Genomic DNA, 56,263 nt, shown 5'->3' on the forward strand with positions numbered 1-56,263 from the left:
AATCCATCCTGCATACTGGCTCGAAGCCTACTGAACTGTTCGTGGTTACACGGCGGTGGCAAATGGGCAGGGCAATCATTGCGCTCGAGTTCTATAGCTCAATGTCGTCTGACTGGTTCCCTGCCTGCCACCAACCTTCGGTTTGAAGGAATGTCTGCTCATCAATAATACCAGTCAATACGAAGTGCATTAAACATAGGATGTCGTTATATGGCTTACTTAAAAATTAATTCTGCTTGATTCATATAACACTCGTTATTTGTATTATTATAAGATGAATAGCATTGGTATTATGCCAATGTTGGCATGCATTAAACAAAATATAAGCAAACAATTAAAAAGGGTATTATGAAAATACAGTTCAATACTGATAATAACATAGAGGGTACAGAAAAGCTGGAAACGTTTGTATCTAAAAAGATTAGAAATGGATTAAAACACTTCGTTGACAATGTTTCTCGCATTGAAGTACATCTTTCAGACCAGAATGCTGATAAAGGAGGTACAGATGATATACAATGTAAGATAGAAGCAAGGGTAGAAGGTATACAGCCTGTGATTGTGGTAAGTAAAAGTGGTTCAAAAGAGAAGGCTCTTATTGATGCTATAGATAAAATGAAGGCAACATTGGGTACCATAATGGGAAAAATTAAAGATAAATAACGACACGCCAACAAAATCTATAACCAATAGCGCCTTGGAGGAACGCTTCTGCTCATAGCCAAATCGTTAGGCGTATTTAAACTATCATGAAATATATTCCCATTCTATTACTAATCTCAATATTGTGTAGTTGTGATAATACACTGCAACCTGAAATTATCTCGGTTGAGGGGAAAAATGTTTCTGATGCCACAGACCCGATATTAACTCATCCTGAGTTGTTGACTCCATTAGATTCTCTAACGGCTATCTTTTCAACAAAAGCCAAGACTATCGAATTTGTTGGTACACTTTGTTTATATAACATTCACCGTTTATAAAAATGGAAAATTGATTGAACCTTAAGTTATCAAAGGAGGAAATGAACAGATTAATAAAATTGCAGAAGGAATTGTTCAAACAGCGAAGTTTAAGCCTGGAACTCAAAAAGGAAAACCAGTTGCTGTAAAATATGGATTGCCTTAAAGGTCAACTTGGTAAATACGCCTAACCCCTTTTAAAAAAATGTCAAGCGGACACCCCTCGCCAATTCTTGCCCGCCTCCCATTTATTAGTTAACCTTTCATTTGTAAATATTTTAAAACATTGGCGCCTGCACCTTAAGCGCAATGAACTGTGATTAAAGTCAAGCAGCCAATGACTTTTTTTCGTTGAACGCTTCGCACCTCTTGTCGACGGCAAAAGCCTGTCGCAACAGATTGTGGGCAATGGCTATTTTAATAACCTTCTCCGGTTTCCCTCGGCTTTTAAGGCGTTGGTACATTTTCTTGCAGGCCGGATTACTACGCTTTGCTGACCAGCTGCACATATACAGTAGCTTCCGTAGTTGTGGGCAGCCCAATTTGCTAATACTTCCACGGCCCCTAACCGATGATCCGGACTCCCAGATCCCGGGGCAAATGCCCACGTAGCTGGCCAATTTTCTGGCGCTATCAAAGCGACGAAATCCATCTGTAATCGTTACAAATTCGATAGCTGTTTGGCCAATGCCAGGTATCGTTAAAAGCGCTTCCATAACCTGCTCGTAATGTTTTTCAGCCAATGTTTCCATGCGACGATCAATACGGGTAATATTTTTTTCTATCTCCTTTTGCATCTTCCCGTTAAGTTCATTCACCATGTGCTCAATTTCTTTATGTTGATTAAATGCTTCGGCCTGTCCGGTGAGAATGGCTTTCTGCCGCACTAGCCCTTCCCGCATGCTCATTAGCTTTTTCAGGCCTCGTCGGGCTTCAGAGGGAGGACACCACAGCTCCGGTTGCTGATCTATGCCATACTGGGCAATTAAAGCAGCATCTTTGGCATCTGTTTTTATTCGGGCCAGCTTCATTTGTCCATACCGGCGGATAACCAGTGGATTTACGACACTGACTGTTAATCTCTGCTCATATAAATGGCTGGCTAATCCCAGATAATTAGGACCGGAGGCTTCCATTATAACATGGACTTCCTCATCGATTATCCAATCTTTAAATGCTTTCCATCCGCTCTGATTGTTAGTAAACCGTCTATTCCGTTGTCGTTGAGTACAAAGGCAGTCAAACCTCTCTTTCGAGATATCTATACCAATAGTGTTCATCGCTTCGTATATTTAAATTTAACGGTGAAGAAGGTTTCCGTGATCAAAATCCATCCTGCATACTGGCTCGAAGCCTGCTGAACTGTCCGTGGTAACACGGTGGTGGCAAGGGGCAGGGCAATCATTGCGCTCGAGATCTATGGCTCAATGTCGTCTGACTGGTTCCCTGCCCGCCACCAACCTTCCGTTTGAAGGAATATCTGCTCATCAAAAAATACCAGTCAATACCAAGTGTTTTAAACATAGGATGTCGTTAGAGCAACCTTTTCGCATTTCGCTCGTTGTTAGTTTGTACTTTTCTTTGTACTATTTAAAAGTCACTTAATAACACAACCTATAGCGTTATGAAACGTGTCCAACTTGATAAAGACATTCAGCCGTTGTCCGAATTTCGGGCCAATGCAGCCTCAATGATTGAAAAAGTTAAAACGGAACACCGTCCCCTTGTTATTACACAACATGGAAAAAGTTCTGCTGTATTGCTTGATGTGGGTGATTATGAGCAATTGATCGATACCATTGAATTGCTTCAGGAAATCAATCAAGCCCGTCAAGAAATTGAAGATGGCAAAGGTACCCAGCATGAAGAAGTTATAGGTTCATTGAAGGAACGGTTGGGGAAAGCATAAATGCGTATTGTCTGGTCTCCTACTTCCCAACGAAAAATTAATGAAATAGTAGACTACATCTCGAAAGATAATGTAAATGCTGCATTGGCACTGGTTGAAGAATTTGAAAAACGTGTCCAGCATTTAAAAAAACATCCTCGCTCAGGTCAAATGGTTCCAGCCCTAAATGATGAGATGGTCCGACAGCTTGTAGTTCAGTCTAATTATTTGATTATCTATGAAATCAATAAGGATCACATCGATATTTTGACTATTCGCCACGCCAGGCAAGATAAAGAAGAATCTGAGATTAAGCCTGAATAAAGGTTGCTCTAACCAGCGCATACCCTTAGCTAAGATTCAAGAAAAAGTTTAAAATAGTCTTTCCAGGCTGCATTTTTCCCCGCATGGAAGGGGTTCCATTTTAAAAAGTTTTGGTAAGTGGGTGGCAATCGTGGTCAGGTCGTTGGAAAACCCCTCGCAGAGTTCAAATTCGGTCCCGTCTTGCCGGTAGCGGCTATAAAGATCCAGCCGACGGCTACTCACATCCACCGCCAGCAGCATGTGGTTAGCGTCCGGCTTGTCTGTATCGTGAAATTGTGTGATCTTTCTCATAGGCATCCTCACTGGTTTTGTTCGTGGTAGAATAACCAAGGTGACGTTCTTCGGTGAAGACGTCAACCTTGGGGATGCCTAATAGTATGATTAAGTGGGACACGTCTCGCCCCCGAATGCCTCGGGGCCACCTTCTGACTTTTTAGCTTGTCGTTCATTATTTAACTAATCAACATACGAGGTCCTTATATGGGTTGGCAATACTTCAATAATAGAAATTGTCACATTTGCCCTGTGGTAAAGTCGTAAACCCCCTATGCGATTGATTTGTCCAGCTGATATAATTAAAACGTTCGCTTCATTTAAAGCAAGCATAATCTAAACTGAACAAAATAGTATGAGTAAACTAATTGCCGCAATCAATACGACACTTGACGGGATTTGCGACCATAACGCAGGGCTACCTGATGAAGAAATACACCAACATTATACGGAGCTATTAGGTCAAGGAGATGCAATTCTATATGGCAGGACCACGTATGAACTAATGAAATTTTGGCGAACCTTGTTGGAAAATCCTTCCGAAGAAAAATCAATGAATGACTTTGCTAAGGCTATAGACCAAATTCCGAAAATAGTTTTCTCCCATACGCTTAAAAATGTGGATTGGGAAAGTGCAACCATAGCAAAGCGTGATTTAAAAGAAACAGTTTTAGATCTCAAGCAATCCCGCAGTGGCGGGAGTAAAGACATTTTTGTTGGCAGCCCGAGTTTAATTATACAGCTGATGAAACTTAATTTAATTGATGAATACCAGCTTTGTGTTCATCCTGTTGTTGCAGGAAGCGGTTTACCATTATTTGAAAATATAAATGACAGGACTATTCTTAAACTCATAAAAACTAAAACCTTTAGTGGTGGTGCAGTAACACTTTACTATGAACCGACAAACGAAAAAACAACAAATAGCTAACATTGTATAATACATTTTCACGCAAGAGCCGCCATATATCCAGCGCATTAACGCGGACACACCTCGCCAATTCTCTGCCTCTCTTGGTTTTAAGCCTCTTCTTTCGTTAGTTGCCAACTTAACAAAAATCCGCGCGCCGGTTATGCGCCAATCGTCATTAGGCCGCTTAATTTGCATTTCTGGCTCCCTTTAAGAAGATTTTATTAGTTTTACTTTTTTGTAAAAACATACGTCATCAAGATCAAAAGTAAATAAAGGGGTGGTTATGGATACTCAAACTTCAGAAAGGGTGGATAGTATTAGAGATTCACAGCCAATAGTAGATAGCTATTTTTATATTGGTTTAGCCCTATTTATGATAGTAATCGCCATTATTGGTTTTTGGAACAATTATTTTGGTCCTTTCTTTTTTGGTTCACTGGATGCTCATTGGTTAATTCATGTTCATGTAGTTGTCTTTGGTGCTTGGCTGGTACTTTTTCCTGGTCAGGCAATTCTCGCTTCCAAAGATGAAATCAATTTTCATCAACAGATTGGTAGTTATTTTGGAATACTTTGGGGTATTCTTCTTCTGATACTTGGGTTTATCGTTACCTTTGCTGTTATTGCTCCTGGTATAGGAGAAGAACATGAGGTCAAAAATTATGCTGTCCCACTAATAGCTTCCCTCGGTGATCTGTTAGCATTCGCTATTCTTCTTGCTGCTGCAATTCTATACCGAAAAAAACCTGCTATACATAAACGCTTCATGGTATTGGCTACTGCATCACTCATGGAAGCTCCTGTTGCTAGAATTGCAAGAGAAGTAGGAATGCCCGAAGGTTTCCTGGTTTTAGTTTTGGTGAGCCTTTCCCCAGTTTTTATTGCAATGGGCTATGACCGCTGGAAACAAGGACGTATCCATAAAATCTATTGGATAGGGCTTGGATTTTTATTTTTCAAACTTACTCGTTTTATATGGGCTGCTGAATCAGATTGGTGGCTTGCTTCATCAGAATGGTTGATAGAAAATATTTATCCAATTATAAACTCAATAATTTAATCCCATTTTATTATGAAAAGCGGCCTAACCCCTTAAAAGAGGAAAATGTCAAGCAGACAGTCCCCACCTACCTCTAGGTCCAGCATTTCAATAAATCCTCATTTCAAACCTTTAGCTTGCGACCGGCTTTCTTGATCAAGCCTGGATTGTCATGCCCGCGCTAAAGCTTCGATAGACGAAGCTGCGGGCATTCCCCATCTACAGGGACGCGGAAAAGCCCGTCCTGCCCTGCCCTTTTGAGGTTTCTCCATTTCTGCTGTACCTTCTTGTTTTGAAATCACCACCCGGCGGCATGTTGCCTATAGGCAGAACCATTATTCCGCACTACACACGTCACCCTGCCGGTATCTGCGTTAACTGTAACATTCACTCCTGAACATAAAAATGCGTACACCGTTACCGTTGTTTTTTATCAGCTTCATCCTCATTGCCAATGCTGCAAGCGCACAGGATCCGGGAGTCTCAGAAGACCCGCGTCAGCTTGGTAAGAAGTCAAACACGGAGGTTCTCGTCCTGGCTACCCCCCATCTCAGGCAGATCGAGTATTCGCTTTCACCAAACATGCTTGATTCCCTGATCAATGTACTGGAGAATTATGCTCCGGATATCATTGGCATCGAGGCACTTCCGGGTACGCAGATTTCAGAAATGAGACGGCGGGGCGGGGTTTATCAATCCGTTGTAAACCGCTTTGCCGACAAGCAGCTCAACCATGGCAATAAGGCCCGGGAGATGCTCAATCTTTCATGGAACAAAGCCGATGACAAGGCGAACGCTCTTTTGAAATATACCCGGCTCTCACAAACGGTTGCCGACTCCACCAGGTTAAATCTCGTCAACCACTTACTTGCATCCTATCGCCTGCATACCGCTGCTTTGCAGTGGTCCTACGTTGATAAAAAGAAACGATTGAAACAGTCCACTGTTTCCCGGGAGTCAGCCATATTCCTGAACGAACTTCTGGAGTCAGAAGATGAAATTTCATCCATTTCACTCCGGCTTGCCCATGCGTTAAACCTGCAGCGCCTGTATCCAATAGATGATCATATGGAGAAAGATGTTTTAGCCGACATCAAAACCGGGCTCACCAGGGCCCTCGATGATTCTACCGTGCAAACGGTTAAAAACGCACCCTACAGGCGAAAATATAAACAGATTCTGAAACAGGGCATCGAAGATCGTACGCTTTTTCCCCTGTATCAGTACATGAATTCATCCGCCTATATAAAGCAGGATCAGAACGTACAATGGCGTAACACATTCCTTGACAGCTCTAATCCCTTTTTGCGCAAGCGACTCGCACTCTGGGAAGTGCGGAATTTGAATATCGCCGCTCACATTCGCAAAGCAAGCACGGAACATACAGGCGGCCGCCTGCTCGTTGTCATCGGTGCCTCGCATAAGGCATTTCTGGATTCCTACTTCAACAGGTTGATGGGAATTGAAGTGCTAACTTTAAGCGACCTGTTAAAAAGCTGATTTGACGCCCTCCCACACGCCTACCGCACCGATCACAAACCGACACCGTTCCTCCTCCTGCCGGCTTTGAGGTTCGTCCATATCTGCCGTACATTTTTGTTTTGTACCAACATCCGGGGCACGCCACCTACACACTCAACCGTTATACCTCACACCCTAATCCTGAAACAAGATGGTTCACGAACAATGGAGAAAGAGGAACTTAAAGGAATTCTTACATTCTTGCGCAATTCCGAACAACTGAAAAACACCTACCGCTCAAGCTATACCTCAACGGGACGCACAGAAAGTGTCGCCGAGCATAGCTGGCGCCTCTGCCTTATGGCCCTGATCCTGGAACGATACTTTCCGGAAGTGGACATGGCAAGGGTAATAAAAATTTGTATCGTTCATGACCTGGGGGAAGCGATCAACGGGGATATCCCCGCTCCAGCCCAGGATAATTCTACTGATAAATCAGAAAATGAGCGGAGCGATTTATTGCAACTGGCGGATAGTTTGCCCAGCGACCTGAAAGAAGCATTAGTGGAATTGTGGGATGAATATGAAACTGTTACTTCGGCTGAAGCCCGAACGGCAAAGGCATTCGATAAAATGGAGACCATCATCCAGCACAACCAGGGGAAAAATCCCGAAGATTTTGATTACGCATTTAACCTGCATTACGGCAGGGAGTACACCTCAGACCACCCCATTATTTCCTCAATGCGCAAAATGTTGGACGAAGAAACAGGCAAACGGGCTAATAACTCCGATAACTGACATCAATCCGTTATATAAACTGTCTGTGAGCGCAATTGCGACCTGGGCTGCGGTATTCCGCCTTGCCCGCTTTCCATTTATTCGTTAAGCTTTTATTCAATAAGTGATACTGCATTGTGGCACCTTCAGCTTAAATGCAGGGTCGATATACTCCTTAAGTGATCTCCTACCCACGATGAATGAACAACAGAACATGGTGGTTGCCACTACAGTCGCGGGCCTGATTTTGGTCGTTGTCTATCTTTGTCCGTGGCGCACCGCGTCTACAGGAGAAATCCGGTGGAGTCCGATCTACCAGCCTCCGCTGTCCTACGTCCGATCCTACGACGGCCAGCACGGTACCCGGGGCAGTTCCAGGATTGAATCGGAAGAGGCGCACGTTGCCGTGAGTATCCTGATCCTGGAAGTCCTGGCCCTGCTTGCAGCCGGAGGCACGCTCTATCTCTTTTTTTCAGATGACGGGGAGGATGAGGAAAGCCACCCAGAAGCATCCAGCTGATGGTATAACGACTCTAACCTGCCCGATGTAAGCGCCCTCGCTTTTGGTTTTGAAACGCCGCTTTCGTTAATTGCAGGCTCAACGCCCCGACGGTTATCCACCGGGTCGCCGGTGTGATGGGTTTCATACAATTATAAACAGGCCAAGTCATGAACTACGCTGTATTTGATACCGGGCAGTCCCGGGAAGTAATCGAACTCTTTCGCCGGGTATTCACTGACTCGGAAGGCCGGGATGAGGGCATGTTGATCGGGAACCTCGTTTCCGGACTGATCAGCACCAGAGGCCGCGATGTCGCAGGATTTGTAGCCACCGACCAGGAAAAAATAGTCGGCTGTATATTTTTCAGCCGGCTGACCGTTCAGGACAATACGAATGCGTTCATCCTGTCTCCCGTAGCAGTCGATACCAGTTACCAGGGACAGGGAACAGGACAAGAGTTGATAGGGTTCGGTATTCAGCACCTGAAAGAGCAGGGTGTGGAGCGGGTGTTCACTTACGGCAACCCCGCTTTCTACGGGAAAGTGGGGTTCAAACCGGTCAGCGAAGAATGTGTTTCTCCCCCACTGGAATTAACGCAGCCGGAAGGCTGGCTTGGCCAATCACTCACTGGAGATAAAATAATGCCCATAGCCGGCGCATCCCGCTGCGTAGAAGCATTAAATAAGCAGGAGTACTGGTAATATCTCAACCGGGCGGGATTCAACCTTTTCTTGTCCGCCTCTATTTTTATCCGTACTCTTTCTTATTCCAAAGCATTAAACACGCTGGCGTGCGGCATAAGCGCAGGATTATTATTCTTAAATAATTTAAGGAACGGAACTCCATGTTATTTACCAAGATGTCCCTTGCTGATTTCCCCTGGAAAATGCTGTTACTTGAAGGGCTTCTTGTCGTCTTGAGCGTCCTGCTGGCATTGGCCCTCAACAGCTGGCGCGAAGCCCGGACCCATCAGAATCTGGCAGACCGTGCATTGCAGGAAGTGATGGATGAAGCACAGATTAACTGCGCACGCATTGAAAGCGTTCAGTCCTACCACAGGGCTGTGGTAAACGGCAGCCAAAAGCCGACCGGATTAAAGATCGGATTTCTGCGCAATGATGCCTGGGATGTTGCCAAAACCACGGGTGCAGCTTCCTATCTTGACTATCAACTGGCATCCAGGATCGGAGAAATCAGCGCTCACCAAAGTGACCATCGGTCTATTGTACGAGCTTATACGGAAGCATTGTTTACAAACGGCCTTCAACTGGAGCCGGGGCAACAGATGCACCAGCAGGGAGAACAGGGAGTCATTAACGAACTGCTTCGCATCCAGGAAAAATTGCTCACAAAATATCAGAGCCTGCAGGAACTGCTGAACGAACAGCATAACAGCGCTATTGCGACACCTGATGTTTGTGGAAATGGGTAAATTATAACCTTCGGTAGTCCCGAACAGTCATTGTGCTTCCTCTGCCAGCCGCCCCCTATTCATTGGTTATAAATAACGCAGCGTTCACCCTCCCGCTCTTTGTCCCAACGGTGATACCAACCTCTTGGTTCGCATTAGTTATCATCCCGGTTCCGGGTGTAGAATTGTAAAAAAGTGTACCATGAAAAAGTTACTTCTTCTTGCTTCTGCCCTGGCCCTGCTTTCCTGCTCCGAGCAACGTACGGATGCCCTGATGACAGAACCAGCCGGATCCGCCCACTATTATATCAACAACCAGAGCAGTACTGAGATAACAGTGATCTTTGTCACGTCCGCAGCACTAAATTTCGAGACCGATAGCTCCGCGGTTCCCGGGGACAGCTCAAAAGTGATTTTCAGGGATGGCGGCATCGGGATCAACCCGAAACCCTCAGATTCGTTCAGTAATCTCAAGTTTTTCAGGGAGACAAAGAGAAATAGCCCCGTCATTGTCATTGACTCTATTAGGAACGAAGCCTGGAAAGTCATCCACAGCGAGATGGATGATTCGGGTTACGGCCTGACGGAATATGAGTTAACCATTTCCGATCAGGGCCTGGAATAGCTCCAGCCGGCCAACAGCCAGCACTTCAACTTGCCCACCCTGTTGCTCCCGGTTTCAAATAGTTCTGCTTTCACTGCCGGTTAAAAATAAGTCCAGCACTGTCCTGCAGGCCACAGGCCGTTATTTGACATTGCTCATCTTTTTAAAAATTTTGCCTGGACATAACCAGAACAACGGGGAGTGGTTATGCAACTTTGTAGTCACGAGAGTTTCATTGTTGCAAGTTCTTAATCCAAAGAGAGAGGAACTATTATGGAAAATCCTGTCGAACACCAAGTCAAAGCCTTCAATAACAGGAACCTGGATGCTTTCATGGAAGCTTTTGCCGCTGACATAAACGTTGAAAACGGCAGTGGCGAAGAGCTGTTAAGCGGCCAACAGGAGTTCCGTGCTTTTACGAAGTGATGTTTGACAACAGCCCCGAACTTCACTGCGATATCCTTAACCGTATGAGCGTTGGGGACTGGGTGATAGACGAAGAAAAATTAGAAGGACTCCATGCCCAAGGATTTCCAGAAGAGGCTCATGCGGTAGTTGCCTACTCCGTGAGTAATGGCCAAATTACCTTTGTACGCATGTTTTCCTGAGCATCTGGGCCCAGGTGTAATCGTACCAGGTCCTTAGTGTTTTCTCTGGACAAACAGCTGCATACCCCGCCGGTTATGCACCAGATCCTTATAGTGCTAATCTTGTCTTGTTCCCGGTGAACTGGAGAATTTACACTTAAGTAAAGTCTGGCACAATGGCCGTTAAACAACAATATGCCTGCCGGCATCCTGGCTGCTCATACATTGCGTCAAGGGGCCGGGAATGGGCCAGGAATCTGAAGAGAGAAGGGCTCGCCCCCCAGGCCGGAGAAGCCTTTGCCGGGCTCCTGTGTCGGAGTGCAATCCATATACAATTTTTCTGTGGCTGCGGGGAAATCTGGCCGGAAAATCAAGCGGACGGGCCAGCTTGCCACATAATCAGCATGTCTGCGGGGACGCCCACCACACTCCGGACGCCTCTGGCTTTTGGGCATCCCGTTTAATCTACCCCTCCCCCCCGGCCTTGCTGCGTGCTTGCTCCCCCGGCAAGGGGCGTTAATTAACGGCCCTTATGGCGGATGTAGAAATTATCCTGTCCAATTTCCAATATTTCAGTCATTATAACAATGCAGCACAAACACAGAATATCCAGCAAAAAAACAACAGCCATGAATATTTTCTTATGGGTTCTTCAAGTTCTTCTCGCACTGCATACCGCCGCGGGGGCGGTGTGGAAATTCTCCCATTCAGCCGGACAGACTATGCCTTCCCTGGCCACGATTCCGCAGGAAATCTGGATAGGAATGAGTGTCGTCGAGCTGCTTTGCAGCCTGGCCCTGATCCTTCCGGCAGTAAACAAGTTCTCCGGAACCCTGGTGCCTGCCGCAGCGGTCATTATCGCCGCAGAGATGCTTCTCTTTTCTGTGATGCACCTCGCTTACGGTGCCGCGAGTGTACAGCCCGTGGTTTACTGGATCACCGTGGCTGCCGTCTGTGGCTTTATCGCCTACGGAAGATACGCTTCCTCCCCTCTTCAGTCCTGACCAGCTCCCCTGATGCCCCCGATAAATAAATACATACAGACAATCAAAACACGATGCTGCCATGACAAAAGCAGAGACCGTCAATTTCTATATCGCCAACGCTCCCGCAGAGCCCATCTTGTCATGGAAGAACTCCGGGAAATCATACCATCAACGGTCCCCCAGGCGGAAGAAGGGATAAGCTGGAAGGTGCCGATCCGCAAATATCGCGGTATTCTTGCCGGTTTCAATTTCAGCTGTTTCTACCGTACATTTTGTAATAACATGGCCGTTAAGCTGCCCGTTTTCCTGGGCCCGGCCATTTTTGACAACAGCAGTAACAACGCACACTGAACCTGGGAATGACCTGCTATCAAAATGAAATAGATCGAATCAGGGAAAACTGCTATTCAAACGAACTGCAGATAGCCACCATCATTCAAACGCGGCAGTTCATTATCAACAATTTCGATAAAAAGCTGAATCTGGACTTGCTGTCCCGCAGGCAGCACATCTCCAAGTTTCATTTACTGCGTCTTTTCAAAAGGTATTACGGGCTGACCATCCGGCAATACCTGATTGAAACGCGATTGGAAAAATCCAAGGAATTTCTGGCTAATGGCATGTCGGTCACCGAAACCTGCTTTGCCGTGGGATATGAAAGCCCGGGCTCGTTCAGTACATTATTCAAAAGCAGGACCGGGTTCACCCCATCGATTTTCAAAAACAGCAACTTTCGATAAGCTAATGTGCGCTGGATTTAGAATCTTATTGCCAGCATTAATTCATCTACCAATAGACAAGAGGTGTAATTATGAAAATCAACGTGATAGGCATTCCGGTTCAGGACCAGGACAAAGCACTGAAATTTTATACCGAAACACTGGGCTTCGTCGAGAAGCGCGATATTCCATTGGCCGAGGGAAACAGGTGGTTAACCGTCGTTGCCAAAGAAGAACAAGATGGACCGGAACTGCTCCTCGAACCCTCTCCAACCAGCTTTGAGCCGGCAAGAGTGTACCAGAAAGCACTGTATGACGCCGGTATCCCCTATACACAGTTCAGTGTAGACAATGTTCAAGAGGAATACGAACGCTTGAGCCGGCTTGGCGTCGAATTCAGCATGAAACCGACGGAGATGGGAACCACCAAAATTGCTGTATTTGACGACACCTGCGGAAACAAAATGCAGATTGTTGAAATGCTGTAACCCGAAATCTCCGTCCCCCCGGCAGGCCGTGCGTGAGACTCTCCCTGGCCGGTTTCCTTTGACCGGCGGTGACCGCTCCCTGCAGAAAGGAGCAGATCAATGCGGGGAGACCACTTCAAAGCCTATCTGATCAGGCAAATCTTTAACTTTATGGCCGGGAGTTATGCCCTTTGTAGCCTTCAATACGAGGAAATCGCCCGCGGCAGCCCCCGTAAAAACGATCCCGAACAGCAGCAGGTAGGCACTGCCCATCCATAACCCCGCTATGGAGGGGATGATCCCAAGGAGCAAACCGGGCATTACGGTCCCGGCCCGGTACGACCGGATGGAAATCTTTTCCCTTAAATGGACGTAGGGAATAAAGGGCTTTTCTATATAGCCAAATTTAATGGCCCTGCATCCTTTTCTGGCAACAAGTATGAAAGTGAGCGCATGGATGAGTTCATGTAGAATCATGCCGGCGAACAGACCGATCATGATAAAGAAATATATTTTTGCAAAAATCCATATATACGAGAGGAGCCCGTCATTCAAGAACACCTGTACCAGGCTTTTAACCTGGTCGAACAGTTCCGATCCCCAGATTATCATAAACGGCACTCCTATTACAATGGCATTGTATATAGTGAATGTTTTGGCAAAGGCCGATATTTGTTCATTGGAAATGACAATTTTTCGATTATTCATAGTACGCTGGTTTTAGGTAATCCGGGGTTGCCATGAAATACCACAACCCCGGATTGTTTATTAATTTGTCATCCATTTAACCCCATAATAAATGGCCACGCCCACGAGTACTCCAGCCCCAATTGCTGCAAGGCCTCCGCCTGCTGCAGCAGCTATGGCAGCGCCACCGCTTAAGGCGCCCCCCTTGTAACTGAACCTTTCTTCCCTATCCAATTCTTTGACATCAAATTTGGAAACATCATCTAATGCCATTCGTTTATTTATACTGAAAGTATTCATTTTACCATTGCTTTTATGATGAAGAAATAATTAGTCACTTGCAGAAGCGGCTGCTACTCCGGCTCCTATACCTGCTATAAATAACGCGCCTGCGGCAGTGGCTACCTGCGTAGCTGTATAGGTAACCCCCAAAATAGTCAGCGCTACAAATCCCCCTTCAATTTGTTCTAATGTTTGATCATCTATTTCTACCAATCCCATTTCATGTACATTATCCATAATATATCTCCTTTTTTAATTTGGGTTCATGAAGTCATCAAGAATGGCTTCATGAAGAACTTACCAGCCGCCACTGAACAAATAAATACAATGGATAGAATTTATTAAATTTCTTCCATCTTAATTTGATAGGTTCCCAAAATTGACAATCACCTTCCTTTACACAAATTGTTTTGTCATGTGTGATTATGATTATATCCCATAGTTAAAAAAATAAATGAAAGGGCTGAATGATAATCTATTAAAGTTTTTGGACTCATAGCAACGCATGAATCCAGCCGCATCCATTTTAAGATCAACAGCTACCTCTGTATTTTAACATCGCTGAACCTATTACGGTGCCGGCCCAGAGAGTGTATGTTTAGACATTTTAGTGCCGGCAAGGAAAGTAAGAACATGACTGAAATCGTATCACCGGGGGGTGTCCCGGCCGCGTATAGCCATCAGGCAATCCCGCGAGTGAAGCCTGACACCCCGGATCCAGCTCCGTTGCTCTGCCACCGAAGCCTCCCCCCCTTCCGATTCTTGCTTTGGCGGAACACCTGCTGCCGTTATATTATATTACCCTACTGGAATCTACGCTGTACCTACCCGGGCCAGATCATTTCCGGGTTCTAAACCCATGAGGCTGCTGAAACCGTTATCATTTCCAAAATAAAGATGTTCATCCCATGACATTTAACAAACCCGCTTTCTCTGTACTTCACTGCATCGCCTTTTTTATGATATCGAGCCTCACGGCGACCGTTTATGGTCAGCACAGCATGCATAAAAACAACAGTCCGCTGACCAGGGCCGGCAATGATATATTCGGCACCATTCAGGAAGTTGTCCAAAAGCTGGAAGCAGATCCCAATACCGACTGGTCGCAGGTTGATTTGGAAGCTTTGCGCCAGCACCTGCTTGACATGAAAGCATTTACCGAAGAGGTACAGGTACTGTCAAAAGACGAGATTGACAAGGGAACTGAAATTATGGTCCGTCCCGGGTCGGAGCGGGCTGCCCGAGCGCTTCAAAACGTACTGCGCAGGCACCCGGCCATGATCAAAAAAGAACAGGGGTGGACCATGAAGGCCGAACGGAATAAAGACCGCTGGATTATCAGCTGTACAACCAGCAACGAGGCTGAAGTTGAGAAAATCCGTGCGCTGGGATACATAGGGTTGCTGGCAAAGGGTAGCCACCACCCGCTTCATCACTGGATGATTGCAACCGGACAGATAAAGATGAAATAGAGCTTCAGACACTTTTAAACGGCTCGAACCGTTTATCCTTTGCGGTATCTTGTTTTATGATTACACTTTGACCTGCACCTATTTCACCGCCGTTCAGGCACATGACTATTAAAGAATTCTCTGAGACCGATGATAAATCGCGCAGCCCTGATCCTTAGATATAAAGCGCCTGCTGTACGCTGGATTAACGAAGTGGACCCCATGGATAATCCCCTCCAGATTACCAGCGAAGACATTAATAGTGAACGTACCATTTACCTGATTTCCGAAGAGGATGGTGATAATAATCAATCCCTGGAATACTGGATCAAAAGGAACTTTAGAAATTTATTCGAATCTGAACTCGAAGGCTGGTATACCGATCCCGGCCTCTGGCCGCGTCCACTAACGTTACGATTATTCAGGGAGTGGTTTGAAGTTGAATGCCATACCGTGTTAATTGACACGGTCGGGGGAACAATATATGACGACGGTATATAGCAGGTCCAGCCTCCCCAATTCCGGAGCGTTTACTTCATCAACCCGACCAACTGCTAATTCCCTATTAAAAAGAAAGACAACCCGCGCCCTGCTAACCGGCCCCGCTCCCCCTGGTGCAATAGCCATATGATCGCTACTCCCTCCTCCTCCCTTTTGATCTTCCTGAAAGGATGGTTTAAGCCTCCTGTATCACCCTTTGGGACCTCACCAAAGGCCGGGTTAAGCCCCTTAAAAGGCCCTTTTAAGCCCCTCCAAAGGCTGTGACAGGCGCTATTGTCTGGCAAAGGCTTCCGTATTTCCACGATGCGTGTCCACCGGACCTGCCTTGACAATACCGAATGAGTAAGCTAACATTCATCCCCTGTCGCAAATACGGGCGGCCGTTAATCCAACAGCAAAATTATCCATCATCATGAAGACCATCCTTTTTCCGGCTCTTTTATTTCTATTGCTTATTTCATCAACGGCCTCCGGTCAAGATGACACCTATGGAATCAAGGCCGGCGTTCAGTCGGCCGGTGCCCATACCGATCCCGCTACTTCCGGCAGGGTGGCCGGATTTGGAATCTACGGCTTTGCTGAGCTCTCTGTTGCTAAAGGACTCTTCTCCACCTTCGACCTGGGGTATACGCAGCGGGGCTTTACCAATTCCCAGGAGGAAACCAACGCTTCCGGGGAACGTGTTCAAACGGTTGAAGCTACCACGCGACTGTCCTACCTGTCGTTCACGGGCCTTCTAAACACCACTCTTTCAGCATCCGGTCCTTTCTATATCGGGGCGGGTCCACGGTTCGACTATCTCATCGATACCTCGCCCGGAAAATATGAATTCACATCGGCATCTGTCGAGGATCATACTGCAGAGGCACTCAAGAATGTGGTGGTGGGCGGTTCCGTGGTTGCCGGTATCAAGAATCTGGAGATAAGCCACGCGGCCTTCAGGGTGGAAGTAAAATATGAAATAGATATCTCCGATTCGTTTGGCAGTTCTCCTTTTACCTACCGGAATAATGCCCTCATGCTGGTACTGGGCGTTACCCTTTAGTCCTGGGGAAGCAGGCCCCACGCCTCCACAGGATTCCGTAATGCGTAGGGATCCACTTGCTGCAGTCCCCGGCTGCTACCGCGTGGCTGTCTTCGAGCAAGCGATGCTGTACGATCAGCCCCTCTTCCACCCTGATCTGGATGCAAAAGAGCAAAGCAACCATGTTTCCCGTCCGGAGCATCCGGGTGTAAACGAACCAGTCACAACGGAATAAAGACACCTGCCAATCGCAGTGCCGCTACTGATGTGGCTGCAGCACAGATTTTTTTGTCCAATTTCTCCACTTACAATCATTATAGGGATGAAAGGATCACACAGGACCCGTCAAGAAGCGCAGCCGCAGAAATGACATCAATAGAACCAGAAACAGAATCATCTATTGGGCTTGCACGCCCCGGGCTGCACGGGGCATGCGGTCCACTGGGATAGATCAACTTTTTAAAATGAACAAAGGGATAGATTTTATCATGTAATTGGGCTATCCTGTCTATAGCATCATACCAGCAGGCGTACCATATCCCCGCCGCTGCGGACGGCACCGGCGGTGATATCTGCTGTACCTGGGAGATACGACCAAACATCAGATCCGTTAATCAAAAAAAAGACACGATGAATCCCAACGTTGACAAATTTTTGAACAGGGCCGACCGGTGGTCGGAAGAGATGAAACAGCTGAGGCTCATCAGTCTAGACTGCGGACTCACTGAATCATTGAAATGGGGCAAACCCTGCTACTCTTTCCAGGAAAGCAACATCCTTATCATACAGCCATTCAAAACATCCTGTGCGCTCATGTTTTTCAAGGGTGTTTTACTCGATGATCCCCATGATGTCCTGGAGAAACCCGGGGAGCATTCGAGGGTGGCACGCCGGATTCCCTTCACCAGCCGCCGGGAGATCGTAGAGATGGAGCCTATCCTGACCTCCTATATCAGGCAAGCCGTTGAAGTGGAAAAGAGCGGCCTGGAGGTGGATTTGGAGGAGAGGGAAGAACCCATTCCCAAAGAATTCCAGGCAAAAATGGATGAGAATCCTGCCCTGAAAACAGCCTTTGAGGCCTTGACGCCGGGACGGCAACGAGGGTACCTTCTTTATTTTTCCGGAGCCAAGCAATCCAAAACCCGAAAGCGGAGGGTCGAAAAATACATGGATAACATTCTCAACGGAAAGGGATTGCGGGAATAAGATCACCTGCCCCGGAACCATTGGCATTCCCGTGGATGGCCATTCACAGCGTCAACCATTCCGGAGTGAAACAAAACCCACAAACATCAAATTAAAATAACAATGAAAGAATTCATGCTATTATTCCGGCAGCCGAGCTATGACTACAGCGATGTCTCGAAAGAAGAGATGGCAGCACTCTCCAGGAAGTGGCAGGCGTGGTGGCAGGGCATTGAGAAACAGGGCCAGCTGGCCCGACGCGGTCCTCTTCTGTCGATGGAGGGCAAAGTACTGAAGCCCGGGGGCGTGGTTACCGACGGTCCATTCGTCGAGATTAAGGAAAAACTGGGCAGTTTCATTGTGGTCAAGGCGGAAAACCTGGAGGAGGCCACCACCCTGGCCCACGGCTGTCCCGCGCTGGAGCAGGGCGGAAGTGTTGAAGTCCGTCCCCTCGGCAATCCGTGGAGCAAGCCGTCGGCGGGCTGAACCGGATCTCTCCTCCCAGCCGTAAACGCCATTCATCTGATAACCTGTCTCCCCCCATGGAAGCTGAACAGCAGACCATACAACAGCTATTTCACCGTGAATTTTCAAAAATGGTTGCCGTCATCAGCCAGCGATACGGACTGTCCAATATTCAGCTTGCTGAAGATGTGGTAAGTGAGACCTTTCTCAAGGCGGCAGAAAGGTGGGAGGTCGAGGGCCGGCCGGAAAATCCCACGGCCTGGCTCTATGTGGTGGCCAAGCGAAGGGCCCTGCATCATTTCCGCCGAAAAAAAATCTTCGACCGCAAGGTGTCTCCTGAGCTGCGCCTGCGCCGGCAGGAAGACCGCCAGGGGACGCCGGAGCCTGATTTTTCGATGCAGAATATCAGAGACAGCCAGCTGCAGATGCTCTTTGCCGTATGCCATCCCGCCATTGCCAGCGAAGCCCAGATAGGCCTGGCCCTGCGTACACTATGCGGTTTTGGCATTGATGAAATAACCGAGGCTTTTTTTTCCAGCAAGGAAACCATCAACAAAAGATTATACCGGGCACGAAAGAAGCTGCGCACCGAGAACATCACCATGGAAATGCCGCCGGAAAGTAAAATCCCCGGCCGGCTCGACCGTGTACTGCATATCATCTACCTGCTTTTCAATGAAGGCTACTACTCCAAGACCCAGAACCAGACCCTTCGGAAGGATCTGTGCCTCGAGGCTCTGCGGCTGGGCCTGCTCCTGACCGGCCATGAGCAAACGGACCTGCCGAAAACCAACGCCCTGGTGGCCCTCATGTGCTTCCACGCCTCACGGTTCGAGGCCCGGCAGGCCGCCAGGGATGCTATCGTGCTTTACGACCGGCAGGATCCGTCATTATGGAATAGCGCACTGATAAGACAGGGCATGCGCTTCCTGGAGCATTCGGCCAGCGGCGGTGAGGTAAGCACCTATCACCTGGAGGCCCGCATCGCCAGCTGGCACTGCATCAGGGACACCGACAGCACGGAGAAGTGGAAGCACATTCTCCAGCTCTATGACCAGCTGCTGAAGATCAACTACTCCCCCACCGTTGCCATGAACAGGATCTATGCCCTGTACAAAACGAAAGGAGCCCCGGCCGCACTGCCAGAAGCGGAGAAACTGGACCTGAAGGACAATCATTTTTATTTCGCACTCCTGGGTGAGCTTCACCGGCACATCGATCCCCGGAAGGCAGGAAACTACTTTCAAAAGGCCCACTCGCTGGCCAACACCCAGCCGGAACGACAGCTGATCCAGGCCAAGATCGACGGCCTTTCCCAACCCGGCTCATTTTAGTGGTATTGCCCGGTTCCAAGACAGTCACGGTCCAGTTTCAGTGGCCGATGCGGGACTGCTATCGAGAATACAGTGATCACTCTGCACATCATACCGGGTGGTTCAGAGGGCCGTCCAGGACTACACCGGGCTGCCGTTTTGTTTTGTGGGACGCAAATGGTAAACTGGAATTAAAAGAAAGAATCGCATGCGTGGCTCCAGGCATAAGCTCCTTTGGCCCAAGCCCATGGGCAGTTTAAAACCGGGATACCGCATTTAATAAAACGTTGGCTTTTTCCGTAAACCCCAATGAAATAAATCAGTATGTATACTATTTCCAATTCCCCTTTCGTCGTAGCATTAACTTTTCTTCTCGCCACCTCCACCCTGGGATGCGCAACTATTTTCAAGGGATCGAGTGCCGACATCAGGGTTAATTCACAGCCCTCGAATGCAACCGTCTATATTAATGAAATTGATAAAGGCACTACTCCCCAGACCCTGTCATTGGATCGGGACGAGGATCATATTCTAACCTTTCGAAAAGATGGACACGAGGAGGTTAAAGTCGAAATCGATAAAAACTTCGATGGGGCCACGACCATACTGGGTAATATTGTTTCCTTTGCGTTAGTCGGCATTGTGGTGGACGTGGCGACCGGAGCCGCTTATTCGCTGGAACCGGCCGATGTTCAGGCAAATATGGATGAGTTGAAACATTCCGGGCTGATAGAAACGATTCCCGAAAAAGGAAAAAATGAAATTACTGTCATTATGCTCACCCAAGAAGAGTGGAAAAAGATGACATCCAAGCGGTAAACGCAGGCCACAATATCAATATTGATCTGCAGGGATTCTGCCCATCCGGCCCGGCCGCTCTTCCTCCCGGGCACCGCAGGCAGATAACTTGTCTTGCCCGCTTCACTTTTTATAATTAATCTATCACTAAGGGATATTCCGACGTTCCTGTTCTGTCTCTGTAACCCAGAATCGGTACACGCAAGATTATTATAGCCTCATGGAGCATCTAAGTCAAAAACAGCTCAGGGAAACAGCAGCAGCTTATGAGGAGCTGCTCGTGCCTGCTTTGTTTCAAGAATGGGCGGACCGTTTGGCTGGGATGGATCAGATCAAGCCTTCCCACAAGGTGCTTGACGTCGCCTGCGGCACCGGTGTGCTTGCACGGGCCATTGACAAGCAGTTGCATGATGGCTCGGTAACCGGCCTGGATGTCAACCCGGGCATGTTGACAGTTGCCAGGCAGAGCGCTCCCGGCATTGACTGGCAGCAGGGGCGTGCCGAAGAGCTGCCATTTGAGGATCAGAGCTTTGACACGGTCGTCAGCCAATTCGGACTGATGTTATTCGCCTCACCCAAAAAGGGGCTGGAGGAAATGAGGCGCGTACTCAAAAGCGGGGGACACATGATCACAGCTGTTTTTGACTCCATTCACCAGATCCCTGCCTACGAGGTGATGGCTGATTTATTTGCACGCGTAGTGGACCATTCCGTGGGTGAGGCGCTTCGTTATCCTTTTTCAATGGGTGATACTGACAAGCTGTATTCCCTTTTTTTAGAAGCCGGCTCAAAGAATCCAGAAATCACGACCCAGAAGGCAATGGTCCAGTTCGCAAGTCCCCGGCATATGGTCCTGTCCGATGTCAAAGGATGGTTTCCCTTTGCTCAAATTCATCTGGACGACCAGGCAATCGAATCAATGGTTCAAGAGGCTGCATCCGTACTTGAACCGTTTCAAACTCTTGACGGCAGCCTCCGGTTTGAGGTATCCGTACATATTGTCAAGGTATATAAATCCTGATCTTCGCAGGCCGGCGACCATGCCGGAGCAGTTACAAGGCGAAACTGAGGCGCCGGCCTACCTACCTGAACCAGCACTGAATCACCAGCCAGCCCTGTGCTCGGCCATGGCGGGAATCATTTGCAACCGGGGGGTGTTGTTCGCAACGTTGGATGTCAAAGAAAACGATCAACCTACAATTATTTAATATTTATGTCTGAATTTGATGAGAAAGCCCAGGACTGGGATACCCCGGAAAGCCAGGAACGTGCAGCGAATATTGCAGAAGCTATCCGCTCTCATGTGCCCCTGTCCCCTGCCATGTCTGCCTTTGATTACGGCTGCGGCACTGGCCAGCTCAGCTTTGAACTCCGGGAGGATATCGGTCCCATCACCCTTGCTGATAATTCGGAGGGTATGCTCGAGGTGCTGCGTGACAAGATAAAGACGGCCTCGGCCGATGACATGACCCCTGTAAAGCTAAACCTGTCCAACGACCCCCTGCCCGATAAGCACTTTGATTTGATCTATACCATGATGACGCTTCATCACATTCCCGACACCCGGAAGATTCTCGGCCAGTTTCATGCCCTGCTCAATGACGGCGGCTATGTGTGCGTGGCCGATTTGGATGAGGAGGACGGCTCTTTTCATGGCCACGACGTTGACGATGTCCATAGAGGTTTTGACCGTGAAGAGCTGGCAAAACTGGCGGAGGATGCCGGATTTACCGACATCCGCTTTTCAACAGCCTATAATATGGAACATGAAGTGAATGAGGAAGGAGAAACGAAAATGTTTCCTATTTTTTTGATGGTTGCCCGGAAGGATAGCTAACACCATGGACCCTGCCCGGGCCCGTTCTGTTCCCTTTCGGCCAAAAGATAACAAATGTATCAGCTAATGGTTGTTTTCCCTCATCGAATATCACTCCCGGAGGCCGGGCTGCGGGGTACCTTATGAATAAAGGGAAAATCCCTGTTGCCCACGAACACTGGTGGCAAACTTTTGAGGTCGTTGCCGGCATCCCTTTCCTTGCCGCCCTCGGCCTGCAATACCTGGTTCCCCTCGCCCTTCCCACGGAAGTATTTGCTCCCGTCTTCCTCCCCATTGGCGTTGCTCTTGTTAGTGTGGGCGGAATCCTGATCTTCCTTGCGCGCCGCGAATTTACCAAGCACCATCAGCCGACGGATCCAGGATGTCCGACCGGCAAGCTGGTCACTTCAGGCATTTTCTCAGTCTCAAGGCATCCCCTTTACCTCGGCGGCCTCTGCGTTGTGGCGGGGACCGCGCTGGCCCTTGATATCCCCTGGATGCTGGTGCTCTTGTCCGCGGCGGTTATCGCCTGCCGTTATTTACTCATAACGCCGGAAGAGCGTTATCTTGCAGCCCAATTCAGTAAAGATTACCAGACGTATGCCGCTTCCGTTCATCGCTGGATTGGCCGGTCGCGATGGTGAAATTACGGTTGGTTCCAGACAGGCCCGGGATGTTGGAAGAGATCAAACCAGACAGCTCAGACCTTTTTCTTTCGGGCTGCATCCGTATTCCTGAATAGTTTCAGCCAGCCGCAGCCCATTCTTTTATCCTTGCCCCTGAAAGACCACATAAGTAAGATCGAAAGACAGGTAACCAGCAGGCGTTCACACCTCGCCCTATTACGGGAATAGTATGCTGACCGCCCCCTCAAATTTAAATCATGAATGTTGCAATTCATGCTTACATTGATATATTGTAAATTACATAACAAAAAAAGAGGGAGGGGACATGCTCAACAAACCACAAAATTTTTCAAGTGGGGGAGGCACGATGAGAAGACTGATCCGCCAAAAGGATTGGTCAGAAACCTCACTGGGCTCCAAAAACCATTGGCCTGCCACACTAAGCAGTACCGTTGACCTTATCACTGAGAACTCATTCCCCATCGCCATTTGCTGGGGCCCGGAATTGACCACCATTTATAATGATGCCTACCGCCCCCTTCTGGGTAATAAGACCGAAGCCCTCGGTCAGCCTTTTTTGGAGATTTGGTCGGAAGCCCAAAATATTATTTCCCCCCAGATTAATCAGGCGTTGAAGGGGCAGTCCAGCTACTTTAAAGATGCTGAATTTACACTGATACGATATGGGAAACCTGAAAAGGCCTGGTTTGATTATACCTACAGCCCACTTCGAGATGCCCGGGGTAAGATAAGAGGCGTCATTAATATGGTCATTGAAGTAACGGACAAGATCCGGGCCCAACAAAAATTACAGGAAATGAATGAAACTCTTGAGAATAGAATAGAACAACGAACAGCTGTGCTGGAGGATTATAAAAATGAACTTCGAATCTTATCCTATCAACTGAATCAGACCAAAGAGCAGGAACGTCATCATCTTGCCATATTACTTCATAATCACGTGGGACAACTGCTGGATTTGGGGCTCATACAATTAGACCAACTCAAAAAAGAAGTATCTCAGGTCGATATTCCGGAAAAGATTGCGAATCTAAAAGAAATCATCCTAACGGCCAACAAGTATACACGAGAGTTCGTCAATGAATTGAAGCCTCCACCTATATTTGAGAAAGAAAACATAGGGGAATTGTTACTGTGGTTAGCCCGGCGAATGGAAAAATACGGGCTTAAAATTACGCTGGAGGATGACGGGAAGCCCAAACCCCTTACTGAAGAAGTGCACAAAATACTATACCACAGCACAAGGGAACTGTTCTTTAATGTTATCAAACATGCTGAAGTCAGTGAAGCAAGGTTAACGCTGAGGCGTCAAGACAGCCAAATACAGCTTATTGTAGAAGATATGGGAAAAGGATTCAGCATGAAAGGAAAGAAACCCACCACCCACAATGGGGGATTTGGACTGTTCAACATGCAGGAGCGGCTGGATCTGCTCGGCGGAAGGCTGGAAATCAAGTCTGAATTAGGAACAGGAACAAAAGCGGTACTTTCTGCTCCATTAAAGAACAGCACGAAGACTACTCCGTCAATCATGCCGGAAATATTACAGCAAAAAACGGCATCTCCTCCCAGAAACTATGATCAGTCAACAATAAATGATCCCAGCCAGTTATCCCTTCCGCTGAATTGGGGATTGTGATTTGTGACATTCCTCACTCCTGGGTTATTAAATCCTGCTGCCCGCCCGATGCTCGTACAAGTTCTGCCTTCGTTGCTGCCATCGACACAGCCTCGGGAGCAAAAAAACATCAGCAGCCGGCAACGCATATTTTCACTCTCATCCGCATGGTTCTCTCCAGTTCCGGGAAGCCAATAGCAAAGCCTCCCGCATGGGCTGCAGGAGGCTTTTTTAACACTAAATCATCCTTCTCTTCCTTTATACAGAAGAACAGTATTAAGGTAATTGCACACTACATTACCTTGGCTTTCACAGGGTTGATGATGGTGGCGGTATCAACGGCCTGGAAAAAACGGCTAAGTTTTTCATTTTTTACAGTCCATACGTGTACAACATTGGCTTTGAATTCCTTGCCCGTATCTTTCCATGTACCCGTGTAATAACCGGTCATGATAACGCGGTCTTCGCATTCCATGAGCTCTTCGATTTCAATACTGAAGTTGTCGTAATACTCCGGAATCATATTGAAAACATTTTTTTTCACGGCTTCGGGTCCCGTAAAGACCCCATCGCCCTCGATAAAGGGAAACCCCTTACATTCGTGCCATTCCATATTGGGATGGAACATGGCAAGAACTCCTTCGATATCACCTTCACTGAATTTTTTATATCCAGTTTTGGCCAAATCCAGGTTTTTCATAATTATTCCCTCTCTGTTATTAATTAAAGTGTAATTATATAGTAGTGATTTTCTCGTTAAAAAGGGCAATACACCCAAAAATTAATTCATATAATTATATAAAAAACAACTATTTATAGACCCCATCTCTCCCAGATGCCCAAGTCATTACCTGCCACTCTTTTAGGATGATCCCCGTCATTTCATCTCAAAAAGTGAGCATGCATCCAACGTTTATCATGTGGTTCTTAAACAAATACGAGCCATTGTTGTCTGCCTCCTGAGTTTAGTTAATCTTCTGCCATACGGTTGGTTTCCGGCCGGGACATCGATCGGTTAAATGAGGACAACAAGGAGTTTGTAGTACGACGCATCATGCTTTTTCAGAGAATAAAGGACGCCTTCAACTTCATAAGATCCAAAGTCAACAGTGAATTGATCTTTGCTGAGCGTTTCAATTACCCCTCCCCTTAAAAGCATTAGTACCCTCCATCCCTCACGGTGTCGGATGGCGTTTTCAATCCCGTTGGATCCAATCCGGCTATTGGCACAAGTATACCTGCAGCAAAGGGAACCTGTACACGCTGCATAAAAAAAGGCGGCACCGACCAGGGTCGGAGCCGCCTTTCTGCATTGGCTTTATGATGACCACACCTGCATTTTAGTTCCAAACAGGAACCACCTGCATCGTGGCTCTCATCAAATCAGTCCAGGTCGAATCGGTCCAGGTTCATAACCTTGTCCCAGGCTGCTACGAAGTCCTTCACGAACTTCTTCTCGGAATCTTCGCATCCATAGACTTCAGCAAGGGAACGAAGTTCGGAGTTGGACCCGAAGATCAGGTCTGCGCGGGTACCAGTCCATTTGACCTCGCCCGTGTTGCGGTCACGACCTTCGAACACATCCTGTTCCTCCGATTGCGCTTTCCAGGTTGTCCCCATATCGAGCAGATTCAGGAAGAAGTCATTGGTCAGCGTACCCGGTTTATCCGTAAAGACCCCGTGGTCAGACTCATCGTAGTTGGTGTCCAGCACACGCATGCCGCCGAGCAGTACCGTCATCTCCGGTGCCGTCAGGTTCAGTAGCTGCGCCTTGTCGACCAGCAGTTCTTCGGCTGTTGCATTGCGCCTGGTCTTGTAGTAATTGCGGAAACCGTCCGCATCCGGCTTGAGCCATTCGAACGACTCCACATCGGTTTGCTCTTCTGTGGCGTCGGTACGTCCCGGCGTGAACGGTACAGTCACATCGTGACCGGCTTTCTCAGCTGCCTTCTCAATAGCAGCACATCCGCCCAGTACGATCAGGTCAGCCAGGGAAACTTTCTTGTTGCCCGCCTGCTCACCATTGAATGCTTCCTGTATGCCTTCAAGCGTCTCCAGCACCCTGGACAACTGCGCAGGATTGTTGACTTCCCAATCCTTCTGTGGAGCCAGTCGGATTCGCGCGCCGTTGGCACCACCTCGCATATCAGATCCGCGGAAAGTTGATGCGGATGCCCATGCAGTGGAAACCAATTCAGATACTGTAAGCCCGGCGTCAAGGATCTTTTCTTTGAGGCTGGCAATATCCTCATCGTCAATCAGTTCATGATCAACTTCCGGAATCGGATCCTGCCAGAGCAGATCTTCTTCGGGAACTTCCGGTCCGAGGTAGCGCGCCTTGGGTCCCATATCGCGGTGAACAAGTTTGAACCATGCACGCGCAAAGGCATCGGCAAACTCATCCGGATTCTCATAGAATCTTCTGGATATCTTTTCATACTCCGGATCCACTTTAAGGGCAAGATCCGTCGTAAGCATCATGGGAGCATTTTTCTTTGAGGGATCGTGTGCATCCGGAACAGTCCCTTCCCCTGCTCCATCCTTGGGCTCCCACTGCCAGGCACCTGCAGGACTTTTGGTCAGCGACCATTCATAATTGAAGAGGTTTTCGAAGAAACCCATATCCCACTCAACAGGCTTATTCGTCCATGCCCCTTCCAGGCCGCTGGTAATGGTGTCAGGGCCTTTACCGGTGCCATAGCTGTTTGCCCAGCCGAGCCCCTGCTGTTCGATGGGGGCTGCCTCGGGATCAGGACCATTGTGTTCTTCCGGGGCGGCACCGTGGACTTTCCCAAAGGTGTGTCCTCCGGCAATAAGTGCAACCGTTTCCTCGTCGTTCATGGCCATGCGCTTAAAGGACTGGCGAATAAATTTTGCAGCCTTTTCCGGATCCGGTTCACCGTTCGGTCCTTCCGGGTTCACGTAGATCAATCCCATATGGTCAGCTGCCAGCCGGCCCTCGAGATTCCCGTCATCGTCGTGGCGCTCGTCCGCCAGCCATTCGTGTTCAGGTCCCCAGTTGATATCCTGCTCGGGTTCCCAGACATCTTCACGACCTCCTCCGAAACCGAAGGTCTCAAAACCCATCGATTCCAGTGCACAGTTACCAGCCAGAATCATCAGGTCGCCCCAGGAAATTTTCTTCCCATACTTTTGCTTGATCGGCCAGAGCAAACGCCGGGCCTTGTCAAGGCTTACATTATCAGGCCAGCTGTTGAGAGGGGCAAACCGCTGGTTTCCGGTTCCTCCGCCCCCGCGGCCATCGGCAACACGATAAGTACCTGCGCTGTGCCAGGCCATCCGAATAAAGAGCGGACCGTAATGTCCCCAGTCTGCCGGCCACCAGTCCTGTGAATCGGTCATTAGATCATAAAGATCTTCTTTCACAGCCTCCAGGTCCAGCTTCTCAAATTCTTCAGCATAATCAAAATCCTCTCCCATCGGATCAGACAACGAAGAATGCTGGCGCAGTATATCCAGATTCAGCTTATTCGGCCACCAGTCATAATTCTGGGTGCCGCCACCGGCTGTTTGCCTTGATGCCCCGTTGTGAAACGGGCACTTGCTTTCGCTATTCTTTTTCTCGTTTTCAGTACTGTTTGATGCGATCTCACTTTTGTTATTTTTAGCCATGCAACGTCTGGTTGTTTATTCTTTTTATTTATTTATTCAAAATAACTAAAACTACCCTTGAAATAAATTTTACCCTGATAGATATTTATTATGACATGTATTTATTCCGTTTAACCACAATCAATGTTTGGTTGCATTAAAAATAATACTTCCTTAGCTGGTCCCGGATATCATCTCCCATTCCCCTCCCTGGTCCAGCTGTTAACAAAAAAATCCATGATTACCTGCTGAACCTGAGTCCGCAAACCTTATTCTCATACGGTATTTCCAGTAAGCGTTATACATTTTTATTTCCGGCAGGGTCTATCTGGGAACCATCTGATGGGCATTACCTAAAGGGGATATACCATCTGCCCTCAGATACTGTAACTACAGAGCTGTAATGATTATATTGGTAAGCAGACGCTGAATAGCACTTGCCCGTTCAACCTTCAAATCTCAGAAGCCCCCCTGTTTCATATGGCTCCGTCGGCGTCTCATCCCTGTCGGAGTCAATGGCCGTGTGACCAATTACATTTCCATAAGCACCGCTCAGCTCTCGCTGTGCTGCATCTGATCAACCAGCCTGTCAAATTTCTTCTTAAACAGGGATAATATAAGATCCCGATCCTCTTCTGAAAGCTTCACTATTCCCCGGGTATTCTGCTCGGCCTGCCGAGGCGTTTTGATTCCGGGAATGACCGTAGAAACACCATCAAAACTTAATATAAAACTTAAGCTGAGTTCAGTTTTAGTGATGTTGTATTTTTTCGTCAGAGGCCATACCTCCTCAAGTGCATCCAGCGAAGATTCGAGGATAGCAGGTTTAAGCCTGAAGTGCCGGTGGTCATTCTCGTCAAACCGGGTATTTTTATCAAACTTTCCGGTCAGCAGCCCGAACTGCAGGGGCATTCGTGCTATTATGCCCATTCCTTTTGCAGCGGCCTGCTCGATGATTTTCAGGCTTCGTTGATTCAAAATATTTAGAACAACTTGCAACCCATTTCCAATATCATTCGTGAGCAGATATTCGGCTTCCGGACCGGGGTTGTAGGTATTCAAAGAAACACCCCAATAACGAATTTTACCCTGCTCCTTCAGCATCTCCATCGCTTCTATGCACTCCCCCTTTTCCAGGTCATCTCGTTTAGCGGTGTGCAACTGGTAAAAGTCTATGGTCTCCCGGTTCAGTCGCTTCAGGCTTTTCTCGCAAGATCTAAGTATGTATTCTTTAGAATAATCCACATATATCGCATCATTTTCATCCAATCTGTGTCCAACTTTACTTGCAATAATTACATCCTTTTTATTGCCAAAAACCTTCCCGAGCAATTCCTCAGAATGCCCAAGACCGTAGAAGTCTGCAGTGTCATAGAAATTAACCCCGCATTCATAGGCTTTTCTAAGCGCTTTTATCGAGGTGTCATCGTCCACCTCTCCCCACCCTATTGGCACATCCTGTGCCATGGCCGGACCTCCGATTCCCCACGTTCCAAATCCAACTTCACTTACTTCCAGGTCGGTATCACCAAATTTTCTGTAATTCATCCCAATTTTTTAGAGTTAAATCCATAACACGCAACCAATAAAATAACAGATGATAAGTTCTTAAAAAACGATCTTTTATCCTCCCTAACAAACGGCGGATAAACATACGGCCACGGCAGACTTGACTGACCATGCAGAATAGACCTGCTATTAATCAGCTACCCCTATACCCTCCCACCGCAAAAATACTGTTAAAGAATATCCGGGGCTCCTCACGCAGTACCGTAATCCTGACTGGTTCAACAGTCGCCGTGAGACTGCAGCGTCTAAACGAGGCCTGCTCAGCAGTTAATATGATAGGTCGGCGTTCGACCGGCCGTGACAGGCACCTCCCAAGCCTTCTTCTCAGAGCCCTTGACCTTGGGCCAACCATCCTCGACCCCATTCTTCTCAGTTCTTGCCTAAGTGATTATAGATCACTATGCTTCGTTGCATTGCCAAGGCTGCTACTGGTTTAACGAAAAATATGCCCTGGCCCGCAACTGCTGTTAATTGATTTTCAGGATGAATTTCCAACTCTTTAATTCGATCAAAACTTATTAATTTGATTCAAGAATATACCTCATCTACTGCTGAGCAAGAAGAAAAGCTCCCGAGAAAACTGGGACTTTGGGGAATCTGGCTGTTGGTCATCAATGGGTTCATCGGCGCCGGCATTTTCGGGCTGCCCAGCGGAGCGGCCCGGCTGGCCGGCGAATACAGCGTCTGGATCTACCTGATCTGTGCTGTGCTCATGCTGCCTGTCATTCTTTGCTTTGCAGAGCTGGGAAGCTATTTCAGGGGCACAGGCGGGCCCGTCCGATACGGAACGGAAGCCTTTGGCTCTTTTATCGGTTTTCAGGGCGGATGGCTCTATTATGTTGCCCGAATGATCTCTTTTTCAGCGAATTCCGTCCTGCTGGTCGACAGCATCGGCTACTTCTACGCCCCCGCCGGGGAGGGAATCGGCCGACTTGTTTCACTGGCCCTGATCTGTGGTGGGCTCACCCTCGTGAATATAATCGGCTCGGTAGAGTCCATACGGTCGCTGGCGGTATTTACGGTATTTAAATTCTCGGTATTGATTTTCCTGGTCTTTGGGGGTTTGGCTCTGTTAGGCTCAGAAGTCTATCCGTCCTTTGCATCTCCCGTCCCGCCCATAGACGATCTTGGTGAGGCGGCCTTGCTTTTAATTTACGCTTTTGTCGGTTTTGAGGGGGCCGTAGTGCCCGCTGGAGAAGCCAAGCGCCCAGAGCGGGACATGCCCGCGGCCCTGCTGCTCGGTTTAGGCTCTGTGGTCGTATTGTATATGTTCATTCAGCTGGTGGCCCAGGCCGCCGTCCCTAGTCTCGGTTCCTCCTCTGCCCCACTGCTGGATGCCTCTGAAGCATTGTTTGGAAATACCGGGGCTATCATATTAATGATTGGGGTGGTGACCTCGGTAACCGGCAATTTATTCAGCACCATGTTTTCGACTCCCCGCCTCACCTATGCGCTCTCTATTCAGGGTTCCCTGCCCGCCTGGTTCGGTAATGTACATTCCCGGTTTTTAACTCCGCACAACTCAATCCTTTTTTTCGGCTTCTTTGCGTTTATCGGGGCCGCTGTGGGATCCTTCACTGCCCTGGCCGCCATGACTGTGCTGTCACGTTTGCTGCTGTTTATCATCAGCTGTGCGGCAGTGCCGGTGCTGCGTAAAAAACTTACCGTAAAGAAGAGTTTTATTTTGAAGGGAGGCTATCTGATCCCGGGATTGGGAATTCTGGCCTGTATCTGGCTCATGTTCCAGGTTACCTTTACTTCTATCTGGCTAACCACGCTTTTCATCGTTATAGGTACAGGGTTGTACCTGATGGGAAACAGGCAGGACCCCAGCAAGGAATAGCATATCTACATTCAAAAAAAACAAATGAACGGGCTAAACACCTTCAGGGCTACTTACGAAAGCCTTACCCAAAAAATTATAACAGGCTCTCCTTTTGCGTTGGGTCAAATACATTGCACCATTTCTTGCCTGCTTGTCGATTTTTAATTACTCTCCTGCTATAAATGGAAACTGACATCGCGGCCCGATGCATAACCAGGGTCCAATGCCAAACCTTCCCTCACTTCTGCTGGCAATAACCACACCCGTTACTTCTGACACCCATGATCCATATTATTTTACATTTTGCAGTACCCCCGGTTTTTGCCCTATTGTTTTACCGCAAGCGCTGGGTATATGCGTCGACCCTGATGATCGCGACCATGCTTGTGGACCTGGATCACCTGCTTGCCGACCCCATCTATGACCCCAGCCGATGTTCAATCGGCTTTCATCCCTTGCATTCCCTGCCAGCCATCCTTGCCTATGTCCTTCTGTTCGCCGTTCCAATCCCCCGGGGGCGCAAAACTGGACTTCTGGAACTCAAGCCTGCCTTACGCATCCCTCATCTGCTCGGGCTCGGTCTGCTGGTTCACATGGCCCTTGACGGGATAGACTGCCTGCTATAGCGGTTTTTTGCTGCTGAACCGACCGATTCAGAGTGTAATAACCGTTTTCCCCCGGGAATGAAGCGACTCTATCTCCTGCAGCGCCTGGCCGGCCTCTTCCAGGCTGAATGTTCGGGAAATTGGTACCTTTATTTTCCCCTCATCTGCCAGCTGCTGGATATGCTGCAACTGTACCGTATTGGGTTCAACAAAGACATACTGGAAGCTGACATCCTCTGGTGCCCCGGGCTGACGGTTGGTAATAGAAACAAGCTGTCCGCCACTTTTCAGCGTATCCATGCTCTGGGTAAGTGAATCGCCCCGCGAACAGTGAAAAATAAAATCGACGCCGGCGGGCATGACAGACCTGACCGCATCTCCTACATCACCGGCCTTGTAGTCAACAGTTATGTCCGCTCCCAGTTCCTGCATATAATTTTGATTGCGTTTGCTCGCCACACCAATGACGGTGGCACCAATCGATTTTGCCAGCTGAATGGCCATGCTCCCGACCCCGCCGGAAGCTCCAAGAACCAGCAGTACCTGCCCTTCCTGCAGATCCCCCGCTTCGAAGAGTGCCTGGTAGGCCGTGAGTGCCACGAGGGGGATACCTCCGGCCTCTTCCATGGTGACATTCTGGGGGCGGCGGGCCAGGTAGGCCTCTGGCAGGGCTATATATTCTGCAAACGTGCCATGTTGTATCGTGGGACGCCGGGCATAGGCATAGACTTCGTCCCCTTCTTCAAACCTCCGGGCCGCATGCCCTTGCTCTTCCACCACCCCGGCCACATCCCAACCAGGAATGACTGGAAACCGGGCAGGTATGGCATCCTTAAGCATTCCGCGCGCCACAGCAGCATCCACGGGATTCACCCCGGCTGCTTTCACCCGGACCAGGACTTCGCCCTCCCCGGGCTCAGGTCGTTCCAGTGTTCCGGTTTTAATCTGATCCAACTCTCCAAATTCCTCAAAATAGGCTGCACGCATTTGTGAACTCATAATAATTTGTTGTCTTGGAAGTGATACTTTAATAATTCATCACCCATAACGTCTAATGGCATGGGGACGTTTCCTTGATGTTACTGACAATGCGTCTCATCCAGAATACCGGCTGTTGGAAAAGCCCCCCGTACGATCCTTCCCGGGAAGTCGAGAATATCAATGCACCGTTCGGACTCAGAACCTTGCTTCGGCCATTCATAAATCGTAAGATACAGATGAGGTTGTGCTTGGATGACAGAATTCCCCTCTAATTACAGGGGGATGCAGAAACCTGGGGCATTTCAGGTTTTTTAGGCACAACTTAAATACAATCTCCAACAATCACTGTTATGACACATAATAAGAAGATCGTCATGACCTACATGAAAGGATTCGAAAAGAGCGACCATGAGACCATTCTCTCCTGTCTTGCCGACGATGTCACATGGTACATGCCCGGAATGTTTCACCTGTCAGGCAAGAAGGAGTTTGATAATGAAATTCAGAACGAGAATTTTGTTGGCAGTCCGGTCATCGAGATCAGCAGGCTTACCGAAGAAAACGACGTAGTCGTAGCGGAAGGCAACGTTAAAAGCCAGATGAAATCCGGTGAGTTTCTCAATGCCATGTTCTGTGATGTTTTCGAGTTTGAAAACGGCATTATAAAACAACTGACAACCTACCAGGTGGAAAAATGACCGGAGGTAAGCCGGAATGCAAAACTTCGGATTGGCATGGCCTGAGTCTGAACTGCTAAACCTTTTACAGTAATACCTATTTTCGACTTTATGCCGGAAGGATCATCATTGCCAAGACTGTGGCCCAAGATGTACCGCGAGTAGTAATTCGCTTTTCTGTCTTTTCCCTGTGGACCATTCCACTGCCTCCGGCTATGCTGTACATAATTAGGTGCTGTAAGAACTTTACTCCAACACCAAAGCAACCCGAACGAAACAATAACATTAGCCTAGCTCCATGAACGTACGATACTACGCCGCCTCGAGCCTGGATGGCTACATCGCAACCGAAGACCACGGACTGGACTGGCTGCTCCAGTTCGGGGATGTGGAGGAAACCAGCTATCCGGATTTCATTCGTGACGTGGGAGCCATCGCAATGGGATCCGCCACTTATGAATGGATTCTCCGTCACCAGGTTCATGCAGACACAGAAGAATCACAGTCCTGGCCGTACCAGCAGCCGGTCTGGGTCTTCACCTCCCGCTCCCTGCCTGCCGTGGATGGGGCAGATATTCACTTTGTCAGCGGCGATATTACCCCTGTATACCGGCAAATGGTCCGTATGGCGGGAGACAGCAACATTTGGATTGCGGGGGGTGGGGAGCTGGCCGGACAGTTTTTTGACCAGCAACTGCTCGACGAACTGATTATCCAGGTAACCTCAGTGACCCTCGGCGGAGGCATACCGCTGCTTCCGCGTACCATAACAGCCCCTTCTCTTAAACTGATTTCAGCAACAACCTTTGGCCAAAATTTTGTGGAGCTGCACTATGAAGTGCAGTATCCGGACAATGTGGCGTAAACAATTTTATCAAATATATGAAGACAACAGACGTACTTATCATCGGTGCGGGTTTAAGTGGACTGGCAACAGCCTACTACCTTCAGAAAGAAGGATTGGACACAACTATCATTGAAGCACGGAATCGGCTGGGCGGCCGTATTCACACCCTGCGCAATGAGGGAGAGCCCCCCATCGAGATGGGTGCCACCTGGCTGGGCAGAAAACACCGCCACCTCACAGCCTTACTGAAAGAACTGGATATTGGCATCTATGAACAGTATATGGGTGACCGGGGATTCTATGAGCCCATGTCAACGTCGCCTCCGCAGCTGGTCACCCTCCCCCCCAACGAGGAACCCTCTTATCGTATTGATGGCGGCTCCGGCCGCCTTGTTCAGAGCCTGGCTGATCATCTTGCACAGGGAACCATCATCACAGGGGAAACAGTGCAGTCGATCCGGAAGGATGACAACCAACTGCTGGCAGAAACCGGCAGCAACAGCTACCGGGCTGATATCATCGTCAGCACCCTCCCGCCTAAACTCCTTTCGACCCTCAAATTTACACCCTCCCTGCCGGACCCGCTCCGTAATACCGCAAGCCGTACTCACACCTGGATGGCCGAATCCATCAAGGTGGCCCTGACCTTTGATGAGCCTTTTTGGCGACAGCCCACCTCAAGCGGTACCATTTTCAGCAATGTAGGCCCCGTGGATGAGATGTACGATCATTCCAGTGACAGTCAAAACTGCTTTGCCCTCAAGGGTTTTATGGATGGGGCCTTCCACTCTGTCTCCAGGGAGGATCGGAAAAAAAGGCTGCTTGAACAGTTAAACCGGTTTTATGGGGACAAGGCTGATGATTACAACGCATACCACGAAACCGTATGGAGAGAAGAACCTCATACCTACGCAGCCTATGATGAGCCGGTCATTCCCCACCAGCTTAACGGAAGCCCGGTATTTCAGGAACCTATTTTCAACGGCCGTTTGATCCTGGCAGGTTCAGAAACGGCCACTGCATTTCCCGGGTATATGGATGGTGCAGTGGAGAGTGCCCAGACAGCCGTCGGCCGGCTCAGGCCTATGCTCCCGTAAACCAGCTTTCGTCCTCAGGCACTTTTGGTCATGATATAATAGTCGTTCTGGATATCGTGGTCCAGCCGATGAATGGAAATATCATCAAAACCCGCTTTCGTCAGCAGTTCCCGGGCTTTCTCACGTCCCCACATCGCGCCAAGACCCGCCCCGCCCTGGGCCAGTGATACCGACATGCAGTGCATGCATGATATCGTATACAGCAGCGGTCCCAGCGGGTGGTCGAGGTCTGAACTTACATGACTGGTCGAATGGATATCCTGCATCAGGTACACTGCCCCCGGTTTCAGTGTCCGCCGAATACCCTTCAGTACGGCCAGCGGGTCAGCCTGATCATGGACTGCATCGAAGGTAGTTACAAAATCATAGACCCCGGGTTCAGCTGTGCGGTCAAACAAACTGGCATCCCTGATTTCAAAGGACAGGTTGTCCAATTTTCGTTGAGCGGCCTCTTCTCGGGCCCACTGAATGGCTTTTTCTGAGATATCCATTCCATGGAAATCACTGTTGGGAAATTCCGCTGCCATCTTCATCAGGGCTTTCCCTCTTCCGCAGCCCAAATCCAGGACCCTGATACCATCGGCCAGCTTGGTGAAAATATCCGGAACCAGGGGCAATATGTGGTCCTCGAGCGCATCGACAACCGTCATGCCGCTGTCTTCGGCCATCACTTCATGAAATCGTGGATACTTCTCGTATGGAACCCCTCCCCCATTGTAGAAGCATTCCAGGATATCATCCTCCACATTTCCGAGCACAGCGATATACTGGGCAAAAGCAGCCAGGTTTTCACCACCCTCCTTGCGGGTGAGGAATTGCGCATGCTGCGGGGGAAGCCGGTATTCCCCGGTCTCATTGACTTCCGTAACACCGCCGGTGGTCATGGCCCCCAGCCATTCCCGCACGTAGCGTTCATTCAAACCCGCTTTTTCCGCCAGTACCCGGCTGTCGGTCCACTCCAGGTCAGCCAACACATCAAACAGCCCCGAACGATGACCTATTGAGATCATCAGCATAAGGGCTCCACTATTGATAGCTGTTACAAACCATTCATCAAATCCTGTTTCTTTACTTGCCGTCTGCGGCATCGTTATTGCTGTATTACACATTATTCAATCCTCCTATTTTTAAATACCAACTGGTTGGTATGTTAATAAACAATAAGCATCAAATGCAACTATTTTAGTTATTTATATTGAACTATTTAATTTTTCTTGACCTAAAGAATGGAGAACCAATGGTAAACAAACCGGGCATTCCCATTGAAACAGACCAAATAGTATGTTATACTGGCATCTATGGAAAATGATACCCAAACCAATATCATGGATGCGGCCCAGTCCCTCATCCTGGACAACGGCTTCAGCGGGACTACCGTTGATGCCATCATTAAGCGTGCAGGCGTCAGCAAGGGAGCCTTCTTTCACTATTTTTCAAGCAAAGCGGACCTGGCACATGCCCTGGTCATGCGATACGCCGAAGCCGACGCGCAACACCTGGAAAATAACATGGAGAAAGCCGAAGCACTCAGTGACGACCCACTGCAGCAGATGCTTATCTTTGTAAAGCTTTTCGAGCAGGAAATGAATGCGCTGAGCGAACCCTATCCCGGCTGCCTGTTCGCCTCCTACCTGTACCAGTCAGAGCTGTTTGATGAGCAGATCCTGGAAATCATCCACCGGTGGATGCTACGGTGGAGGGGACGCGTGAAAGACAAACTGGAGGAAGTGGCGGATACCTACCCGCCCGATCGGGAGGTCGACCTTTCCAGTCTGGCCGACATGCTGCTCGTGACCTTTGAAGGCGCTTTTGTACTCTCACAGTCGGTGGAAGAGCCGGAAACGATCGCCCGTCAGCTCTCGCACTATCACAGCTACCTGCAGCTGTTGTTCAATCCCTGATAAAAGTAACACCAATGCCTAATGAGGCAGGCGCTCACGCAGCAGTCCGTACATCCATGCACCGGCGATGGCACTCGTCAGGGGGATCGCAAATATCCAGAGGCCGGTACCCGTCAGCGTATAAAGGGGCCCCGGGCATGCTCCGGTCAAGGCCCATCCCATGCCAAAGATTATGCCTCCCAGAATATACCGATTGTACTGGCTGCTGTCTTTGGGAGCAATGGTGATCAGGTTTCCATCGATGTCGCGCATCTTCCAGCGTTTGATGAATTGGATACATACTCCTGCAACAAGAACCGCACTTCCTATAATCCCATACATATGAATATCATCAAACCGGAACATCTCTTGTATACGGAACCAGGAAATCACTTCCGATTTTACCAAGATAAAGCCAAAAAAAACACCTGTAAGTAAGTAACGCATACTAACTTTGCTGATTTAGGAACAGTTGAACTCGACTGGGATTCTGTTATAAAAGAAGCGGCAGCAGGTAATGGGTGACAAGCAGTCCGCCAATGAAAAAGCCGACAGCGGCAACAACCGAAGGTAGCTGCAGGTTTGCAATTCCGGAAATTGCATGCCCGGAGGTACACCCACCGGCATATCGGGCACCGAAACCAACCAGGAAGCCGCCCAGCACCATAAAGGTCAGCCCCTGCAGTGTCAGCAGGTTTTCCCAGTTAAAAATATCAGCAGGTACCAGCCCCTGAAAACTTGTGATACCAGCTTCACGAAGGGCCGTCACCGTTTCGCTGCTGATTTGCACCGGCTCAGGGTTTTCAAAAATATATCCCCCGAGGAAACCGCCCAGAAAGGCTCCTGCTACAAACAGGATATTCCAGGTGCCTGCTTTTTTCCAGTCATATTCGAAGTAGGAAATACCCGCAGGCATGCAGGCAGCACAATAATGGCGCAGAGAGGATGAAACACCAAATGTTTTATTGCCGAGAAACAGCAGCAGCGGTACCGTAAGTCCTATAAGCGGGCCTGCAACATACCAGGGCCAGGGCTGGATTAAAAAATCAACCATTGTGTTATTCACTTTTTTTATTTCTACATTGCCAACAAATATACATAACTGAGACGATTCCCAAAATTTTCCCTGTCCCGGCCATGCTATCACCGTCTTTCAGGGTGAGATCGTCTTGTTCCAGGTATGCAATTTACAATAAAAAGGTTTTACTTTTAACACCTTCCTGTTAACTTATCTAATAAAATCATCTATTTAGGGATAAGGATTTTAAAACAGTTAACACCTGGAAACTTTCTTTTTTGATAGATGAACACGCGAGGGGCTTATGCCTATTTACATGGACCGACATGTTATGCCCGGTGTGACGGCAATGGATGTGGCCGAAGGACATAAAAAGGATCTTGAAGTACAGGAGCAGTTTGACTGTAAAGCCCTCACCTACTGGTTTGATGAGGAGCGCGGGGTGGCTTTTTGCCTTATTAAGGCTCCGGATAGGCAGTCTGTGGAAGCTCTGCACAACCACTCCCATGGGATGATTCCCGTTAATATCATCGAGGTTGACAGCAGGCTTGTCGAAAGTTTCCTGGGACATATTGACGACCCGGATTCAAGTGACCTTTCCGCCGAATCCGCATCTCTTTACAGTGAACCGGCCCTGCGAACCATTATGGTTCTGGAGCTGCATGAAGCCGTCATATTGAAAACCAAGCTGGGAATCTCGGGCTGCTATGAGCTGTTCAAAAAATGCAACCGGTTTATCGACCATCTCACCCGGCAGTACCATGGCAAGCTGATCACCAGCAATAAAAATCACTGGATCACCTCCTTCTCTTCCACCTCCAGTGCGGTACAGGCAGCCCTGAAAATGAATGGGGTCACCCCCGATTTTGCATCTGATAACCCCGATATCGGTAACCTGTTCTGGGATATCGGCTTAAGCGCCGGCGACCCGGTCACCCAAAAAGATCATATCTATGAAGAAGCCATCCAGCTGGCCGAACGCCTCTGCCGTACCGCATCCAATGGAAAGATTGTCTCCTCATCCCTGGTACAGAATCTTTATGAAAGAGAGAAACTGGAAAAATTGTCCCCGGTCCACCCGGACCTAAGGACCCTTGATCCCGATGAAGAACAGTTTCTCACCACCCTGATGGATGTGATGGACAAAGTCTGGAACAAGGAAGATCTGACAAGTGCCCAACTGTCCAGAAAGCTAGGAACAAGCAAATCCCAGTTATACCGGAAAATAACTTCCCTGACCGGCAAGACCCCCACCGAATTCATAAAAGAAATCCGGTTGAAGCAGGCCGTGCACTGTATCGAAAACAAAGAGGGAAACATCGCACAGGTTGCCTTTGAGACCGGATTCAACAACCCCTCCTACTTCTCAAAATGCTTTCGCAACCGTTTCAAAGTTCTCCCCTCCACCTACCGCGATATCGTCAATTAGGTCCGCACTGAATCATTTTTTTCATCATTTGAATGAAATGTGGTAGACCAGGTCTTCCCCCGTTTGTACCATAACTATAGTAAACAATACATGCTGAATTCGTCACCGTTGCTTCGGAAAATGAGCATTGATGAGCCGCCTCCTCATTCATGGCAATTCAAGCCGTACTTACCGGGATTATGGACCATGTCAAGGTCATCTGGAGTGCTTGATAAAACCACCAGCGCTGGCTTTATCGAAAATAAGTGCAAACAGGCAGGACTCAAAAGAAGCCGGGAAAACGATCAACCACATTCTTTAAATAAAACAGCAACCCTTTAAACGTAGCATAAAATGGACTCATTACAAGCGACAACACTGGACAAGCGAGAAGTAACACTGGATCACGAAGCCCTGCAGATACTCAAGGATCAGGTGCGCGGTGATGTACTTACTCCGGGTCAGCCGGGATATGACAAGAGCCGGTCGATCTATAATGGCATGATCGACAAGAAACCTGCCCTGATCGTTCAGTGCCGGGATATTGCCGATGTAATCACCTCGGTCAATTACGGCCGAAAGCATAATCTGCTTACCGCAATACTCGGTGGAGGACATAACGGCCCGGGATTGTCACTCTGTGACAAGGGAATGGTCATTGACCTCTCCCCCATGAAAGGCATCCGTGTGGACCCCGAGAAACGGACAGTACGTGCCGAAGCGGGATGCACCTGGGGAGACGTAGACCATGCCGCCCATGCTTTCGGTCTGGCGACAGTAAGTGGTGTAATATCAACAACCGGCATTGCAGGATTAACCCTGGGCGGGGGCCATGGCTACCTGAGCCGAAAACACGGTCTCACCATTGACAACCTGCTGGAAGTTGATGTGGTACTGCCCGACGGTCGTTTCATAACGGCCAGTGATAACCAGCATGAGGACCTGTTCTGGGCTTTGCGCGGCGGGGGCGGCAACTTTGGAGTTGTGACAGCTTTTAAATACCAGCTCCATTCTGTGGATACCGTTATTGCCGGTCCCATGTTCTGGCCGGTGGAGCAAACGGAGGAAATGATGCACTGGTACCGCAAGTTCCTTCCCAATGCCCCGAATGACGTCTACGCTTTCTTTCTGACGGCCGAAGTGCCGGGTGACCCCTTTCCTCCTGAAATTCACGGGGAAAAGGTCTGTGGACTGGTCTGGTGTTCTTTGGCCCCGGAAGAAGAAACGGAAGCTTTTCTGCAGGCAGCGCGAAATGCCCGGGAGCCCCTGTTTGAGCATGTAGGTCCCATGCCCTACCCGACCCTGCAGTCGTTGTTTGACGGCCTGTATCCCAAAGGGCTCCAGTGGTACTGGAAAGGCGATTTTATCCGGGAGTTGTCGGATGAAGCCATACAAGAACACGGCAGGTTCGCAGAAGTCCCGACCTCCAAATCAACCATGCACCTGTACCCCATAGACGGAAAGGTTCATGAACCCTCGGAGGAAGACACCGCCTGGAGCTACCGCGATGTCACCTGGTCAATGGTCATTGCAGGTGTGGCGTCAGACCCCGGCGACAATGAAAAAATTACCAGCTGGGCACGGGATTACTGGTCGGCGATTCATCCCTACAGCGCTGGAGCCTCCTATATTAACTTCATGATGGAAGAAGGCGACGATCGCATCAAGGCATCTTACGGTAAGAATTACCGCCGGCTGCAGCAGGTGAAGGCCAAGTATGATCCCCATAATTTTTTCCGGGTCAACCAGAACATAACGCCCAAGCCCTGAGGCTACGGTTTCTCCCATATTGTCGGAACTCCTTCATCCGTTCCCTGTAAAGGATCGGTGGAGGGGACCGGCACCGCCGCGATATTCCGGTCGGCCTGAGGACGCTCCCCCTTTCGGCCCATCTTCAAATCGTAGCTGCTGCCATCCGGGTAAGCACCAACAACCCCGAAATCGGGACTGCTGCCCAGGTTCTTGTGTCCAACCCCGGCAGGAATAACAATCACGTCTCCTGCCACCACTTCTATCTCCCTGCCCTTTTCCCCTCCCAGCTGTAGCCTGGCACTGCCGGCATACACCCCAAGTACTTCATGCGAGGTACTGTGGTAGTGGTGGTAGTCATAGACGCCATTCCGCCAGGCATTCGTCCAGTTGTTGTCTGCAAAACGCTTTTCCAGCCACGATGCCCCATCAGCTCCTCTTGCTTCAAAAACATCCTGGTATAGCAATGCCGGCCATTTACTGTTGGGGATATCGCCGTCGTCAACGAAGAAATTTTTTTTCAGCTGCATGATCTATATGCTCAAAATGAGACAGAGATAACCGCCTGTGAATGGATAAAACGTGGCGTGTTCACGCGAAGTGTTATAGCTTAATATCCTCCTCAGCCAAGCCGGCAAGGTGCTTTCATCCAGCCCACAAGCTACGGATTATATTGCTGACCCAGCATACTTAATACTTCTTAACGCCTATGGGCATAATTTTGGGCTCGACCAGCTCTTCGTAATCCGCATAGTTCATCTTCACCAATTCTTTGTGAGTACCGGCGTTAAATGCAATCTCCTCATCCTCGGTAAGCGATTCAGCAACAAGGGTATCCATATCATAGAAATTGCCAAAAGGCGGCATTGCTCCCACCTCACAGTCCGGAAACATATCCCTGAACTCCTCTTCTGATGCCAATTCCACCTCTGTTGCGCCCACCGTATCCTTTATCAACTCAAAATCAACGTCATGGGTAGAGGGCAAAACCACCATCTTCATATCTCCATCGACCTTGACTATTACCGTTTTAACCATATCCTTCCCGGGTATGTGCGCAGAAGCAGCCACCTCCTGGGCTGTAAAGGCCGGAGAATGCTTAATAACGACGTACTTTTTGTCATATTCATTCAGAAAATTGATCAACTTAGCTAATGGCATAATAACCTCCCGATTAAATTATATGCTATATCATTAACCTAAATTAAAGCCGGACCATAATCATTCCAATCCTGCTCATTTTCATACTTATTTCGCCTATTGACTTGTGTTAGTCCACAATAAGAACCCATGGGATATCAATGCAATAATTGTTATGTTCCCCGATATCCTATTCATATTGTTTCCAATGTGCATAGTTATCATCTTTTAACAGTGCGATGCCGTTAAAGGATGAGTATTTTAGAAAAAGAACCAAATGACAAACGTCGTGAAAAAAATCGGGATTCTCATACTAATTGCAGCAGCCAGTACAACCCTTCTTCATGCCCAGGACACGGGTAAAGAGCTTTACAAGACCTACTGTGCAGGATGCCACGGAGCCCAGCTGGAGGGCAACTCCGCAGCTGCTCTTATCAAGTCGGAATGGAAATACGGGCGAAGCCGCGGGGCCATGATACAAAATGTCACCTATGGCATCCCGGACACCGAAATGAGTGCTTTTGGCAATGTCCTTGAAGAGAAGGACGTTGAGGCGGTCGTGGATTATATCATCAGCGTGCAGGATACGCCTCCCTCGGAAGATCGTCCGATTCCCTCCCAGGTGGAGACCGACCTGTATACGCTTCAGATAGAAAAGATGGCTGAAGGTGAAATAGAAACCCCTTGGGGCATCACCTTCATTGATGAGCACCATGCCCTGTTCACCGAGCGAAAAGGGACAATTCGACAGCTGGTGAACGGGAAACTCGACCCGCAGCCGATCAAGGGAGTGCCCCCTACGCAGGAACTCAGAACGGGCGGCTATATGGATATCGCCGTGGATCCCCACTATGAGGATAACGGCTGGGTTTACCTTGCCTTCAGTTATACTCCATACGATATGGAAGATGACAATGCCCGGGCGATGACCAAAATTGTTCGCGGCCGGATCCAGGAACACCAGTGGACAGACGAGCAGACGCTTTTTGAGGTCCCCGACTCGCTGCTGGTGCGGCGGGGCAACCGGTGGGGATCCCGATTCCTCTTTGACGACAAGGGGTATCTTTATTTTTCTATCGGGGACATGGCACGCGGTGAGGCATCCCAGGACATAGGTCAGGCCCCCGGCAAGGTCTACCGCATCCACCGGGACGGCACTGTTCCACCGGACAATCCCTATGCCCGTCAGCCGGGAGCGCTGGGAGCAATCTTCTCCATTGGCAACCGGAATGTGCAGGGCATTGACCAACATCCGGAGACCGGTGATATCTGGGCGACCGAGCATGGCCCGATGGGGGGAGATGAACTCAATATCCTGAAAAAGGGAGCCAATTACGGATGGCCGACGATCACCTATGGTGTTGATTACGATGGGACCGTGGTCTCCGATAAAACTCACCAGCCAGGTATGGAACAGCCTGTCGTGCAATGGACCCCTTCCATCGCCGTATGCCCCGCCAAGTTCAGCGACAGCCCCCTCTTCCCCGAATGGGAACACAACCTGCTGGTAGGCGCCCTGAAATTTGAAGAACTCCGGCGGCTGGTCATCCAGAATAATGACGTGGTTGATCAGGAAATCATCCTTAAAGACTACGGCCGCGTCCGCGACATAGAACACAGCCCGAACGGGGTACTGTACGTTCTCTTAAACAACCCGGACATGATATTGCGCATCACGCCAAAGTAATTAATTCCCTGAGTAGATTACATACAGCCATTTGTTACCTGGTTTTGAAGAAGGGACACACAAAACAGGAAACCATAGCCTGACAGGAACATTCAATCTTCCCCGGCGAAACATTTTGTCTGGGAGCCGGTTATTAATGGGGTACTGGAATAGTCATTTATTCCTGCTTTTTGTTGTTTTGCCTGGCTTTTTGGCCCGCGGAACAACCATCTGCAACTGCACATGAGACCATTGCCATGAGTCACCTTCACAACATTTTTATTGTTGGAGCGGCCAAATCGGGTACCACGGCCCTGTACTATCTACTCAATCAGCACCCTGCCGTATGTACGCCTGCAGTGAAAGAGCCTAATTACTTCAGTAATATTGACAATTCCTCGGACCCGGTAAAGCCGGGCAAGGGCCCGGGTGACGACAGCACCGTCTGGACAGCATCCCTCAGGGATTACCGCCGTTTGTACCGGCCGGAAGCAACCCACACACACCAGGTTGACGCCTCTGTATCCTACTTGTACAGCTCAACAGCTGCCTCCCACATTGCCGACTACAATCCGGAAAGTCAAATTATCATCGTTCTTAGAAATCCAGTGGAGCGGGCTTTTTCACACTATAAGCACCTGCTGCGCGACGGGCGTGAACGGGCATCCTTTGCAGAGGCCATCAAGCGAGAGCAGAGCCGGATCCAGAAGGGCTGGGAGTTTTCCTGGCATCTGCAGCATATGGGCTACTACAGTCAACAGCTTCAGCGCTATTTCAACCATTTCCGCCGTGACCAGATTCACATATACCTGTTTGAGGATATCAAGGAGAATATCGAATCCGTTGTTAACGAACTCACCGCCCGGCTGGGCCTGGAGGCTTTCAATTACGATTTTACCCAACAGGAACGCAATGCTTCCGGGCTGGCCCGCAGCTGGTTGCTCTCCCGCTTTGTGAACTGGATACTGGGATACAAGGCCACCATCAATAAAATCATCCCCCCGATGGTGAGCCACCGTGCACTGCAATGGTTCCGGGCCGTCAATGTGCGCAAAAGTGATCTCACCATCCCCGATAAGCTCAGGCGGGAGCTTATCGAGCAGTTTGCTGATGACACTGAGCAGACAGCACAGCTTATCGGCCGCAACCTGGACACCTGGCGGAGAGCCTGAGGATTAGCATGGGAGAACTATTAATAAACGGGCATTTTCTGAATCAAAAACTAACAGGCGTGCAGCGCTATGCGCGAGAAGTACTCAGAGGCTTTGACCGGGCGGGATATGCCTACCGGGTGCTGGAACCTGAAGACTACTGGTCATCCAATAAAATCAGCCGTAACCTCTGGCAGCAGCTGGTCCTGCCCCGGGAAATGGGGGATCGGGATGTGCTGTGGTCACCCGCCAACAGCGGTCCCATCGGTGCCCGCAACCATTACATAACCCTGCATGACATTGCCGTCTTCCCCCATCCGGAATGGTTTTCTTCTTCCTATGCGACCTGGAAAAGGATACTGATTCCCAGGATTGCCAGACGCGCCAGAGGTATTCTTACGGTTTCTGAATTCTCCAAGAGTATCATCTGTGCCCACCTGGATGTAGCCCCGCACAGCGTCAAGGTTGTATATAACGGGGTTGATACCGATCGCTTCACCCCTGCCCCGGAAAGCGCTATCCAGCGGGTTCGCAACAAGTATAATCTCCACAGCAACTATCTGCTGACCCTCGGGTCGCTTGATCCAAGGAAAAATTTTGGACGGACCATTCAAGCCTGGAAGCGGTGCAAAGACCAAGAGGGACTCGAGAATTTCGTATTGGCTGTTGCCGGGGGAAGCAATGCCAATTTCAGTCGCCTTGATTTGGATTTTACTGATGATGAAACCCGGTTGCTCGGCTATGTGGCCGAAGAGGACTTACCGGCTCTATACTCAGGCGCCTATGCTTTTCTGTTGCCTTCCCTTTTCGAGGGATTCGGACTGCCAGTCATTGAGTCCATGGCCTGTGGAACCCCCGTGATCACCTCCAATACCACAGCGCTTGACGAAGTATCGGGAGATGCTGCCCTGAAAGTAAACCCTTCTGATACTCAGGCCATACGAGAGGGTATTATGACCTTGGTCAACAGCCCGAACCTGCGGATCCGGCTTACCGAGCTTGGACGAGAAAGGGCCCGCCATTTTACCTGGGACAAGGCAGCCCACAGCATTTATCAGTATCTCTGGGAGGCCGACTGATTCATCCGCTCGCTCCCGGTGGCATAGCGGCTGACTCATATCAGTCCGCTTATTTTCTGCAAAACTTTTTTCTTGTGGCTTTACTTGTGCATGCCATGCTTGCCAGACAGCCTGCTTATTTGACATCAAATAATTCACAATTGAAGGGGGGCTTTACATTTTATTAAAAAAAGGCGCTGGTATTTCTATGAGATTGAGCTTATACTGGATCTAATAAATTCCGTAGGATCCTTTCAAAAATATTTTCTATAAAACACGTGATACGCCAATACCTTAAAGCCTTATGCAGCCCCCGATTCTTCGCTGTCATGGTTCTTCTGATCGGCACCGCAGCCTGCAAAAGCTCGGAACAGGCATCAACCCAGGAACCTTCAGACACCAACTCAGAGCTGGAATCTCTTTACTGGGAGCGGATCAAAAATGCCCGAATGTCTTTTACCGAGGCCGATGTTAACTTTATGATAGGCATGATAGCCCATCACGCCCAGGCTTTGGTTATGTCTCGCCTTGCCCCTGAAAACAATGCCCGTCCCTCCGTACAGCGGCTGGCAGCCCGCATCATTAATGCCCAGAAAGATGAAATTGTTTCCATGCAGCAGTGGCTGCGCGACCGGGATCAGCCCGTGCCCGAAATTGAGATTGACGGGCTCGACCTGATGATTGAAATCAACGGGAAGCCCTACACTAAATACCGGAAAATGAGGGGCGTGCTTTCACAGGAACAGCTGCAGGAGCTGGATGAGGCCCAGGGATCGGAGTTTGACCGCCTTTTCCTCAAATACATGATCGAGCATCACTCCGGAGCTGTATACATGGTTGAAAACCTTTTTGCCACTGACGGTGCTGCCCAGGACAACGAAGCATTTAAGCTCGCTTCTGATATCCAGGTAGACCAGCGAACGGAGATCGACAGAATGACCCTGATGCTTGAACGGCTGACCAAATCAGGTTAGGCGATCTTTAACGGCATTTTCTTCAACATAAACATTGACTTAAAATTCAGAACCTACCCATGAATGACAATTACAAACACCACCTGCTAACGACCGGATCTTGTCGGACCGGCAGATCCCTTTTCTGGATTATCGGCATGGTAGTACTTTTGACTACCTACTCCTGTGCTTCTTCATCTGTGATGGAATCTTCACCCAGTGGAGACACAAGCTCGGAGATCAAACCGCTGACTGAGGTGGAACCTCCAAGCCCGGATCCCCGGGTGGGACTGAAGGCCGGCCTGTTTGATGCAGAAGATGCGATCTGGAACCTGGACATGCTTTCACAGACAACACCCCCCGAAGATTTTGTAGGGGTAACCAACTCTGACCTTGCCTTCAAGGATAATTATGCCATCCAGGGTAACTACAATGGGTTTATGGTCTGGGATATCTCGAACCCTAGCGCTCCCGAACTGGTGGTCGACTTTGTCTGTCCCGCCTCACAAAGTGATGTATCCGTATATGGTGACCTGCTGTTTGTCTCCGGCGAGGGACTCGGCGGTCGACTGGACTGCGGCACCCAGGGCGTAGATCAAACCGTGAGCGAAAAGCGCCTCCGGGGAATCCGTATTTTCGATATCTCTGATATTAAAAATCCGGAATATATATCAAACGTCCAGACGTGCCGTGGTTCGCATACCCACTCCGTACTGGCTGACCCCAGGGATGAGGAAAATGTCTATGTCTACGTTTCAGGTTCTGCTCCGGTACGCCCGGAAGAGGAACTCCCGGGCTGCTCCAGTGCGCTTCCGGAGGAGGATCCCAATTCAGCCCTGTTTCGCATCGAGGTAATCAAAGTGCCCCTGGCTCATCCGGAGGATGCCGCTATTGTAAACTCTCCACGCATCTTTGAAAACCTGGAAGCCGCTCCATCACACGGCATGTCGCCCGAGGATCTGGCGGAAATAGAACAGGCAAAGAAAGAGGGCGCCTATGTTGCCGAAATATGGGGACAGCAGCGTATCCTTCCCTCCAGAATTGTGTCCTCCCTGCTTCAGGAAATTGTCGATGAACGCGGAGGCAGCGGGGAGCCAACGGCTGCCGACAGCGCCGCTCTCCGCAAACAGCTCCCGCAGATTGTTGAGGAGCGATGGGGCGATCGCGGCGACGATCCGCTGCAGGATCGGGGGCCCAACCAGTGTCACGATATCACACTCTATCCTGAGATTGGACTGGCCGGCGGCGCCTGCGAAGGCTATGGACTTCTGCTGAATATTGAAGATCCTGCCAATCCAAAACGTGTCGATGCCGTAGCCGATTCCAATTTTGCCTACTGGCATTCCGCCACCTTCAACAACGAAGGCGACAAGGTACTTTTTACCGACGAATGGGGCGGTGGAGGGCAGCCCAAATGCCGTGAAAATGATCCTATGGAATGGGGAGCAAATGCTATTTTCACCATCGACGACGATGACCAGATGAACTTCCAAACCTACTACAAAATGCCCGCCCCACAGACGGCCCAGGAGAACTGCGTGGCCCACAACGGATCCCTGATCCCTGTTCCTGACCGGGACATCATGGTCCAGTCGTGGTATCAGGGCGGGATCTCCATTTTTGACTGGACCGACCCCAAGAATCCGGTTGAAATTGCCTTCCATGATCGTGGACCTGTTGATTCCACCCGCATGCAAATGGGGGGAAGCTGGTCGGTCTACTGGTACAATGGCGTGATCGTAAATTCAGAAATCGCCCGCGGTCTCGATATTTTCAAGCTGAAACCCAGTCCTTATCTGACTGAAAATGAGATTGCTGCCGCTGAGACGGTCACATTTGAACAGCTGAATGCCCAGGGACAACCCAAATACGACTGGCCCACGACATTCGTACTCGCCAAGGCGTATCTTGACCAGCTGGAAAGAGGGAATAGCCTGGCGGAAGAAACCATTGCTGCAAGCCGGCAAAGCATTGCTGATGCCGAGCAGGCATCGGGTGATCGACAGCGCACGATCCTCCGTTCACTCGCTGGTGAGTTGGAGAACCAGGCGGATAAATCCAGCGATCCGGAAAAAGTTGCAAAACTTGTAACTACGCTGGAAGAGCTGGCCGCCGAAGCGCTGGCAGCCCGTTAACAGATAGATCATCGCACGTAGCTTATTTCGAGTCTCCATCAGACCGGTTGTTTCTGGTCTGGTGGAGACTTTTTTCTTTTATACTCCCGACAATGGCTGCCTTCCCTCCCCCTCAGCTTGCATTATATCCCAAACAGTGACTCTGCATTTCATTTTGAGTAAAACCGCAAATTGCACTGCATCCCTCCTCCTGTAATTACATGGCTGGCAACCCGGATGAGAACATGCACCGAAGCATGAAGGTATTTCCCTCTGCAGCAATTCAAAAAAACTGCCCCCCAGTTCTTGGGTTAATGTACCAAACATCGCTATCTTTCCGGGCTCAATCCAATAATTATCCGGTATGGATCCCATAACTCACGGCCTCATTGGTGCCTCAGCGGCACAATCTTCCACCATAAAGGAAAAACTGCGTCCGGCAGCCCTCATTGGATGTACCAGTGCCCTGCTTCCCGACCTGGATGTTCTCATCAGCAGTTCTTCTGATCCTCTGCTGAAGCTGGAATACCATCGCCAGTTCACCCATGCTTTTCTGTTTATTCCCCTGGGGGCCCTGATAGCCGCAGGAGTGCTGTGGTGGTTCTTCAGGGACAGGCTCAGCTTCAAGGAAACCTATCTTTTCAGCCTTTTGGGCTATGCCACTGCCGGACTTGCCGATGCTTTTACCAGCTATGGCGTACAACTGCTCTGGCCCTTCAACACCGGGCGCTTTGCATGGAATATCATTTCGGTCTTTGATCCGCTTTTTTCGCTTGGACTGGTCCTGGCCACAGGATTAGCTATTTATCATAAAAAAAAGACCTGGGTATGGCTGGGGCTTGCCTGGATGGGGCTTTACCTGCTTTTTGGCCTCTTCCAGCGAGAACGATCCCGGACCGCCGCCCTGGAGCTGGCCCGTGAGCGGGGGCACCACATTCAACAGCTTATTGTAAAGCCAACCATTGCCAATCAGCTCCTTTGGAGTATCCGCTATGTCAGTGGCGACCGCCTCTACGCCGACGGGCTACGCCTGTCACCTTTTGCCAAACCGAACGTATATGAAGGAGCGTCCATCGAACTTCTGCCCTATCACAAGAAATATGCTAACCTCGAGGGAACGACCGTCTTTCGGGATATCCAACGCTTTGCCACCCTTTCCGGCAACATCCTTGTTGCCCATCCGGATCACAGTAACGTAATCGGTGACGGGCGCTATTCCATGCTTCCAACATCAGTACGTCCCCTCTGGGGTATCGAGGTTAATACCAGGAGTCCCGGCCAGCCTGTGGATTTCAGAACTTTTCGCAATGCTGATGCGAAGGTCCGGCGTACTTTTCTCAACATGCTTATGGGAAGAGAAACTCCCTAGATCCCGACGCCTGCTGCACCACGAAATGCAGATGCCTAACCTATTTCTCAGCCTCAGCGAGCCAGGTCAGCGTATCAACGCCATCCGGTTTCCATGAAATCGGCGGTTGCTGGGCATTAGATAAGAGCTCTTTTTTTTGCTCCATCCCGGCAAGCCGGACCCCGGGGTGGGTTACAAAAAGACTTTGTAACTGCGGTCCATACTGATCCGCTATTTCCCTGGCTGTTGTCCCATCACCCTGGAGCCAGTAACAGGTGAAATCCTGGTCAAACTCCAAGCCTCCCTCCTGCAGTAAAAAGTACTTCAGCCACAGCTGGGAACGCTCAATACCCCTGTTGTAGGCATATTGATACCTGAGCTTTGGCCGGGGGCACTGATGCTGGGGATTGTCAAGCCAGAAGTCTTTGATATAATTTCTGAGCTCATCTTTGAGCTCGTCCAGTGAAAAGGGGGAGACCACTATAGCTACCGAACGGCATCCCTTGCCACCGTAGCGAAAGATACTTTCCACCAGGGCCTGCATGTCAGCGGCCCTTTTCCTGTCGAGATAAGCTAAAGAAAAGTGGGCCGTACGAATCAAAAACCGGACATCCCCGGCGGCCAGCTGGTACTGCCCAATGGCTTTTTTGACGTCCGGGACCGACGATTCCGATCCTGCAAACACAATGGCATCATGCGGCATGCCCTCGAAATCATCCAGACGGTGCGTCCACTGGACATCCCGGTCGGTCCAAAGCCGGGTCTTTTTCACTTCATTTAAAAAGGTGGGCAGCAGGTAGGGATCCTTGCGTGATATTTTCCCTGTATAGCGGGCGCCGCTGAGCAGGGTGGCCAATGCATCCTGGAAACCCACCAATGGGAGGTTGCCCGCATGCAGGCACAGCACATTTTGCCCAGTAGCATCCTGATCATCCCGCATCCCCGACTGATCGATCCATTCGTGCAAAGCCTTTCTGCTAATACTACTTTTAAGTGTGCCGACGGCGTGCTTCACATCCTCAAAGCTAAAATACCCCTCTCTCGCCGTCCGGTCGATGGCATCCATGAGGTAGTCATTGTCGCTGCGAAGCCAGTGGTTTAAAACTTCGATTAAGGTATCTATGCGCTCCCGGATGTGGCCCATAACTTAACGTTCTCCTTTAACTGTTATAATTCTCTGCTGCTGATACTGCACTGAATTTAGTCCTCATCAATCAAAAAGTTACAGCCGCGCAGGTCTTTGGGATTCCACCGGCCCCTCACCTCGAAGCGTCCCCTTTCGTCCATCACACCCGTATCACCGGTAAGCAAAAAAGGACAAGAGTGCACATTTGCCAGGTCTATCACCCCGATCAATCCCTCATTGTTGGGCGGCACCGTTTCAGAAGGATCTTCCGGATTTCGGATCGAAACCTTCATCCACGGGACGGTCCGAAACCAGTTGCCGCCGATGGCATAAGCCTGGCTCAAAAGTTCAGCCATCCCATACTCGGAGTGAATGCGGCTGCCATCCAGTCCGAAGCCACGGGCCAGTCTGCGATGCAGCTCCCGGCGGCTCATTTCACGACGGTGGGTCTTCATCCCCCCCGTTTCAATAACAATCGCGTTCGAGGGCAGGCGGACCGCCCCCAGCTCCACCAGGTCCAGCAAGCCAAACGCCGCACCAAAAAGGATAAGCTGCTTACCCTCCCGCTCCACCTCTTCGATGGCACTGCTCTCCAACGGGTTGGCAAGAGGCAAAAAACGACTTTTACCACTTTCATCCTGGTCAATGAGCTTCTGGAGCATATAGATCAGCGAGGAGTGGGGATTATCAGCATAGCCGGGCGTGTAGGCCCAGATGACACACTGATCCAGGTTATAAAACGCCTTGAACCCTTCCACCAGCGACTGTTCATAAATTCGGGCCTCGTGGACCCGGTGGATGCTCCGCTGCATCTCGGATGTTCCGCTGCTTTTGAACAGCCGATCCGGCTGCTCATCCGGCTTCGCTGTGATTTCAGCATCTTTAAAGGCCTTGACAGGCAGCAGGGGAATCCTGCTGATATCCTTCCCGCCTGAATTCAGGATATCAGGGGCCAGGGCCTCGCAAAAGCGACGATAAACCAAGTTATTCTCAACCTGGTATTCGAAGATCTGTTGAACTTTTTCCTCAAAAGGGCGCTCTGCTGAAAAGATGACCGTTGACCAATTTTCCATCTGGCATCATATGTGTTATACCACAGCGCACTAAGCAGCGGCACAAGGGCTGTGGTGATACTTATGTTGATTGTGAAGCGCCGGCAGTTTAATTTTTGACCGCTACTCCAGCCCAACCCGCTGAAAAATACGCTCTACATTTCGCGTATGGTGTTCCAGGTCGAACGCCTCATCAATTTCCTCCCCGCTAAGGTTTTCCTGTACGGTTTCATCGGCTTCCACCAGATCACGAAACATGGTTTTCTCTTCCCACGCCTTCATGGCCAGCGGCTGAACCGTGTCATAGGCTTTTTCGCGCGACATCCCCGTATCAATCAGTTTGTGGAGCACGCGCTGAGAGAACGTCAGCCCGTAGGTTTTATAGATGTTGTCGTGCATATTCTCATCGTAGATCGTAAGCTTTTCGATGACCCCGGAGAACCGGTTCAGCATATAATCCAGCAGAATCGTGGCATCCGGCAGGATAATGCGCTCAACGGAGGAGTGCGAAATATCGCGCTCGTGCCACAGGGGGATATTCTCGTAGGCCGAGACCATGTAGCCGCGCAACACGCGTGAACAGCCTGAAATATTCTCCGAGCTCACCGGGTTGCGCTTGTGGGGCATGGAGGAAGAGCCTTTCTGTCCTTTCCTGAAAAATTCCTCAGCTTCCCGCACTTCACTGCGCTGCAGGTGACGGATCTCCACGGCGATCTTCTCCATCGTAGAACCGATGAGAGCCAGGGTTGAAATATAGTCAGCATGTCGATCGCGCTGCAGCGTTTGAGTAGAAATAGGTGCCGGCGACAGCCCCAGTTCTTCACAGACCGACTCCTCAACTTCCGGGGGAATATTGGCAAAGGTACCCACGGAGCCGCTCATCTTGCCAAACTCCACCCCTTCGGCCGCTTTCTCAAACCGCTCCTGGTTGCGTTTCATCTCGGCATACCAAAGCGCACATTTGAGACCGAAGGTCGTCGGTTCGGCATGCACGCCGTGCGTACGGCCCATCATGACCGTAAACTTGTGCTTCTTTGCCTTCTCCGCCAGCACATCGATGATATGCTGGATATCTTTTCGCAGTATTTCATTGGCCTGCTTCAATCGATAACCGTTGGCCGTATCCACAACATCGGTGGATGTAAGTCCGTAGTGAACCCACTTTTTCTCATCCCCGAGCGATTCCGAAACCGATCGCGTGAAAGCCACCACATCATGTCGCGTTTTCTTTTCAATCTCCTTGATGCGATCCACATCAAATGATGCCTTTTCGTACAGCTTCTCCACATCCTCTTGTGGAATTTTGCCGAGTTTGCTCCAGGCATTACAGGCGGCCAGCTCAACATCAAGCCAGGCTTGGAATTGATTTTCCAGCGACCAGATATCGGCCATCTCTTTTCGGGAATATCGCTCAATCATGAAATTGTATCCAATAATTTGGGATTGTTATGCAGACCCAAAGATATTGGATTTATTTGAAAAGGAGAAAACTCATACGGTCCTGATTTACACAGGGTCTCCGACGCCGGCCTCGTCGTGAACCCAGACCGGGGACAACAAAAAAAAGAAGCCCGGGCTGATTTCCACAGCCCGGGCCTGGCCTCATAAAATGCTCCCTTCCGGGAGCACGGGTTTGAGGGTACGTCAAGGGTAATCCTTACTTATTTCTGTCCTCCTTGCCTTCTATTACCCTCACGTTGTTATCCAGCTCCTCATAGGTTTTGCCCATCTCCCTAAACTGCGACCGCTGTTCTTTCAGCAGCTCCTGGGATGTCTTTATGCGCTGTTTTTTACGATCGGCCAGCTGAGGCTCTATGCTTGCCTTGATAAGAATAACCAGCTCCTGCTCAATCCGGTCATTGGCATTATAGCCAAAGAGATACCGCAATCCGAAAAACCATGGCGGAAGGTCCTTGAGAAGAGGTATTCCTTTGCGGACCGTTGCCTTTTCGGTTCGATACAGCCCCGCAATGACGGTTGACTCCCCGTCGAGCAGCAGGATTTGAGAATTTGCCTGCTGCTTGTTAATAACCGTGCTCACGGGATCCGGCTGGGCCGTCGACCGTTCAGCACTGATGTCCATTGCAATGAAAGTGGAATCCCCGTCCTTTACAATACTGGGCGTGACAGTGAGAATAGTCCCGACGCTGAAAAAACGGTCAGTGACATTGCCTGCGAAATCCCGCTGCTTGATGGAGAAATCCTGTCCTACCTGTATACGTCCTTCCTCCCCGTCCAGTACTTTTATTTCAGGGGTAGCCAGAATTTTCCCCAGGTTGTTTGCTTCAAATGCTTTAAACAGGGCCCGGACCTCGATACCGCTGCCGGCAATTTCACCGAAGTTAACCACCCCGTTGAACAGGTTCTGGGTCACTTCCTGCGCAGCCCGAGAATTTACTTCTACATAATCATTGCTGAAGCCTACATCCGGCAGGGTCTGGCGCGTTCCACCGCCTCCTCTTCCACCACCGCCACCGCCGCTCCCGCCGGAGCTCGGGTCGATAACCTGGCTCAGGCCCTCTGGCCGAGACCCCAGATTGTGGATGGTGCTCCAGTCAACCCCGATTTCCCGGAGAGCACGCTTGTTGCCTTCGAAGAAAACAGCCTTTATGCGTACTTCCCTGCTGCCAAAGTCCAGAGACATTTCCTCGGATGCCGGCCCGTTTCCGCCGGTATATTCCCCT

At 49.5% G+C, this 56,263-nt stretch carries 62 protein-coding genes (1 of these 62 cut by a window edge); 44 read left to right on the forward strand and 18 right to left on the reverse strand.

Annotation, left to right across the window (positions count from 1 at the left end):
• The first annotated feature begins 348 nt into the window (after positions 1-348).
• Together FN808_RS15765 and FN808_RS18975 are read left to right on the forward strand one after the other, a co-directional pair.
• On the forward strand, positions 349-663 hold the full coding sequence (locus FN808_RS15765; RefSeq protein ID WP_142715581.1) for an HPF/RaiA family ribosome-associated protein: 315 nt from the start codon (positions 349-351) through the stop codon (positions 661-663).
• An 86-nt stretch (positions 664-749) separates the two neighbouring features.
• Positions 750-983: a hypothetical protein gene (locus tag FN808_RS18975; protein WP_185958446.1), complete on the forward strand. Its 234-nt coding sequence runs from the start codon at positions 750-752 to the stop codon at positions 981-983.
• 305 nt (positions 984-1,288) lie between these two features.
• On the opposite strand, the gene FN808_RS15770 is transcribed toward FN808_RS18975, so the two are convergent.
• Complete coding sequence (locus FN808_RS15770; protein ID WP_142715582.1) at positions 1,289-2,242, reverse strand: IS110 family RNA-guided transposase; 954 nt, start codon at positions 2,240-2,242, stop codon at positions 1,289-1,291.
• A gap of 344 nt (positions 2,243-2,586) precedes the next feature.
• Here FN808_RS15770 and FN808_RS15775 point away from each other — a divergent pair, with 344 nt between their 5' ends.
• Both FN808_RS15775 and FN808_RS15780 read left to right on the forward strand, forming a co-directional pair.
• The gene (locus FN808_RS15775) at positions 2,587-2,871 is read left to right on the forward strand and encodes a type II toxin-antitoxin system Phd/YefM family antitoxin (RefSeq protein ID WP_142715583.1); all 285 of its coding nucleotides are present in this window, start codon (positions 2,587-2,589) and stop codon (positions 2,869-2,871) included.
• On the forward strand, positions 2,872-3,174 hold the full coding sequence (locus tag FN808_RS15780; protein ID WP_142715584.1) for a type II toxin-antitoxin system RelE/ParE family toxin: 303 nt from the start codon (positions 2,872-2,874) through the stop codon (positions 3,172-3,174).
• Positions 3,175-3,222: 48 nt separating this feature from the next.
• Here FN808_RS15780 and FN808_RS15785 read toward each other — a convergent pair whose 3' ends face one another.
• Positions 3,223-3,465, reverse strand: a complete 243-nt coding sequence (locus FN808_RS15785) for a hypothetical protein (RefSeq protein WP_142715585.1) — start codon at positions 3,463-3,465, stop codon at positions 3,223-3,225.
• 337 nt (positions 3,466-3,802) lie between these two features.
• Here FN808_RS15785 and FN808_RS15790 point away from each other — a divergent pair, with 337 nt between their 5' ends.
• From FN808_RS15790 to FN808_RS15845, 14 genes are all read left to right on the forward strand, one after another.
• The gene (locus FN808_RS15790; RefSeq protein WP_142715586.1) at positions 3,803-4,378 is read left to right on the forward strand and encodes a dihydrofolate reductase family protein; all 576 of its coding nucleotides are present in this window, start codon (positions 3,803-3,805) and stop codon (positions 4,376-4,378) included.
• 265 nt (positions 4,379-4,643) lie between these two features.
• A complete protein-coding gene (locus tag FN808_RS15795; RefSeq protein WP_142715587.1) occupies positions 4,644-5,420 on the forward strand; it encodes a hypothetical protein in 777 nt (258 codons plus the stop codon).
• 384 nt (positions 5,421-5,804) lie between these two features.
• Positions 5,805-6,899, forward strand: coding sequence for a DUF5694 domain-containing protein (locus tag FN808_RS15800; RefSeq protein WP_142715588.1), 1,095 nt, complete (start codon positions 5,805-5,807; stop codon positions 6,897-6,899).
• Positions 6,900-7,085: 186 nt separating this feature from the next.
• Positions 7,086-7,661 carry an HD domain-containing protein gene (locus FN808_RS15805; RefSeq protein ID WP_142715589.1) on the forward strand — a complete coding sequence of 192 codons (576 nt, stop codon included), beginning with the start codon at positions 7,086-7,088 and terminating at the stop codon, positions 7,659-7,661.
• Positions 7,662-7,836: 175 nt separating this feature from the next.
• Positions 7,837-8,160, forward strand: coding sequence for a hypothetical protein (locus FN808_RS15810; protein WP_142715590.1), 324 nt, complete (start codon positions 7,837-7,839; stop codon positions 8,158-8,160).
• Positions 8,161-8,309: 149 nt separating this feature from the next.
• The gene (locus FN808_RS15815; protein ID WP_142715591.1) at positions 8,310-8,843 is read left to right on the forward strand and encodes a GNAT family N-acetyltransferase; all 534 of its coding nucleotides are present in this window, start codon (positions 8,310-8,312) and stop codon (positions 8,841-8,843) included.
• A gap of 143 nt (positions 8,844-8,986) precedes the next feature.
• Positions 8,987-9,574 (forward strand): hypothetical protein, encoded by a 588-nt coding sequence (locus FN808_RS15820; RefSeq protein WP_142715592.1) that lies wholly within the window; start codon positions 8,987-8,989, stop codon positions 9,572-9,574.
• Between the two features lie 181 nt (positions 9,575-9,755).
• On the forward strand, positions 9,756-10,178 hold the full coding sequence (locus tag FN808_RS15825) for a hypothetical protein (RefSeq protein WP_142715593.1): 423 nt from the start codon (positions 9,756-9,758) through the stop codon (positions 10,176-10,178).
• A gap of 252 nt (positions 10,179-10,430) precedes the next feature.
• The gene (locus FN808_RS18980) at positions 10,431-10,583 is read left to right on the forward strand and encodes a nuclear transport factor 2 family protein (protein WP_185958447.1); all 153 of its coding nucleotides are present in this window, start codon (positions 10,431-10,433) and stop codon (positions 10,581-10,583) included.
• A 44-nt stretch (positions 10,584-10,627) separates the two neighbouring features.
• Complete coding sequence (locus FN808_RS18985) at positions 10,628-10,765, forward strand: hypothetical protein (RefSeq protein ID WP_185958448.1); 138 nt, start codon at positions 10,628-10,630, stop codon at positions 10,763-10,765.
• 608 nt (positions 10,766-11,373) lie between these two features.
• Complete coding sequence (locus tag FN808_RS15830) at positions 11,374-11,748, forward strand: DoxX family protein (RefSeq protein ID WP_142715654.1); 375 nt, start codon at positions 11,374-11,376, stop codon at positions 11,746-11,748.
• Between the two features lie 123 nt (positions 11,749-11,871).
• A complete protein-coding gene (locus FN808_RS15835) occupies positions 11,872-12,081 on the forward strand; it encodes a DUF1801 domain-containing protein (protein ID WP_142715594.1) in 210 nt (69 codons plus the stop codon).
• A gap of 8 nt (positions 12,082-12,089) precedes the next feature.
• On the forward strand, positions 12,090-12,470 hold the full coding sequence (locus FN808_RS15840; RefSeq protein ID WP_142715595.1) for a helix-turn-helix domain-containing protein: 381 nt from the start codon (positions 12,090-12,092) through the stop codon (positions 12,468-12,470).
• 71 nt (positions 12,471-12,541) lie between these two features.
• Entirely contained in the window at positions 12,542-12,937 is a 396-nt protein-coding gene (locus tag FN808_RS15845; protein ID WP_142715596.1) for a VOC family protein, read from the forward strand.
• Between the two features lie 96 nt (positions 12,938-13,033).
• Here the strand turns inward: FN808_RS15845 and FN808_RS15850 are convergent, their stop codons facing one another.
• Genes FN808_RS15850 through FN808_RS15860 form a run of 3 tightly spaced genes read right to left on the reverse strand, consistent with a single transcriptional unit; the run spans position 13,034 to position 14,122 of the window.
• Positions 13,034-13,624 carry a DUF3267 domain-containing protein gene (locus FN808_RS15850; RefSeq protein WP_142715597.1) on the reverse strand — a complete coding sequence of 197 codons (591 nt, stop codon included), beginning with the start codon at positions 13,622-13,624 and terminating at the stop codon, positions 13,034-13,036.
• Positions 13,625-13,684: 60 nt separating this feature from the next.
• Positions 13,685-13,903, reverse strand: a complete 219-nt coding sequence (locus FN808_RS15855; protein ID WP_142715598.1) for a hypothetical protein — start codon at positions 13,901-13,903, stop codon at positions 13,685-13,687.
• Between the two features lie 30 nt (positions 13,904-13,933).
• Positions 13,934-14,122 (reverse strand): hypothetical protein, encoded by a 189-nt coding sequence (locus FN808_RS15860; protein WP_142715599.1) that lies wholly within the window; start codon positions 14,120-14,122, stop codon positions 13,934-13,936.
• Positions 14,123-14,793: 671 nt separating this feature from the next.
• Between FN808_RS15860 and FN808_RS15865 the strand changes: the two genes are divergently transcribed.
• From FN808_RS15865 to FN808_RS15915, 12 genes are all read left to right on the forward strand, one after another.
• A complete protein-coding gene (locus tag FN808_RS15865) occupies positions 14,794-15,357 on the forward strand; it encodes a hypothetical protein (RefSeq protein WP_142715600.1) in 564 nt (187 codons plus the stop codon).
• A gap of 129 nt (positions 15,358-15,486) precedes the next feature.
• A complete protein-coding gene (locus FN808_RS15870) occupies positions 15,487-15,837 on the forward strand; it encodes a hypothetical protein (protein WP_142715601.1) in 351 nt (116 codons plus the stop codon).
• Between the two features lie 412 nt (positions 15,838-16,249).
• Complete coding sequence (locus tag FN808_RS15875; protein ID WP_142715602.1) at positions 16,250-16,882, forward strand: hypothetical protein; 633 nt, start codon at positions 16,250-16,252, stop codon at positions 16,880-16,882.
• Positions 16,883-16,922: 40 nt separating this feature from the next.
• A complete protein-coding gene (locus tag FN808_RS18990) occupies positions 16,923-17,096 on the forward strand; it encodes a hypothetical protein (RefSeq protein ID WP_185958449.1) in 174 nt (57 codons plus the stop codon).
• Between the two features lie 395 nt (positions 17,097-17,491).
• A complete protein-coding gene (locus FN808_RS15880) occupies positions 17,492-18,067 on the forward strand; it encodes a YdeI/OmpD-associated family protein (RefSeq protein ID WP_142715603.1) in 576 nt (191 codons plus the stop codon).
• A 102-nt stretch (positions 18,068-18,169) separates the two neighbouring features.
• Positions 18,170-18,532, forward strand: coding sequence for a YciI family protein (locus tag FN808_RS15885; RefSeq protein ID WP_142715604.1), 363 nt, complete (start codon positions 18,170-18,172; stop codon positions 18,530-18,532).
• A gap of 56 nt (positions 18,533-18,588) precedes the next feature.
• The gene (locus FN808_RS15890) at positions 18,589-19,845 is read left to right on the forward strand and encodes an RNA polymerase sigma factor (protein ID WP_142715605.1); all 1,257 of its coding nucleotides are present in this window, start codon (positions 18,589-18,591) and stop codon (positions 19,843-19,845) included.
• A 303-nt stretch (positions 19,846-20,148) separates the two neighbouring features.
• Positions 20,149-20,643 carry a PEGA domain-containing protein gene (locus FN808_RS15895; RefSeq protein WP_142715606.1) on the forward strand — a complete coding sequence of 165 codons (495 nt, stop codon included), beginning with the start codon at positions 20,149-20,151 and terminating at the stop codon, positions 20,641-20,643.
• A 199-nt stretch (positions 20,644-20,842) separates the two neighbouring features.
• On the forward strand, positions 20,843-21,643 hold the full coding sequence (locus tag FN808_RS15900) for a class I SAM-dependent methyltransferase (protein ID WP_142715607.1): 801 nt from the start codon (positions 20,843-20,845) through the stop codon (positions 21,641-21,643).
• 192 nt (positions 21,644-21,835) lie between these two features.
• Entirely contained in the window at positions 21,836-22,459 is a 624-nt protein-coding gene (locus tag FN808_RS15905) for a class I SAM-dependent methyltransferase (protein ID WP_142715608.1), read from the forward strand.
• A gap of 122 nt (positions 22,460-22,581) precedes the next feature.
• On the forward strand, positions 22,582-23,082 hold the full coding sequence (locus tag FN808_RS15910; RefSeq protein ID WP_142715609.1) for a methyltransferase family protein: 501 nt from the start codon (positions 22,582-22,584) through the stop codon (positions 23,080-23,082).
• Between the two features lie 349 nt (positions 23,083-23,431).
• Positions 23,432-24,724 carry a PAS domain-containing sensor histidine kinase gene (locus FN808_RS15915; RefSeq protein ID WP_185958450.1) on the forward strand — a complete coding sequence of 431 codons (1,293 nt, stop codon included), beginning with the start codon at positions 23,432-23,434 and terminating at the stop codon, positions 24,722-24,724.
• Between the two features lie 271 nt (positions 24,725-24,995).
• Here FN808_RS15915 and FN808_RS15920 read toward each other — a convergent pair whose 3' ends face one another.
• The 3 genes from FN808_RS15920 to FN808_RS15930 form a co-directional block, all read right to left on the reverse strand.
• Positions 24,996-25,403, reverse strand: a complete 408-nt coding sequence (locus FN808_RS15920; RefSeq protein ID WP_142715611.1) for a nuclear transport factor 2 family protein — start codon at positions 25,401-25,403, stop codon at positions 24,996-24,998.
• Positions 25,404-26,086: 683 nt separating this feature from the next.
• On the reverse strand, positions 26,087-28,336 hold the full coding sequence (gene katG / locus FN808_RS15925) for a catalase/peroxidase HPI (protein ID WP_142715612.1): 2,250 nt from the start codon (positions 28,334-28,336) through the stop codon (positions 26,087-26,089).
• Positions 28,337-28,867: 531 nt separating this feature from the next.
• Positions 28,868-29,863 carry an aldo/keto reductase gene (locus FN808_RS15930; protein WP_142715613.1) on the reverse strand — a complete coding sequence of 332 codons (996 nt, stop codon included), beginning with the start codon at positions 29,861-29,863 and terminating at the stop codon, positions 28,868-28,870.
• 544 nt (positions 29,864-30,407) lie between these two features.
• On the opposite strand from FN808_RS15930, the gene FN808_RS15935 reads away from it, so the two are divergent.
• Both FN808_RS15935 and FN808_RS15940 read left to right on the forward strand, forming a co-directional pair.
• Positions 30,408-31,727, forward strand: coding sequence for an APC family permease (locus FN808_RS15935; RefSeq protein ID WP_246068377.1), 1,320 nt, complete (start codon positions 30,408-30,410; stop codon positions 31,725-31,727).
• 263 nt (positions 31,728-31,990) lie between these two features.
• Entirely contained in the window at positions 31,991-32,335 is a 345-nt protein-coding gene (locus FN808_RS15940; RefSeq protein WP_185958451.1) for a DUF6122 family protein, read from the forward strand.
• A 27-nt stretch (positions 32,336-32,362) separates the two neighbouring features.
• On the opposite strand, the gene FN808_RS15945 is transcribed toward FN808_RS15940, so the two are convergent.
• The gene (locus FN808_RS15945) at positions 32,363-33,313 is read right to left on the reverse strand and encodes an NADP-dependent oxidoreductase (protein ID WP_142715614.1); all 951 of its coding nucleotides are present in this window, start codon (positions 33,311-33,313) and stop codon (positions 32,363-32,365) included.
• Positions 33,314-33,645: 332 nt separating this feature from the next.
• Between FN808_RS15945 and FN808_RS15950 the strand changes: the two genes are divergently transcribed.
• The 3 genes from FN808_RS15950 (at position 33,646) to FN808_RS15960 (ending at position 35,916) form a co-directional block, all read left to right on the forward strand.
• Positions 33,646-33,993, forward strand: a complete 348-nt coding sequence (locus tag FN808_RS15950; protein WP_142715615.1) for a nuclear transport factor 2 family protein — start codon at positions 33,646-33,648, stop codon at positions 33,991-33,993.
• 277 nt (positions 33,994-34,270) lie between these two features.
• Positions 34,271-34,837 carry a dihydrofolate reductase family protein gene (locus tag FN808_RS15955; protein WP_142715616.1) on the forward strand — a complete coding sequence of 189 codons (567 nt, stop codon included), beginning with the start codon at positions 34,271-34,273 and terminating at the stop codon, positions 34,835-34,837.
• Between the two features lie 8 nt (positions 34,838-34,845).
• Complete coding sequence (locus tag FN808_RS15960; RefSeq protein WP_281280785.1) at positions 34,846-35,916, forward strand: flavin monoamine oxidase family protein; 1,071 nt, start codon at positions 34,846-34,848, stop codon at positions 35,914-35,916.
• A gap of 14 nt (positions 35,917-35,930) precedes the next feature.
• Here the strand turns inward: FN808_RS15960 and FN808_RS15965 are convergent, their stop codons facing one another.
• A complete protein-coding gene (locus tag FN808_RS15965; protein WP_221930082.1) occupies positions 35,931-37,025 on the reverse strand; it encodes a class I SAM-dependent methyltransferase in 1,095 nt (364 codons plus the stop codon).
• A gap of 189 nt (positions 37,026-37,214) precedes the next feature.
• Here FN808_RS15965 and FN808_RS15970 point away from each other — a divergent pair, with 189 nt between their 5' ends.
• Positions 37,215-37,817 (forward strand): TetR/AcrR family transcriptional regulator, encoded by a 603-nt coding sequence (locus FN808_RS15970; protein WP_142715618.1) that lies wholly within the window; start codon positions 37,215-37,217, stop codon positions 37,815-37,817.
• A gap of 18 nt (positions 37,818-37,835) precedes the next feature.
• On the opposite strand, the gene FN808_RS15975 is transcribed toward FN808_RS15970, so the two are convergent.
• Both FN808_RS15975 and FN808_RS15980 read right to left on the reverse strand, forming a co-directional pair.
• On the reverse strand, positions 37,836-38,243 hold the full coding sequence (locus FN808_RS15975; RefSeq protein WP_142715619.1) for a DUF6691 family protein: 408 nt from the start codon (positions 38,241-38,243) through the stop codon (positions 37,836-37,838).
• 46 nt (positions 38,244-38,289) lie between these two features.
• The gene (locus FN808_RS15980) at positions 38,290-38,850 is read right to left on the reverse strand and encodes a YeeE/YedE family protein (protein WP_142715620.1); all 561 of its coding nucleotides are present in this window, start codon (positions 38,848-38,850) and stop codon (positions 38,290-38,292) included.
• Positions 38,851-39,118: 268 nt separating this feature from the next.
• Here FN808_RS15980 and FN808_RS15985 point away from each other — a divergent pair, with 268 nt between their 5' ends.
• Together FN808_RS15985 and FN808_RS15990 are read left to right on the forward strand one after the other, a co-directional pair.
• Positions 39,119-40,243 carry a nickel-binding protein gene (locus tag FN808_RS15985; protein WP_142715621.1) on the forward strand — a complete coding sequence of 375 codons (1,125 nt, stop codon included), beginning with the start codon at positions 39,119-39,121 and terminating at the stop codon, positions 40,241-40,243.
• Positions 40,244-40,576: 333 nt separating this feature from the next.
• Positions 40,577-41,992: an FAD-binding oxidoreductase gene (locus tag FN808_RS15990; protein WP_185958452.1), complete on the forward strand. Its 1,416-nt coding sequence runs from the start codon at positions 40,577-40,579 to the stop codon at positions 41,990-41,992.
• A gap of 2 nt (positions 41,993-41,994) precedes the next feature.
• Here the strand turns inward: FN808_RS15990 and FN808_RS15995 are convergent, their stop codons facing one another.
• Both FN808_RS15995 and FN808_RS16000 read right to left on the reverse strand, forming a co-directional pair.
• On the reverse strand, positions 41,995-42,501 hold the full coding sequence (locus FN808_RS15995; protein WP_142715622.1) for a cupin domain-containing protein: 507 nt from the start codon (positions 42,499-42,501) through the stop codon (positions 41,995-41,997).
• Positions 42,502-42,661: 160 nt separating this feature from the next.
• A complete protein-coding gene (locus FN808_RS16000; protein ID WP_142715623.1) occupies positions 42,662-43,132 on the reverse strand; it encodes an aminoacyl-tRNA deacylase in 471 nt (156 codons plus the stop codon).
• A gap of 268 nt (positions 43,133-43,400) precedes the next feature.
• Here FN808_RS16000 and FN808_RS16005 point away from each other — a divergent pair, with 268 nt between their 5' ends.
• From FN808_RS16005 to FN808_RS16030, 6 genes are all read left to right on the forward strand, one after another.
• Complete coding sequence (locus FN808_RS16005) at positions 43,401-44,798, forward strand: PQQ-dependent sugar dehydrogenase (RefSeq protein WP_142715624.1); 1,398 nt, start codon at positions 43,401-43,403, stop codon at positions 44,796-44,798.
• 236 nt (positions 44,799-45,034) lie between these two features.
• Entirely contained in the window at positions 45,035-45,949 is a 915-nt protein-coding gene (locus tag FN808_RS16010; RefSeq protein ID WP_142715625.1) for a sulfotransferase family protein, read from the forward strand.
• An 8-nt stretch (positions 45,950-45,957) separates the two neighbouring features.
• Positions 45,958-47,007 (forward strand): glycosyltransferase family 4 protein, encoded by a 1,050-nt coding sequence (locus FN808_RS16015; protein ID WP_142715626.1) that lies wholly within the window; start codon positions 45,958-45,960, stop codon positions 47,005-47,007.
• 308 nt (positions 47,008-47,315) lie between these two features.
• Positions 47,316-47,960, forward strand: a complete 645-nt coding sequence (locus FN808_RS16020; RefSeq protein ID WP_142715627.1) for a DUF305 domain-containing protein — start codon at positions 47,316-47,318, stop codon at positions 47,958-47,960.
• Between the two features lie 59 nt (positions 47,961-48,019).
• Entirely contained in the window at positions 48,020-50,074 is a 2,055-nt protein-coding gene (locus FN808_RS16025; RefSeq protein WP_221930083.1) for an LVIVD repeat-containing protein, read from the forward strand.
• Between the two features lie 343 nt (positions 50,075-50,417).
• On the forward strand, positions 50,418-51,422 hold the full coding sequence (locus FN808_RS16030) for a metal-dependent hydrolase (protein WP_142715628.1): 1,005 nt from the start codon (positions 50,418-50,420) through the stop codon (positions 51,420-51,422).
• A 40-nt stretch (positions 51,423-51,462) separates the two neighbouring features.
• Here FN808_RS16030 and FN808_RS16035 read toward each other — a convergent pair whose 3' ends face one another.
• The 4 genes from FN808_RS16035 to FN808_RS16050 all read right to left on the reverse strand — a co-directional run.
• Entirely contained in the window at positions 51,463-52,545 is a 1,083-nt protein-coding gene (locus FN808_RS16035) for an acyl-CoA reductase (RefSeq protein ID WP_142715629.1), read from the reverse strand.
• A gap of 56 nt (positions 52,546-52,601) precedes the next feature.
• The gene (locus FN808_RS16040) at positions 52,602-53,600 is read right to left on the reverse strand and encodes a LuxE/PaaK family acyltransferase (protein ID WP_142715630.1); all 999 of its coding nucleotides are present in this window, start codon (positions 53,598-53,600) and stop codon (positions 52,602-52,604) included.
• Between the two features lie 102 nt (positions 53,601-53,702).
• Positions 53,703-54,998 (reverse strand): adenylosuccinate lyase, encoded by a 1,296-nt coding sequence (purB, locus tag FN808_RS16045; protein WP_142715631.1) that lies wholly within the window; start codon positions 54,996-54,998, stop codon positions 53,703-53,705.
• Between the two features lie 238 nt (positions 54,999-55,236).
• A protein-coding gene (locus FN808_RS16050; protein WP_142715632.1) for a type II secretion system protein GspD crosses the window boundary here: on the reverse strand, positions 55,237-56,263 show its 3' portion. It continues 377 nt past the right edge of the window; the window shows 1,027 of its 1,404 coding nt (coding positions 378-1,404); the start codon falls outside the window, past its right edge; it ends in the stop codon at positions 55,237-55,239.

The sequence above is a fragment of the Fodinibius sediminis genome, from assembly GCF_900182555.1.
GTDB classification, from domain to species: Bacteria; Bacteroidota; Rhodothermia; order Balneolales; family Balneolaceae; genus Fodinibius; species Fodinibius sediminis.

Bases quoted from the DNA above. Each gene is read 5' to 3' on its own strand.
- FN808_RS16035 (WP_142715629.1), bottom strand. From the start codon at position 52,545: ATGGGCCACATCCGGGAGCGCATAGATACCTTAATCGAAGTTTTAAAC.
- FN808_RS15955 (WP_142715616.1), top strand. From the start codon at position 34,271: ATGAACGTACGATACTACGCCGCCTCGAGCCTGGATGGCTACATCGCA.
- FN808_RS15835 (WP_142715594.1), top strand. From the start codon at position 11,872: ATGGAAGAACTCCGGGAAATCATACCATCAACGGTCCCCCAGGCGGAA.
- FN808_RS15795 (WP_142715587.1), top strand. From the start codon at position 4,644: ATGGATACTCAAACTTCAGAAAGGGTGGATAGTATTAGAGATTCACAG.
- FN808_RS15885 (WP_142715604.1), top strand. From the start codon at position 18,170: ATGAAAGAATTCATGCTATTATTCCGGCAGCCGAGCTATGACTACAGC.
- FN808_RS15945 (WP_142715614.1), bottom strand. From the start codon at position 33,313: ATGAGTTCACAAATGCGTGCAGCCTATTTTGAGGAATTTGGAGAGTTG.
- FN808_RS15890 (WP_142715605.1), top strand. From the start codon at position 18,589: ATGGAAGCTGAACAGCAGACCATACAACAGCTATTTCACCGTGAATTT.
- FN808_RS15880 (WP_142715603.1), top strand. From the start codon at position 17,492: ATGAATCCCAACGTTGACAAATTTTTGAACAGGGCCGACCGGTGGTCG.
- FN808_RS16010 (WP_142715625.1), top strand. From the start codon at position 45,035: ATGAGTCACCTTCACAACATTTTTATTGTTGGAGCGGCCAAATCGGGT.
- FN808_RS15815 (WP_142715591.1), top strand. From the start codon at position 8,310: ATGAACTACGCTGTATTTGATACCGGGCAGTCCCGGGAAGTAATCGAA.
- FN808_RS16025 (WP_221930083.1), top strand. From the start codon at position 48,020: ATGAATGACAATTACAAACACCACCTGCTAACGACCGGATCTTGTCGG.
- FN808_RS18990 (WP_185958449.1), top strand. From the start codon at position 16,923: ATGCGTAGGGATCCACTTGCTGCAGTCCCCGGCTGCTACCGCGTGGCT.
- FN808_RS15865 (WP_142715600.1), top strand. From the start codon at position 14,794: ATGACATTTAACAAACCCGCTTTCTCTGTACTTCACTGCATCGCCTTT.
- FN808_RS15765 (WP_142715581.1), top strand. From the start codon at position 349: ATGAAAATACAGTTCAATACTGATAATAACATAGAGGGTACAGAAAAG.
- FN808_RS15905 (WP_142715608.1), top strand. From the start codon at position 21,836: ATGTCTGAATTTGATGAGAAAGCCCAGGACTGGGATACCCCGGAAAGC.
- purB (WP_142715631.1), bottom strand. From the start codon at position 54,998: ATGATTGAGCGATATTCCCGAAAAGAGATGGCCGATATCTGGTCGCTG.
- FN808_RS15790 (WP_142715586.1), top strand. From the start codon at position 3,803: ATGAGTAAACTAATTGCCGCAATCAATACGACACTTGACGGGATTTGC.
- FN808_RS15855 (WP_142715598.1), bottom strand. From the start codon at position 13,903: ATGAATACTTTCAGTATAAATAAACGAATGGCATTAGATGATGTTTCC.
- FN808_RS18980 (WP_185958447.1), top strand. From the start codon at position 10,431: ATGGAAAATCCTGTCGAACACCAAGTCAAAGCCTTCAATAACAGGAAC.
- FN808_RS15965 (WP_221930082.1), bottom strand. From the start codon at position 37,025: ATGTGTAATACAGCAATAACGATGCCGCAGACGGCAAGTAAAGAAACA.
- FN808_RS15845 (WP_142715596.1), top strand. From the start codon at position 12,542: ATGAAAATCAACGTGATAGGCATTCCGGTTCAGGACCAGGACAAAGCA.
- FN808_RS15805 (WP_142715589.1), top strand. From the start codon at position 7,086: ATGGAGAAAGAGGAACTTAAAGGAATTCTTACATTCTTGCGCAATTCC.
- FN808_RS16000 (WP_142715623.1), bottom strand. From the start codon at position 43,132: ATGCCATTAGCTAAGTTGATCAATTTTCTGAATGAATATGACAAAAAG.
- FN808_RS15850 (WP_142715597.1), bottom strand. From the start codon at position 13,624: ATGAATAATCGAAAAATTGTCATTTCCAATGAACAAATATCGGCCTTT.
- FN808_RS15995 (WP_142715622.1), bottom strand. From the start codon at position 42,501: ATGCAGCTGAAAAAAAATTTCTTCGTTGACGACGGCGATATCCCCAAC.
- FN808_RS15780 (WP_142715584.1), top strand. From the start codon at position 2,872: ATGCGTATTGTCTGGTCTCCTACTTCCCAACGAAAAATTAATGAAATA.
- FN808_RS16040 (WP_142715630.1), bottom strand. From the start codon at position 53,600: ATGGAAAATTGGTCAACGGTCATCTTTTCAGCAGAGCGCCCTTTTGAG.
- FN808_RS15860 (WP_142715599.1), bottom strand. From the start codon at position 14,122: ATGGATAATGTACATGAAATGGGATTGGTAGAAATAGATGATCAAACA.
- FN808_RS15930 (WP_142715613.1), bottom strand. From the start codon at position 29,863: ATGAATTACAGAAAATTTGGTGATACCGACCTGGAAGTAAGTGAAGTT.
- FN808_RS15785 (WP_142715585.1), bottom strand. From the start codon at position 3,465: ATGAGAAAGATCACACAATTTCACGATACAGACAAGCCGGACGCTAAC.
- FN808_RS15870 (WP_142715601.1), top strand. From the start codon at position 15,487: ATGATAAATCGCGCAGCCCTGATCCTTAGATATAAAGCGCCTGCTGTA.
- FN808_RS15810 (WP_142715590.1), top strand. From the start codon at position 7,837: ATGAATGAACAACAGAACATGGTGGTTGCCACTACAGTCGCGGGCCTG.
- FN808_RS15825 (WP_142715593.1), top strand. From the start codon at position 9,756: ATGAAAAAGTTACTTCTTCTTGCTTCTGCCCTGGCCCTGCTTTCCTGC.
- FN808_RS15770 (WP_142715582.1), bottom strand. From the start codon at position 2,242: ATGAACACTATTGGTATAGATATCTCGAAAGAGAGGTTTGACTGCCTT.
- FN808_RS16030 (WP_142715628.1), top strand. From the start codon at position 50,418: ATGGATCCCATAACTCACGGCCTCATTGGTGCCTCAGCGGCACAATCT.
- FN808_RS15915 (WP_185958450.1), top strand. From the start codon at position 23,432: ATGAGAAGACTGATCCGCCAAAAGGATTGGTCAGAAACCTCACTGGGC.
- FN808_RS15900 (WP_142715607.1), top strand. From the start codon at position 20,843: ATGGAGCATCTAAGTCAAAAACAGCTCAGGGAAACAGCAGCAGCTTAT.
- FN808_RS15840 (WP_142715595.1), top strand. From the start codon at position 12,090: ATGACCTGCTATCAAAATGAAATAGATCGAATCAGGGAAAACTGCTAT.
- FN808_RS15830 (WP_142715654.1), top strand. From the start codon at position 11,374: ATGAATATTTTCTTATGGGTTCTTCAAGTTCTTCTCGCACTGCATACC.
- FN808_RS15970 (WP_142715618.1), top strand. From the start codon at position 37,215: ATGGAAAATGATACCCAAACCAATATCATGGATGCGGCCCAGTCCCTC.
- FN808_RS15775 (WP_142715583.1), top strand. From the start codon at position 2,587: ATGAAACGTGTCCAACTTGATAAAGACATTCAGCCGTTGTCCGAATTT.
- FN808_RS15920 (WP_142715611.1), bottom strand. From the start codon at position 25,403: ATGAAAAACCTGGATTTGGCCAAAACTGGATATAAAAAATTCAGTGAA.
- FN808_RS15875 (WP_142715602.1), top strand. From the start codon at position 16,250: ATGAAGACCATCCTTTTTCCGGCTCTTTTATTTCTATTGCTTATTTCA.
- FN808_RS15940 (WP_185958451.1), top strand. From the start codon at position 31,991: ATGATCCATATTATTTTACATTTTGCAGTACCCCCGGTTTTTGCCCTA.
- FN808_RS18985 (WP_185958448.1), top strand. From the start codon at position 10,628: ATGAGCGTTGGGGACTGGGTGATAGACGAAGAAAAATTAGAAGGACTC.
- FN808_RS15895 (WP_142715606.1), top strand. From the start codon at position 20,149: ATGTATACTATTTCCAATTCCCCTTTCGTCGTAGCATTAACTTTTCTT.
- FN808_RS18975 (WP_185958446.1), top strand. From the start codon at position 750: ATGAAATATATTCCCATTCTATTACTAATCTCAATATTGTGTAGTTGT.
- FN808_RS16015 (WP_142715626.1), top strand. From the start codon at position 45,958: ATGGGAGAACTATTAATAAACGGGCATTTTCTGAATCAAAAACTAACA.
- FN808_RS15800 (WP_142715588.1), top strand. From the start codon at position 5,805: ATGCGTACACCGTTACCGTTGTTTTTTATCAGCTTCATCCTCATTGCC.
- katG (WP_142715612.1), bottom strand. From the start codon at position 28,336: ATGGCTAAAAATAACAAAAGTGAGATCGCATCAAACAGTACTGAAAAC.
- FN808_RS15950 (WP_142715615.1), top strand. From the start codon at position 33,646: ATGACACATAATAAGAAGATCGTCATGACCTACATGAAAGGATTCGAA.
- FN808_RS15990 (WP_185958452.1), top strand. From the start codon at position 40,577: ATGGACTCATTACAAGCGACAACACTGGACAAGCGAGAAGTAACACTG.
- FN808_RS16020 (WP_142715627.1), top strand. From the start codon at position 47,316: ATGGTTCTTCTGATCGGCACCGCAGCCTGCAAAAGCTCGGAACAGGCA.
- FN808_RS15975 (WP_142715619.1), bottom strand. From the start codon at position 38,243: ATGCGTTACTTACTTACAGGTGTTTTTTTTGGCTTTATCTTGGTAAAA.
- FN808_RS15985 (WP_142715621.1), top strand. From the start codon at position 39,119: ATGCCTATTTACATGGACCGACATGTTATGCCCGGTGTGACGGCAATG.
- FN808_RS15910 (WP_142715609.1), top strand. From the start codon at position 22,582: ATGAATAAAGGGAAAATCCCTGTTGCCCACGAACACTGGTGGCAAACT.
- FN808_RS15820 (WP_142715592.1), top strand. From the start codon at position 8,987: ATGTTATTTACCAAGATGTCCCTTGCTGATTTCCCCTGGAAAATGCTG.
- FN808_RS15980 (WP_142715620.1), bottom strand. From the start codon at position 38,850: ATGGTTGATTTTTTAATCCAGCCCTGGCCCTGGTATGTTGCAGGCCCG.